A 57,671-nucleotide genomic window follows, 5' to 3' on the forward strand; every position below is an offset into this window, starting at 1 on the left:
CCTGCTCTGTCTCTATCAAGCCCTCGCCGACCTGGTCACCGACGCCGCCCGACACCACCGCGTCGACCCCGACCGGATCAGCTTCCTGCGCGCCCGCAACACCGCCCGCCGCTCCGTGTCCCGGATAACGGCGGATTTTCCCCCCTCACCACCTGCAACAAGCCCGTGAACACGCCTGGCACGAACTCGGCCGCCGCGTCCACGACCGACCCGGCAGATCAAGCCCCCGCGCCACCAAGCGCTACAGCCGCCGCTACCCCTCCCGCGGCGACCGACCCCCAGCCCGCCACGTCGAACACACCATCACCCTCCACCGGGTGAAACCCCTACCAGCCCAAACACCTTAAAGAAGCGCCATTGGGCTCAAACGGCGTCACGCGTTGAAGTTGTGCCGGTTGCATGGCTGCTCGCGGAGGTGCGGGGAGCTGGGCTTGCATGATCCGTTCGAGCGGATACCGCCGCTGATCTGGGACGACGACATCGAGTGGGTGCGGCGCCCAGCTCCGGGCCGCCCCGTCGATCAGACGGTATCCGCTGGTCAGCCGGGCGACGTGCCGCCAGTCATTCCCGTCGGCCGCGCGGACGAGCCGGCCGCGAACGAAGCGGTACCGCGAGCCGAAACGCTGGCGCGCGTGAAGGCAACAGCGCAGCCCGAGACGACAGCGCAGCCCGAGACGACAACCCAGCCCGAGACGACAGCGCGGGCCGAGACGAAGGTGCGGGCCGAGGTGGCAGCCTCGGCGGAGATCACCACGCGGACCGGATCCGCTTTGCGATGTGGATATCCAGTCCCGCCGTCATTCTTGGCCATACGCGGCGGTCGCGCCACCCAGCATCGGAATCGCGAATGTGGAATCTCGCCGCCTTTTGCGATTCCACTATAAAGCTCGACGTAGGCGAATCCGGTAAACGCCTACCTAGTCAAATGCTTTCCGCGCGTGGTGCGTGGGCCGCGCGCTGGGCTTCACGCCCAGAGCGCGACCCACTCGATCTCGTCGCCGTCGCTGCCGACGTCCTCGCGGGTGGCGATGTTGACGCCCAGGCCGGGCACGTCCGTGCCGTCGGTGAACTCGACCGGGTCCTTCAGCTCGAGGCCCCTGGCCGTGAGCGCCGGCTCCAGGGCGCCGAACGTCGTGTCGTACAGCTCGATCCCCTCGAACTGCAGTGACCCGGCGATGAACAGGATCGAGGTGAGCAGCCCGCCGTCGTACCTCAGGAAGAGAGTCGTCTCCTCGTTGCTGAACTGGTCCTCGTAGGGCCGGTTCTCGTCCGGCGCCCCGAAGCGGCCGGCCAGTGCGGCCCGCAGCTCGTCGCGGCCCGTCCTGAGCAGCACCTCGACGTCACCCGACCGGAGCCCCCGGTGGGGCACCAGCTCCCAGCGCTCGGCCATCTGTCCTCCCCGAAAGAAGGCTCATGCTAGTCAGGTCAGGGTGTCGCCTGGAACACCAGGTTGAAGGGGGTCTCGGCGACGCGGCGGAACTGGGAGAAGCCGGCCCCGGTGGCCACCTCGCGCAGGCGGCGCTCGCCCGCCTGCGCCCCCAGGGCGGTCCCGACTTCCTGGGACAGTGAGTTGGGCGTACACAAGAAGGTCGAAGCTCCGTAGTAGACCGCGCCGACCGGGTTGAGGTTGTCGCGCACGGAGTCGCCCGCGAACGGCTCGACGATGAGCAGGGAACCGCCGTGCGCGAGCCGTGAGCGCAGATGGGTGAGGACGCCGGCCGGGTCGCCCATGTCGTGCAGGCAGTCGAACAGGCAGATCAGGTCGTAGCTGCCCTCCAGGTCCTTGGCCGGGCCCGTTTCGAAGCGGGTCCGGTTGGCCACGCCCGCCTCGGCCGCCCGCTGCCGGGCCGTTTCGACGGAGCCCGCGTGATAGTCGGTGCCGACGAACGTCGATCGCGGATAGGCGGCGGCCATGATGATCGTCGAGGCGCCGAGCCCGCAGCCGATGTCGGCCACCCGGCCGCCGGCCTTCAGCGTGGCCTCGACGCCGTCCATGGCCGGGATCCACGAGCCGGCCAGATAGGCGTTGTAGCCGGGGCGGAAGAACCGCTCGCAGCCCTCGAACAGGTCCTCATGATGCTCGTGCCAGCCGACACCCTCGCCGCTGCGGAAAGCGCCGGCGAGCCGGTCGGTGGAGCGGACCGCGGCCAGCATCAGCTCGAAGCCGCCGATCACGCAGGCCGGGCTGTTCTCGTCGGTCAGCGCCACGGCCTGCTCGGCCGGAAGCACGAAGCGGTCGTCGCCGGACAGCTCGACGTAGCCGGCCGCCGCCTGGGCCGACAGCCACTCGCGGATGTAACGCTCGGCGGTTCCCGTACGGGCGGCCAGTTCCGCCGCCGTCACCGGTTTCCCGTCGGCCATGGCCTTGTAGAGGCCCAGCTTGTCGCCGATCACGGCGAGCGACCCGTTCAGCATCGCGCCGAAGTCGCCGACCGCCTTGAAGACGAAGTCCATCAGTCGCTGCTCGTTCAATGTCGTAGTCGTCATGCCGGGCAAGCTATTCGGGCCGATTTCCGTTTCGTGTCCGCTTCCCGTCCGCACGGGTGGCGCCGGGCGCGCACAATCACCGGCATGCCCGGCGAGCTGCGCATCCGGCTGTTCGGCGGCTTCCACGCGGAGGCCGGCGGTGAGCCTGTCGTCCAGTGGCACCGCAGCGCCGCGCTGTCTCTGGTCAAGCTCCTGGCGGTCACGCCCGGCCATCGGCTCCACCGCGAACGGGCGGTCGACGTGCTGTGGCCCTCGGTGCCGTCGCGTCTCAACAAGGCGCTGCATTTCGCCCGCCGGGCGCTGGGCGGCGACCATCTGCTCCTGCGCGGCGACATGCTCAGCCTGCACGGCTCGCCGCTCTGGGTCGACGTCGACGCCTTCGAGGAGGCGGCCCGGCAGGGCGACATTCAAAAAGCGCTTGGGTTGTACGCCGGTGAGCTGCTGCCCGAGAACAGGTTCGACGCCTGGGCGTCCACCCGCCGCGATCAGATGCGCGACGTCGTGGCCCCGCTCCTGCTGTCCTGGGCCGACGGTCTGCGGGCCCGCGGCGACCGGCGCGGCGCGGTGGCGGCGCTGGAGCAGCTCGTCGACATCGATCCGCTGCGCGAGGAGGCGTACGAGCGGCTCCTCGCCCTGGAGGAGCGGCATCGCGCGCTGCGCTGGTACGCGCGGATCGAGTCGCTGCTGCGCGAGGAGCTCGGCGTCGGCCCGGGCGACGCGTTGCGGCGCGCCCACCGCGCGCTGCTCACCGGGCCGGCACCGGCCGTGCTCGCCGAGGCCGAGGAGCGCAAGCTGGTCACCGTGCTCGACGCCGACCTGCGGGGTGAGGCCGACGACGACCCCGAGCGCGCCCGCCGGGACGCGGCGGCGTCGACCGGCCTGCTCGGTGAGATCGCCGAGCGGTGGGGCGGCACGGTCCGGCCCCGGGTCGGCGGCGGGATCCTCGCCGTCTTCGGCTATCCGGCGGCGCGCGAGGACCACGCCTCGCGGGCGCTGTGGGCCGGCTTCGAGATGTTGCAGCGTTCGGCCGCGCCGCTGAGGATCGGCGCCGCCACCGGCGAGGTCGCGGTGGTGGAAGGGGCCCTCGACGACATCGGCGGCGCCGTCCTCGACGGGGCGGCACGGCTGCGGGAGGCCGCTGCCCCGCGCACGCTGCACGCCACCGGGCGCACCCGGCGGGCCGCCCAGCGTGGCTCCTTCCGTTTCGGCGGCAGCCGCCTGCTGGCGGCGTCGTGGGCGGCCGAGCAGCCGCCCACCGGCGAGCCGCCGATGGTCGGCCGGGCCGCCGAGCTGCGCGCGGTTCTCGGGCTGATCGACGAGGCGGTGACCAGCCGGCGCCCGCGCCTGATCACGGTGGCCGGCGCCGCCGGCATCGGCAAGAGCCGCCTGGTCCGCGAGGTCGTGCTGGAGGCTGTGGCGACCCGGCCCGGCATGCGGGTGCTGCGCGGGCGGTGCCTCGCCGCCGGTGACGGCATCACGTACTGGCCGCTCGGCGAGATCCTGCGCGACGCCTGCGGCATACCGCTCAGCACGCCCGGCCCGGTGGCCGCCGAGAGGCTCCGCGCCGCGGTACGGCAATGGGATCCGTCGACCGTTCACGCCCTGGCCGCCGGGGCCGCCATCCGCCTGCCCGGCAACCCGCTCGACGCCGCCGATCCGCGAACTGTCGCCGACGAGCTCGGCCGCGCCTGGCCGCGGTTCGTCAGCGCGCTCGCCACCCGCGGGCCGCTCCTGCTGGTCATCGAGGACCTGCACTGGGCCGGGGCGCCGATGCTGGCCATGCTGACCCGGCTGCTCACACGCTCGGCCGGACCGGTCGTCCTGCTCACCACCGCGAGACCGGAGTCGCTCGAACGTGAGTCCGGCGCCTCCGTCGTGTCGCTCAACGCGCTCACCGACGAGGCCGCCCACGAGCTCGTCACCCGCCTGCCGCACGATCCGGCGCGCCGCGACGAGATCCTCGCCCGCGCCGAGGGGAACCCGTACTTCCTCGGGCAGCTCGCCGCCCACGTGGCCGAGGGCGGCTCCGGCGCGGCCCTGCCCGACACCCTGCACGCCCTGCTGTCGGCGCGGGTCGACGGGCTGCCGCCGGCCGAGAAGCGCCTCCTGCGGGCGGCCTCCGTCATCGGCCGGGTCTTCTGGACCGAGCCGCTGCGCGACCGCCACGACCCTGAGGCGCTGGCCTCCCTCGAGGCACGCGGCCTGGTGCTGGCCCGGACCGGTCCCGGGCGGGAGGAGTACGCCTTCAAGCACGCCCTCCTGCGCGACGTCGCCTACGCCGCCCTGCCCACCGCCCAGCGCGCCTCCGGGCACGCCGACGTGGCGGCCTGGCTCGAGGAGGTCTCCCGCGAACGGGTCGACGAGGTCATCGAGCTCGTCGCCTTCCACTACGCCGCGGCCGCCGACAATGCGAAGAACGACGATTGGGTACGGGCGAAAGCGTTCCGCTCCCTCATCGCCGCCGGCGTCGGGGCGCGGCGCCGGTACGCCGTGGCCAAGGCGCTCGAGTTGCACCGGCGGGCGCTGCGGTACGCGGCGGACCCGGCCGAGGCCCTGGAGGCGATCGGCGACGACCACGAGACCGCCTACGTCGGCGACGACGCCGTCTCGGCCTGGCGGGAGGCGATCGCGCTCACCCACGGCGACCGCCGGGCCGCGCTCTGCCTGAAGACCGCGCAGATGGTGGTGACCCGCTGGGGCGGCTTCCGCGTGCCCGCCGACCCGGCCCTGGGCGACCGCGTCATCGACGAGGGGCTGGCCGCGGTCAGCGATCCGTCGACGAAGGCGCGGCTGCTGTCGCTGCGCGCGCTGTGCGGCTCCCGGTGGTCGTGGACCGGCCGCCCCGATCCGCTGCCCGTCGCGCGCCGCCGCCAGGCCGCCGACGCGGCGTGCGCGCTGGCCGGCCGGCTCGGCTCCCCCGCGCTGCGCGGCGTGTCCCTGCTCGGCCTGGCCGCCGTCCACTTCCAGGAGGGTCTCTACTCCGACGCCGTCCTGGACGTGCTGGAACAGGTCGAGAACGACGGCAGCGATCGGGACCGCGCCCTGGCCCACCTCATCGCCTGTCTGCTCATCACCGACGTCCGCGGCGACCACGTGACCGCCCTGGAGCACGCGCTCCTCGCGTACGACGGCGCCCGCGACCTGTCCCCGCACGACCGCCTGCACGGCACCGCCGTGGTGATGACCTGCCTCGAACATCTGGGCCGCTGGGACGAGATCGACCCCTACCTCGAGCAGCATCTGGCCTTGCGCCAGGGTCCCGAGGCCGAGATGAGCTGCCCGTACATCCGCTCGGGCCCGCTGGTGGCCGCCCTGTCGCTGGCCCGCCGCGGCGAGCCGGAACAAGCCCGGACGGTGGCCGCCACCGTCACCACCGACCTGGCCCAGCCCGGCAACCCCGAGGCGGCCCGGGCCCGCCTGCTGATCGAGCTCGGCGATCCGGAAGCCGCCCGCGACCTGGCGCTCCAGCTCGTCGCCCGGCAGCGCCGCCCCGGCCCCGAGGAGATTCCGCACGAGGCCCTGGCTCTGGTCGAGTCGTACGAGGCGCTGGCCGACCATCAGGCGCTGCGCGAGTTCCTTCCCACCGCCCGGTCGGCCGCCGGCTACTTCGCTTCGATCACCCCGCACTGCGACCGCGCCGAGGCGCGAGCCTTGGCCGCCGCCGGCGACCACGCCACCGCGGCCACCCTGCTGACCCGGGCCGCCGCCGTCTTCGACCGCATGTCCCTGCCGCTCCAGGCCGGCCGCACCCGCGCCGCGGCAAACTCCGTGGCGCGGCCGGACGGGCCGTCCGTAGGCTCGCCACCGTGCGACTGACGACCGAACGCCTGCTGTTGCGGCCCCTGAGCCCCGGCGACGAGGCCGACGTGCTGGCCTACCGGGGCCGGCCCGACGTCTCCCGCTACCTGGAGAGCGAGCCCATGGCGCCGGAGGAGGTGAAGCCGTTCATCGCCGAGCGGATGAACGCCACGCGCATCGAGAAGCAGGGCGACCGCATCCTGCTCGGTGTCGAGGTCGACGGTCACGTCATCGGCGACGTACGGCTGCGCGCGGGCCGCCTCGAGGATCAGCAGGGCGAGCTCGGCTGGGTCTTCCACCCCGGCCATCAGGGCAAGGGTTACGCCACCGAGGCCGCCCGCGCGCTGGTCCGCCTCGGCTTCGGCGAGCTGGGCCTGCACCGCATCTGGGCCCAGCTCGACCCGCGCAACGAGGCCTCGGCCCGCGTCTGCCGCCGCCTCGGCATGCGCCAGGAGGCACACCTGGTCGAGGAGTCCCGCTTCAAGGGCGAGTGGGGCGACCTGGCCATCTACGCCCTGCTCGACCGCGAGTGGCAGGCCGGCGTCGACGACGGACGATGGCGGTGAAGTCGGTGGCGTCCCGCTCCCACCACTGGGCGGCGGCTTCGTCGGGTGGACCAGACGGCCTGTTCCTCGGCGGTCATGGTGGCGGCGAGGTTCTCGCGGGGCGGATGAAGAAAGTGAATCCACCTCGGCCATGGGCGGAACCTATCAGCGTGGAAAACGCGTTGATCGGGGCGCGCCCCGGGCCGAGTGTGGACACATGGATTTCGTGAGGGGCCGGGTGCTGAGGCCCGGCGACGAGGGCTTCGACACCGTTCACCGGCCGTGGAACCTGGTCGGGCAGGACGTGACCGCGGTCGTGGAGGCGGCCGACATCGACGATGTGGCCGCGCTCGTGCGCCATGCGAACGAGAACGGGCTTCAGATCGCCACGCAGGCCGGTGGGCACGGCGCCTCGGGCAACGCCGGCGGGGCGGTCCTGCTGCGGCTCGACCGTCTGAACGAGGTACGGATCGATCCGGTCGCCGCGACGGCGAGGGCGGGCGCGGGGGTTCGCTGGGGAGCGGTGCAGGAGGCGGCGGCCGCGCACGGGCTGACCGGTCTCGCCGGCAGCTCGCCGATCGTGAGCGCCACCGGCTACACGCTCGGCGGCGGGCTGAGCTGGTTCGGCCGGGCGTTCGGCTGGGCCGCCGACAGCGTCACCGCGTTCGAGGTGGTCACCGCGGACGGTGAGCGTTCGCGCGTGACCGACGGTGACCTGTTCTGGGCGTTGCGCGGCGGGGGCGGCGACTACGCGATCGTCACGGCGATCGAGTTCGGGCTGCATCCGGCGCCGGAGCTCTACGGCGGCCGGATGATCTGGCCACTGTCGAAGGCACGGCAGATCTTCTTGACGTACGCCGAAATCACCGCCGCCGCGCCGGAAGCCCTGACGCTCTGGCTCGGGGTGCTGAACTTCCCCGGCATGGACCCGCTCGTCACGGTCGACGTGACGTATCTGGGGCCGGCCGCTTCCGCCGTGGAGTTGCTGCGGCCGTTCGAAAATCCGGTCAGTGACAGTCGCCGCGTCCTGACCCCGGCCGAGCTGGGACAGATCACCGCGGATCCGGTCGATCCGAGTGCCGCGGCCTCGCGCAGCCTGTTGCTGAACGGTTTGGACGACGTGGAGGAAGCGCTGCTCGGCCAGCCGCTCGAGCCGGTCTTCGGCGTGCAGCTGCGCCACCTGGGCGGTGCGCTGGCCGGTCCGTCGGCCACTCCGTTCGGCCCGCTGACCGAGCCGTACTACGTCTACGCGCTCGGCGCGCCCGGGAAGGCCACTTACGCCGGGCTCGACGAGCTCACCGCGCGGCTGGGCAAGTCGGTGAGCCACCGCAAGCCGTACTTCGCGTTGTCGCCGTCGGACACAGTCGCCGACGCCTTCGACCCGGGCACGCTCGACCGGCTGCGCGCGGTGAAGCGGCGTCACGACCCCCGCAACGTCCTGCGCGCCAACTATCCGGTCGTTTAGTTAGCCATGACAACGGGGGCGCCGGTCCGCCGGTCGTTTAGTTGGCCATGATCACCTGGGCGCCGGTCCGGCGGACGGCCTCCAGGCCGGCCGGATCGGCGCTCTTGTCGGTGACCAGGGTGATCGAGTCGTCGACCGGCCAGATCCGGGCCAGGCAGACCCTGCCCACCTTGGAGCCGTCGGCGACGACGATCACGCGGTCGGCCCGGCGGATCATGGCGGCGTCGGTGTTCGCCTCGATCTCGTCGTGTGTGGTGAGGCCGCCGCGGGCGCTGATGCCGTCGACACCCACGACGGCGATCTCGATGTTGAGGCCCTGGAGCGCCTGGTCGGCGATCGGGCCGACCAGCTCGTACGACTGGGTCCGCGAGACGCCACCCGTCATGATCAGCTTGAGGCGGGGCCGCAGGGCCAGCTCGGCGGCGATGTTCACCGCGTTCGTGATCACCGTGAGGTCGACCCGCGAGGCGAGGATGCGGGCGAGCTGATAGGTGGTGGTGCCGCCGGTCAGCCCGAGGGTCAGCGGGCCGCCGGGAAGCATGCGGGAGGCCCTCTCCGCGATCACCCTCTTCTCGTCGCGCTGCTGTCCGGCCCGGTAGCGCACCGGCAACTCGTAGGCCACGTCCACGGCGACGGCGCCGCCGTGGGTGCGCGACAGCAGCCGCTGATCCTCGAGGGTCTGCAGGTCGCGGCGTATCGTGGCGGCGGAGACACCGAACTCGTGGGCGAGGTCGCCGGCGTCGACCGAGCCGATGGCGGCCAGGCGCTCCAGGATCGTCGTGACCCGATCGGCACGGCGTAGCGAAGACAAGGGACGAACCTCCAGACTGAGCGAAACGCGCAGTCAACTTAGTTCGTTTCTAAGCGAATGGCCACCCTGCCTTGTGCGTCTGTGCGCGAAGGCCAACAATCCGCGCATGACGGTGATTGCTTTTCTCGGGGCCGGCAGCGTGGTCTTCACCCGCGAGCTGCTGGCCGACATCCTCTCCTTCGACGAGCTGCGCGGGGTCACGCTGGCCCTGCACGACATCGACCCGGAACGCCTCGAGACCGCCTCGCTCATCGCGCGGCGCACCGCCGATCAGCTCGGCGCCCAGCCGGTGATCACGGCGTCGCTCGACCGCCGGGAGGCCCTGCGCGACGCCGATTTCGTCATCAACGCCATTCAGGTCGGCATGTACGAGGCGACGGTCCGTGACTTCGAGATCCCGGCGAAGTACGGCCTCAGGCAGACCATCGCCGACACGCTGGGCATCGGTGGCATCTTCCGCGCGCTGCGCACCTTCCCCGTGCTCGAGGCGATCGCGGCCGACATGCGCGAGCTGTGCCCGCGGGCGTGGCTGCTGAACTACACGAACCCGATGGCGATGAACGTGTCCTATCTGGCCGCGATCGCGCCCGACCTGAAGGTGGCCGGCCTGTGCCACTCGGTCTTCTGGACGGTCCACGACCTGGCCGAGCTGCTGGAGGTGCCACTCGACGAGATCGACTACACCGGCGCCGGGGTCAACCACCAGGCCTGGCTGCTGCGCTTCGAGCATCGGGGCGAGTCGCTCTATCCACGGCTGGACGCGCGGCTGGAACGGGACGCTTCGCTGCGCCGGCGTGTGCGAATGGACATGTACCGGCGGCTCGGCTACTTCCCGACGGAGACGAGCGAGCATTCTTCCGAGTACGTCCCCTGGTACCTCCACCACGACGACGAGATCACCCGCCTGCGCGTCCCGGTCGGCGACTACCTGCGGATCAGCGCGGACAACGTGGCGGAGTATCACCGCACGCGCGACGACCTGCGGGCCGGCAAGCCGCTCGACCTGACCCGCGAGGCCACCGAATACGCGCCGCAGGTCATCCACAGCATCGTCACCGGCGAGCGCCGCCGCATCCACGCCAACGTCGCCAACCGCGGCCTGATCAGCAATCTGCCCGAGGGTTACGCGGTCGAGGTGCCCTGCGTGGTGGACCGTCTCGGCGTGCGTCCCGAGCGGGTGGGCGCCCTGCCGCCGCAGTGCGCGGCGCTCAACCGCGCCTTCGTCAGCGTCGGCGAGCTGACCGTTCGCGCGATGCTCGACGGCGATCCGCGCATGGTGCGCCAGGCCGCGATGCTCGACCCGAACACGGCCGCCACCCTCACCGTCGACCAGATCTGGTCCCTCTGCGACGAGCTGACCGCAGCCCACGGCGCCCTGATCCCCGCACCATTGCGCTGACCCGGGCATCGCACCGCCTCCTGAGCCGCGCCCACCGTCCGCCCTCCGCCCTCACCCTTCGCCCCTCGCCCTTCGCCCTTCGCCCTTCGCCCTTCGCCCTTCGCCCTTCGCCCTTCGCCCTTCGCCCTTCGCCCTTCGCCCTTCGCCCTTCGCCCTTCGCCGAAACGCTCATCATGCAATGCTCGTTTGGTGCGCGCATCTTGTTAAACGAACGTAAACGAGCATAATCAGCGAGCATGAATGACACGTCCGCCGAGATCTCCAGCCAGCCGGTGGTGTGGGAGAAAGCCGCTTCACTGGACGGGCACGAGCTCGCCGCACCGGGCGAGCGCATGCTCATCCTCGGCTGCGGCACCTCCTGGTTCGTCGCACAGAGCATCGCCGAGCTGCGCGAGAGCGCCGGACTCGGCGAGACCGACGCCGTCTGCGCCTCCGAATACGTTCCTCGCCGCCACTACGACCGCGTGGTGGCGGTGACCCGCTCGGGCACGTCGACCGAAGTGCTCGAAGCGCTCGGGAACGTACCCGCCGGCACGCGCCGGGTCGCGGTCACCGCGGTCCGGGGCGAGCCGGTCGACGACCTGACCGACGCCCAGCTGCTGCTCGATTTCGCCGACGAGCGCAGTGTCGTGCAGACCCGGTTCCCGACCAGTGTGCTCGCGCTCGCGCGCAGTGCGTACGGCATGGATCTGGAACCGGTCGTCACCGACGGCCGTGACGCCCTGGCCGCCGCCCTGCCCGCCGACCCGGCCGCGATCGATCACCTGGTCTTCCTCGGCACCGGGTGGACGGTCGGAATCGCTCACGAAGCCGCATTGAAAGTGCGCGAGGCCGCCCAGGCGTACTCGGAGTCCTATCCGGCCCGGGACTTCCGGCACGGACCGGTCGCCGTGGCCGGGCCGCGCAGCCTCGTCTGGTCGTTCGGCGACGTGCCGGCCGAGCTCGACGATGTCGCCCGTGCCGCGGGCGCCACCGCGTATCGCGACCAACGTGACCCGCTTGCCCAGCTGGTCCTCGCCCAGCGTTTCGCCCTCGCCCTGGCCGCCCACCGCGGCCTCGACCCTGACGCTCCTCGACTGCTCACTCGTTCCGTCGTGCTCACATGACCACGGAGGTGCCCCCGAGATGCGAACCCCCCGACTGCTCGCCGGCGGTGTGACGACCGCTTTGCTTCTTTCCGCCTGCATGGGCGGCACCCAGGACAACGGAAAGGACGCCGCCGCGGGTTATGACCCGCAGGCGACGGTCGAACTGACCTGGTGGACCGGTCAGACCGAGGACGCGGAAAAGGTCGCCGAATCGCTCGCGGCCGAGTACCACAAACTGCACCCGAACGTCACGATAAAGACCTCGCCGGGCGCGCCGACGACCGACGATCTGCTCACGAAACTGTCCGCCGGTTTCACCGGCGGCAGCTACCCCGACATCTCCTACGCGTACGGGAACTGGGCCGGCGACCTCGGCGCGAGCGGCAAGACACAGGACCTCACCTCGTACGTGGCCGACCCGTCCTTCAAATGGGAGGAGATGCCGGCCGCCGCCCGCACCGTGGCCACCGCCGACGGCAAAGTCATCGGCGTTCCGGCGCTCGTCGACAATTTGGCGCTGCTCTACAACAAGGCCATCTTCGACAAGGCCGGCGTCGCCTATCCCACCGACGACTGGACGTGGGACGACTTCCGCGCGGCGGCGGCGAAGCTGACCGATCCGGCGACGAACACTTACGGCACCGCGTATTCGGTGTCGGGCAGCGAGGACACGACCTGGCATCTGTGGCCGCTGCTGTGGCAGAACGGCGGCCAGATCCTCGACGGGACCAAGCCCGCGTTCAATTCCGACGCCGGGGTGAAGGCGCTCGACACGCTGCGCGCGATGGCGGTCGACGACAAGTCGATGTATCTCGATCAGACCGACGAGAAGTACCACCCTCTTTTCAACAGCGGGCGCATCGGCATGATCATTTCCGGGCCGTGGGCCCTTCTGGAGATCAAAGAGGCGAAGCTTTCGTGCGGCGTAGCGAATATGCCCGGTGTGAACGGCGACCACCAGACCGTCTCCGGGCCCGACCTGTGGGTGCTTTTCAACCACGACGACGTCAACCGGGCCGGCGCCTCGCGCGATTTCATCAAATGGCTGACCAGCGCCGAGATCGACGCCAAATGGAACCTTGCGGTCGGCAACCTGCCCCTACGTACCTCGGAGAAGGACTCGCCCGAATTCGCGGCGTACGTGAAGGAGTACCCGGGCGGCCAGAAGTTCTTCGACAATCTGGCGAACGCCAAGCAGGCGCGCCCGACCGTGCCCGGCTACGAGGTGCTGTCGCGCAACGTCGGTGACGCGATCGCCTCGGTGCTGCAGGGCAAGTCGTCGGCCAAGGATGCTCTGGACGCCGCCGCCAAGAAGTCCGCCGACGCCGTGGAGAACTGATGGCGGTCACCTTTGCGGCCTCCTCGCGCGCGTTCGCCCAGCCGGCGCGCCGCCGCCGTTCCGCGCGGCGCAATCTGACCGGATGGGCTTTTGCCGGGCCGGCGACCGCGCTCGTGGCCGGCCTCTCCCTCTTCCCGGCGGTGTGGGCGTTCTTCATCTCCCGCGCCAAATGGAACGGCATCGCCCCGGCCACCCAGGTCGGCTGGGCAAACTATCAGAGACTGGCCACAGATCCGGACATGCTCGCGGCGGCCCGGCACACGCTGCTGCTCACGGCGCTTTTCGTGCCGGCCTCGATTTTCCTCGGCATTCTCCTGGCGGTCGCGCTCAACCAGAAGATCCGGCTGATCGGCTTCTACCGGACGTGCATCTTCGTCCCGTACGTGGCGTCGGCCGCCGCCACCGGAATCCTGGCCGGATTCGTCTTCAACCCGCAGTTCGGCGCGGCCAACGACGTCCTGCGCCACCTGGGAATCCCGGCCCAGCAGTTCCTGGAGAGCCCGTCGCAGGCCCTCTACGTCATCTGCCTGATCGCGCTCTGGGGCGAGGTCGGATTCACCACGGTCATCTATCTGGCGGCGCTGCAGGACATTCCCCGCGACCTCGTCGAGGCGGCCCGGATGGACGGCGCCGGCAAATGGCGGGTGTTCCGCCACATCACGCTGCCGGAACTGCGGCCGGTCACCGTCTTCACGGCGGTCTGGCAGACCATCACCGCGATGCAACTGTTCGACCTCATCTACACGACAACGCGCGGCGGCCCGCTCAACAGCACCCAGACGGTCGTCTATTACATCTACGAACTGGCCTTTCAAACCCAAAGACTGGGGTACGGGGCAGCCGCCGCATACCTGCTTTTCGCGGTGACGTTCCTGCTCACCCTGCTCGTCATCTGGTACGGCCGCCGGCGCGGGTCGGAGGTCTTCTGATGCGGTGGCGTCTTCCGTTCAGCCCGTGGCACCTGCTGCTCATGCCGCTCGCACTGCTTTTCGTCCTGCCGCTCGTGCAGATGGTGCTCACGTCGTTCATGTCCTCGGCGGAAATCAACCAGTTCCCGCCTCAGCTGCTGCCGACCAGCCTGCACCTGTCGGGCTATCGCGCCCTGCTCACCGAGACGCCGGCCCTGCGCTGGCTGTTCAACAGCGTGCTCGTTTCTGTCGTTTCCGTCATCGGGCACCTGATCCTCTGCTCGACAGCGGGCTACGGCTTCGCCCGCCTGAAGTTCGCCGGCCGAGGCGTGGCGTTCCTGGTCATCGTGGCCACGGTGATGATCCCGATCCAACTCCTGATGATCCCGACGTACCTGATGTTCGCCCGGATCGGCATCGTCGACACCTTGGCCGCGGCCTTCGTGCCGTGGCTGGCGTCGGCGTTCGGCATCTTCCTGATGCGCCAGTTCTTCCTGGCCCTGCCTGTAGAACTGGAAGAGGCCGCCCTGATCGACGGCTGCGGCACGTGGCGCACGTTCTGGAGCATCGTGCTGCCTTTGGCCCGCCCCGCCTTGGCCACGCTGGCCATCTTCACGCTGCTGTCGAGTTGGAACGACCTGCTGTGGCCGCTGGTGGCCATCTCCGACGACAACCGTTTCACCCTGCAGGTCGGCCTGGCCAACTTCCAGGGCATGCGCCGCACCGAGTGGTCCCAGCTGATGGCCGGCAACGTCCTGGCCACGGCCCCGCTGATCGTCGCTTTCCTGATAGCCCAGCGCAAATTCATAGCCACCATGACCTTCTCAGGCCTGAAGGGCTGACTCCCCAACGGCCCTGGCCCTCCCCGGCCAGGGCCGATCACCCGCGCCCAGCCGCCCGCCTTCGTGGCCGCCGAACACCAGGTTGCCTTGAGTCCGCCTTTGTGGCCGCCGAACACCCGGTTGCCTTGAGTCCGCGGGACAGCCGGCCGGCCTTTACGGCTGACAGTCAGACCAGGTCCTGGCGCGTCGCCTGGGCCGCGGTGCCGCCGGCGGCGCGCGTGCTCAGCGAGCCCGCCACGGCCGCCCAGCGCACAGCCTCGGCCATGACGCGCCCCTCGAGCCGCGCCGCGAGGAAGCCCGCGTTGAAGCTGTCCCCCGCCCCCGTCGCGTCGACCACCTCGACAGCCTTGCCCGGCACCGCACATTCCCCACCCGGCCACCAGGCCCGGGCACCCCGCGCCCCATCCTTCATCACGACGGTCGTCCCGCGCGCGACAAGCTCAGCCGCCGCCTCCCCCGCGTCAGCCGCAGCTTCGACCCCCGCCGATGTCGCGGCCCTCGCCAACGTCGCGGCCTCCACCGACGTCGCAGCTCCCGCCGATGCTGTGGCTCCCGCCGATGTCGCGGCCTCCACCGACGTCTCGGCCCCCGCCGATGCCGTGACTCCTCCCGATGCTGTGGCTCCCGCCGACGTCGTGGCTCCCGCCGACGTCGTGGCTCCCGCCGATGGTGCGGCTTTTCGCTGCCTTGCGGCGGTGGTCACGGCCAGCAGTTCGGCGGCGTTCGGCAGGAAGTAGTCGGTGTGTTCGAGGATGTCCTCGATCGACGCCCACTCGCCCGCCGGATCCCAGTTGGTGTCGAGTGATGTCGTTCGGCCGAGCGTTCGTGCACGTTCGAACACCCCCGCGAGTCCCTTCGCCAGCGCCGGCTGCAAATACAGCGACGCCACGTGCACGTGTCGGGCACAAGCGAGCAGTTCGCCGGTCACGTCCTCGGGCCGCAGCGCCGAGATCGTGCCGGGCAGCGTCAGCATCGCGCGATCGTCCGGCTCGGACAGGATGACGGTCAATCCGGTCGGCCTGCCGCCGGCTTCGGGCGACACCAGATGTACGCCGGCGAGCTGCTCACGCACCAGCGCACCGAACATGTCGTCGCCCACCGCCGCCAGCAGCGCCGTCCGCAGGCCGAGCTTGGCGCACCCCACCGCCGTGATCGCCGCCGACCCGCCCAGCACCAGCTCGGCCGCCGTGAGCAGCTGCTCCTCCTGCCCGAACCGCGGCCGCACATCCCCGCGCAACAGCAGGTCCGGGTTGGCGTCCCCCACGACCAGCACGTCGAACTCGGTCAACATCCGCGCTCCATCTTGTCCATATGAACATTTCAGAGCACCATACGCGCACGAACGACTATTGACACGTGCGCGTTCGATCAGTTGAATCGTCCTCAACGCCTAGCCGGTATCCAGCCCGGCAGTGAGTTCGCCAGGGCCCGCACGTCCTCTTCGCCCGAGGCGGGGCGCGTCTCGTGAGGGCGCCCATGATCGTCACCGTCACCCTGAATCCGGCTCTGGATCTGACGTACGGCATCGACGCTCTCGTCCCGCACGGCACCCACCGCGTGTCCACCGTCGCCGAACGCCCCGGCGGCAAGGGCCTCAACGTCGCCCGCGTCCTGCACGCGCTCGGCGAGCCCGTCTTGGCCACCGGCCTCCTGGGCGGCCACACCGGCACCCGGGTGGCGTCCCTTTTGGACACCGCGGGCGTGCCTACTTCTTTCCTGCCCGTCTCCGGCGAAACCCGCCGCACCGTAGCCGTCGTCGACGGCACCGACGCGACCGGCTTCTGGGAGCCGGGCCCCGTCATCCCACCCGGCGAGTGGTCCCGCTTCGGAGCCCACTTCCGCGACCTCCTGCCCCGCGCTTCCGTCGTGGCCCTGTGCGGCTCCTTGCCGCCCGGCCTTCCGGACGACGCCTACGCCAGCCTCATCCACCTCGCCACCGCCGCCGGCGTCCGCACCGTCCTGGACACCAGCGGCCCGCCCCTGCGTCACGGCCTCCGCGCCAGCCCCACCATCACGAAGCCGAACACCACCGAACTCGCCGAACTAGTCGCCTCCTCCGATGCATCCCCTTCTCTGATTCGCGGGTTGACGACCGGCGCTGTCGTCGTTTCCCGAGGGCCGGACGGGCTTCTGGCGGTCACGCCGGACGGCGTTCGCTCGTGCGCCCCGCCCGCCGCCTTGGAGGGCAACCCCACCGGCGCCGGCGATGCCTGTGTCGCCGCCCTGGCCCGCGGACTGCGCGACGGCACAAGATGGCCCGAACTGCTCGCCGACGCCGTCGCACTCTCCGCTGCCGCCGTCGCCTCCCCGGCCGCCGGCGAGATCGACCCTGAGGTCTACCACCGCACGCTGATGGCCCTCGGCGCTCATTCAGGTGCAACAACATGAGCGCACCAATCACGTCCGCGCAAAAGCGTCGGCCGCGATGACTGGCGGCCGCGAGGAGCAACAGGCGCGATGGGCGCGGTGGCCGAGGTGGGCGCGATGGGCGCGGTGGCCGAGGTGGCCGAGGTGGGCGCGGTGGGCGCAGTGAGCGGAGGGCGCGGCAGGCGGAGGGCGCGGTGAGCGGCACGAGCAGCAGGCGCGATGACCGGCGGGCGCGGTGAGCGGCGGGGGCCGCGAGCGCGGCGGGCAGAGGGCGCGGTGAGCGGCACGAGCAGCAAGCGCGGTGAGCGGCACGAGCAGCAAGCGCGATGACCGGCGGGCGCGGCGGGGGCCGCGGGCGCGACGGGCGGCGGGCGCGACGAGCAGTGGGTACGAGGACGATTTGTGAGGAGCTTTGACATGCTGACACCGACCGGTGAGCTGGTGGCCGCGGCGCGCGGGAATGGTGGTGCTGCCGGGGCGTTCAATGTGATCACGGTTGAGCATGCTGAGGCGATCGTGACCGGGGCCGAGGACGCGGGGCTCCCCGTGATCCTTCAGATCAGCGAGAACGCCGTTCGCTTTCATCATGGGCGGCTCGCTCCCATCGCCGCCGCCGCGCGGGCGGTGGCTGAGGCCGCCGCGGTGCCGGTGGGTTTGCATCTCGATCATGTCGAGGATTCGGCGCTTGTCGACGCTGCCCTCGTCAACGGGTTCGGGTCGGTGATGGTTGATGCCTCGAAGCTGCCGTACGAGCGGAACGTCGCTTTCACCGCCGCCGCGGTTCGGCGCTGTCACGCGGCCGGGCTCTGGGTGGAGAGCGAGCTCGGCGAGGTCGGCGGCAAGGACGGTGCGCACGCGCCGGGCGTACGGACGGATCCACTTCAAGCCGCCGCCTTCGTGGCCGCGACCGGTGTCGACGGGCTGGCCGTGGCCGTCGGCTCCTCGCATGCCATGACCAGCCGGACGGCCGCGCTCGACCACGAGCTGATCGCCCGGCTGCGGGTGGCCGCCGGCGTGCCGCTCGTGCTGCACGGCTCCTCGGGGGTGCCCGCCGCGGAGCTGGCCGCCGCCGTCCGCGCCGGCATGGCGAAGGTCAACATCGGGACGGCCCTCAACCTGGCCTTCACCGGCGCCGTCCGTACCACCCTCGGTGACCGGCCCGACCTGGTCGATCCCCGCCGCTATCTGGCCCCGGCCCGGACCGCCATGGCCGCCACGGTCGCCGAGTCGCTGCGCCTGCTGGCCGCCCCGGATTTTGAGCTGCTCAAAAACACCGTTAAAGCTCACACCTATTCAAGTCTGACCGATTTGTCAGATGAGCTGCCCGCAGCAGAGGGTTGACGACTGACACGAGGCACCTATGACGACGAGCATGTCCCAGCCGGCCGGCAACGCGGTGACGCGGTGGTTCGCCAATCTGAGGATCAACAGCAAGATCGGGGTGCTGGTCGCAGTGCTGGCCGTGGCCGCGCTCGGCGTGGGCGTCATCGGCATCAACCGGATGGGCACGCTGAACGACGAGCTCACGGCGATGAAGACCAAGCACGTCGAGAGCATGGCGAACCTGCTCGGCGTCCAGGGCGGCATGTCGGACATGTACCGCGAGATGCTCATCTACAGCCTCGGCGCCAGCGCGGCCGACAAAGCCGACGCGGTGACGCAGTCCAAGGCCGCGGACGCCGAGATCGACGCGTCGCTCGGCGCCTACGCCGCCGCGGCGTCGGGCTCGGCCACCCGGCAGACCGCCGTGGCGACACTCAACGAAGGCTTCGCGACCTATCGTGAGCTGCGGAACGTGCTCTTCTTCCGCGAGACGGCGCCGGCCGGGTTCACCATGCCGACCGATGTCGGTGCCGCCTTCGACAAGGCGGAGAACGCGGTCAACGACACCGTCGACCAGCTGCGGGAGCTGGAGAAGAGCGAGGCCAACGCGCGGGCCGAGAAGGCGTCGGCCGCCTACTCCTCGGCCCGGACCTGGGTGATCGTGGCCATCGCGGTCGGGCTGGTGCTGGCGCTGCTGCTGGCGTACATCATCTCGTCGTCGATCAAGCGCCAGGTCACCTCGGTGGGCAACGCGCTGCGCGCGCTCGCCGCCAACGATCTGACCACGTCGGCGACCGTGTACGGGCAGGACGAGATCGGCCGGATGGCGATCGCCGTCAACGAGGCCCGCGACGGGCTGCGGCACACCCTCAACGAGGTCACCGCGACCGCCGCCACCCTGGCCGCGGCCGGCGCCGACCTGTCCGACGCCAACCAGGAGATCTCCGCCCACGCGCGGGAGGCGGCTGCGCAGGCCGACATGGTGTCCTCGGCCGCCGACCAGGTCTCGGTCAACGTGTCGACCGTGGCGGCCGGGTCGGAGGAGATGGGCGCGTCGATCCGGGAGATCAGCCAGAACGCCAACGACGCCGTGCAGGTGGCCGCTCAGGCCGTGGGGGTCGCCGAGGCCACCAACCGGACCGTGTCGAAGCTGGGCGAGAGCTCGGCCGAGATCGGCAACGTGGTCAAGACGATCACCGCGATCGCCGAGCAGACGAACCTGCTGGCCCTCAACGCGACCATCGAGGCCGCCCGGGCCGGCGAGACCGGCAAGGGCTTCGCGGTGGTCGCGGGCGAGGTCAAGGATCTGGCCCAGGAGACGGCCAAGGCGACCGAGGACATCTCGCGGCGGGTCGAGGCGATCCAGGCCGACACGTCCAGCGCGGTCGACGCGATCGCGGAGATCAGCCGGATCATCGCCAAGATCAATGACTACCAGGTGACGATCGCGTCGGCGGTCGAGGAGCAGACGGCCACCACCGGCGAGATGACCCGCAGCGTCGGGGACGCGTCCGGCGGCACGACCGACATCGCCTCCAACATCACCGGCGTGGCCAACGCGGCCCAGTCGACGACCGCGGCCCTGGCCCGGGCCACGATGACTGTCGACAACCTGTCGCGGGTGTCGTCGGAGCTTCAGGTGGTGGTCGGCCGGTTCCGCCTCTGAAAGGCCGGGCCCGGCTGGGCGGTGCGGTGGTCCAGGACGGCTGCGGTGGCCAGGGCCGCCGACCACACGACCAGGGAGATCAGGGCCAGGGTCAGGCCGTGTTCGGCGCCGTGCCGGAGCCAGGCCACGGCGACGCCGGTCTGAACGACGGCGAAGACGGCGAACACGGCTGCCGTACGCAGGAGCCAGCGGCCCGCGCCGGCCATCCGGTTCATGGCGATCGGCGTGACCACCAGGACGCAGAGCAGGGCCACGAAACCGGTCACCGCCACCGACAGGACCGGAAAGGCGAAAAGGACCGAGGACGGGTCCGTACGGCCCCACTCCGCGAACAACAGCACGAACGGCCCGGCCGCCAGCTGCGGCACCAGGAACCAGGCCCAGTGCGGGCTCCCGCCGGCCCGCGCGTTCGCCGCGACCGCCGCCCCCGTGGCGGCCAGGCCCGCGAACAGCAAGCCGATCCCGACCGCGAAGAGCACGTCCGCCGAGCGGTAGGAGTCGGTGATGTCGTTCAGGGCGGGCGCCGGCACCGCCGCCGCCCGCGACGTCGCCGGGAAGCCGATCCGCGTCCAGGTGCCGGCCGCGTCGCGCACGGCGAAGCCGTCCCGCACGTTCGCCACCACCACGACGTGCCCGCCCGACGGCAGGTCCCGCACGACGATCGACCGGCCGCTGAGCTGCCCGTCGCGGTTGTAGACGTCGCCGTACTCGCGGTAGAGCGCCTCCCGCTCCTCCTCGCTCAGCCGCCAGTCGTCGGCCCACGTCCGGCCGTCGGTGGTCATCTGGACCGCCAGCTCCCCTCGTACCAACCGGTAACACGTCTGCGGCTGAGCCTTGGAGCAGTCCGAGAGCCGGGGCTGGGTGACCTTCTCCTGGTAGCCGGGCGGCACCGCCGACGGCATCCAGGTGTGCCCGCCGTCGCGGCTGACCGACCAGTCGACCGCCCGGTACGGCTGCTCGTTCGCCCCCGCGTACAGGGCCCCGCCGATCGACTCCACCGCATCGGCCGACGGGCTCTCCGGCGCACTGGTCGCAACGACCCCGACGAGCGCGACCGGCAGCAGCACTCCCACCCGGGCCGCGCGCCACCACCGCCCGCCTGTCGCGGCGAAGGAGGAAGAGGAGACCGCGGCGGAGGAGGAAGAGGGGGCCGCGGAGGAGGACGCCGCGGGCGAGGAGGCGGCGGAGAAGGAATGGCGAAAAGCCCAGTAGGCCACCCCGAGAAACGGGAGCGTGATCAGATCCGTCAGGTCGGTCCGGAACTCGGTGGCCCGCAGCAGCGACCATGCGCTTGAGGCGGTCGTGGTCGCGTACGGCCAAGCCTTGACCAGAGCGAAACCCACACCCACCGTGACCGTCGCGACCGGCCCGACCCGCTTGTCCTTGAGGAACGGGGTGAGCAGGACGGCCAGCAGCGCCGGCGCCATGACCAGGCCGGCCGCGTCGCTCAGCTTGCCGGTGAGCCAGCTCGGGTGCGCGGCCTTGAGGTAGTGGTCGTTGAGCAGCAGCAGACCCAGCCCGAGCACCGTGACGGGATGGATCAGCCAGCTGAAGGCGACGCGTCTCACCACTACAAGATCGCGTCACCGCGTCACGGCACGGACACGCAGCAGTATCGATGTCGACAGAGAAAAAGCCCGGCCGGTCCGTGAAAGGACCGGCCGGGCTTTCTGGAAGAACAGGTCAGACGAGGTCGTAGCGGTCGAGCTCCATGACCTTGGTCCAGGCCGCGACGAAGTCGTTGACGAACTTCTCGGTGGCGTCGGAGCTGGCGTAGACCTCGGCGAGGGCGCGCAGCTGCGAGTTGGAGCCGAAGATGAGGTCGACCGCGGTGGCGGTCCACTTCACCTGGTCGGTGGCCAGGTCGCGGATCTCGTAGACGTGCTCGCCGCTCTCCGCCGCCTTCCACTTGGTGCCCGGGGAGAGCAGGTTGGCGAAGAAGTCGTTGGTCAGCACGCCCGGCTTGCCGGTGAGCACGCCGTGCTGGGCGCCACCGAAGTTGTTGCCGAGGGCGCGCAGGCCACCGATCAGCACGGTCATCTCGGGCGCGGTCAGGTTGAGCATGTACGCGCGGTCGACCAGCAGGATCTCGGGCTGGGTCTTCTCGCCGGGGCGCAGGTAGTTGCGGAAACCGTCGGCGCGGGGCTCGAGGACCTTGAACGACTCGACGTCGGTCTGCTCCTGCGTGGCGTCGGTGCGGCCCGGGTGGAACGGCACGGTGACCTTGACGCCGGCGTCGGCCGCCGCCTTCTCCACCGCGGCCGAGCCGGCCAGCACGATCAGGTCGGCCACCGAGATCTGGGCACCGCCGGCCGCGTTGAACTCCTGCGCGATGGCCTCGATCTTGGTCAGCGCGGCCGCGACCGGCTGGTTGACCTCCCAGCTGCGCTGGGGCTCGAGGCGGATGCGGGCGCCGTTGGCGCCACCGCGCTTGTCGGTCGAGCGGAAGGTCGCGGCCGACGCCCACGCGAGCTGGACGAGCTCGGAGACGGACAGGCCCGACTCGAGGACCTTGGCCTTGAGAGCCGCGATGTCGGCCTCGCCGACCAGGGCGCCCTCGGCGGCCGGGACCGGGTCCTGCCACAGCTGGGCCTCGGGGACCCACGGGCCGAGGAAGCGGGCGACCGGGCCCATGTCACGGTGCAGCAGCTTGTACCAGGCCTTGGCGAACGCGAGGCGGAACTCCTCGGGGTTCTCCAGGAAACGGCGGGAGATCTTCTCGTACGCCGGGTCGACGCGCAGCGACAGGTCGGTCGTCAGCATCGTCGGGCGGTGCTTCTTCTCCGGGTCGAACGCGTCCGGGATGATCTCGTCGGTGGTCTTGGCCACGTACTGCTTGGCGCCGCCGGGGCTGGTGGTGAGCTCCCACTCGTAGCCGAAGAGGATCTCGAAGAAGCGGTTGCTCCACTGGGTCGGCTTGTCGGTCCAGGTCACCTCGAGGCCGGAGGTGATCTGGTCGGGGCCCTTGCCGCTGCCGTGGGTGCTCAGCCAGCCCAGGCCCTGCGCCTCGATCGGGGCACCCTCGGGCTCGGGGCCGACGTGGCCGTCGGCGACACCGGCGCCGTGGGTCTTGCCGAAGGTGTGGCCGCCGGCGATCAGCGCGACGGTCTCCTCGTCGTTCATCGCCATGCGGGCGAAGGTCTCACGGATGAAGTGCGCCGCCGCGGCCGGGTCGGCCGAGCCCTTCGGGCCCTCGGGGTTGACGTAGATGAGGCCCATCTCGGTGGCGCCGACGCCCTCGGCCATCGTCTTCTCGGAGGCGTAGCGCTCGTCGCCGAGCCAGGTGTCCTCGGGACCCCAGAAGATCTCCTCGGGCTCCCACGTGTCGACGCGGCCGAAGCCGAAGCCGAAGGTCTGGAAGCCCATGTCCTCCAGGGCCACGTTGCCGGCCAGCACCAGCAGGTCGGCCCAGGAGATCTTCTGGCCGTACTTCTGCTTGACCGGCCAGAGCAGGCGGCGGGCCTTGTCGAGGTTGGCGTTGTCGGGCCAGCTGTTGAGCGGGGCGAACCGCTGGCCGCCGTCGCCGGCGCCGCCACGGCCGTCCTGGATGCGGTAGGTGCCCGCGGCGTGCCAGCTCATGCGGATCATGAGGCCGCCGTAGTGGCCGAAGTCGGCCGGCCACCACTCCTGCGACGAGTGCAGGGTCTCGGCGATGTCGCGCTTGAGGGCCTCGACGTCGAGCTTGGCGAACTCCTTGGCGTACTCGAACGCGGGGCCGAGCGGGTTGGCCTTGGACGAGTGGGCGTGCAGGACCGACAGGTCGAGCTGGTTGGGCCACCAGTCGCGGTTGGTGCGCGGGCGCCCGCCGGTCTTCGGGGCCGGCGAGTCGATCGCCGGGTTCTCGCTCTCACTGCCGTGGGCGGTGACGGAGTCGTGCGCGACCGGGCAACCGCCGGACTTCGGGTCGAAGGTGTCGCTCATCAGTTTCCTTCCGAACAGTCGGGGCAGGTGCCCCAGTAGACGACTTCCGCCTCGTCGACCACGAAGCCGTGATCGTCGGACGCGGTGAGACAGGGGGCATGGCCGACGGCGCACGCGACATCCGCGATCGCGCCGCAGGACCGGCAGACGACGTGGTGGTGGTTGTCGCCGACCCGCGTCTCGTAGCGCGCCGTGGCGCCGCGAGGCTGGATGCGGCGCACCAGACCGGCGTCGGTGAGCACACGCAGTACGTCATACACCGCCTGGTGCGACACCGTGGGGAGATCCGCTCGAACGAGCGAGATCACCGCGTCGGTGTCGACGTGTGGGTGGTCACGCAGCGCGGCCAGCACCGCCAGACGGGGACGGGTGACACGCAGCGAGACCGCCCGAAGCCGTGCTTCGAAGCCGTCCGCCATGCGACGAACAGTAGTCCACTTTTCTGGAACAGATCAAGTTTTCGGCGCGGCGTGGTGACGCCTAACTCATTCCATTATGGACGGCGGATTCTGCCCGACACGGGCCACTCCCCTGGCGATCGGCGTGCCCAGCGGGGTGCCGTTGATCATGATGGGGGCGCTGGGCGCCGGCGTGGCCACAGCGACCGCCGGGACCAGGGCGCGGGGCGCGGGCGGCCACAGGGAGGCCTTGCGCCTGGCCGAGACGTCCTCGACCCAGCCGAAGACCAGCACGGCCGCCACGACCAGGGCCGATTCGACGACCAACATCCAGCCGATGTACGACGGGGTGGCCCACTGGACGTTGTAGTGGGCCAGCAGCATCGCGGCCACGGTGATCAGCGGGTAGTGCCACAGGTAGATCGTGATGGCGCGCGCGTTGACGACCCGGATGCCCTCGGCCAGGGCCGGCACCTTGTCGAGGAAGGCCATCGACGGCTTCAGCCGCAGCACGATCAGCACGAACGCCAGCGACCAGAACGTGCGGGCGATCGGCACCGAGTTCAGGTCGAGGCCGTACTCGGCCGAGTTCGAGAACAGGTAGTAGCCGCCGTAGCCGCCGAGGGCGGCGATGGCCGGCAGCAGCACGGAGAGCGGCAGCCGGGCCAGGCGCCCGTCGCGGTGGGCGAAGCCGGCGATCCAGCACGCCGCGTACGTCACGAAGTCCCACATGACGCCGTCGATCTGGTCGGGCAGGCGGAAGCCGGTGTACACGAGCACGCCCAGCCCGGCCAGCGGGGCCAGGACCATCACCCAGGACAGCCGCTTGTAGAGGAACCACAGCAGGGGCGATACCAGGACGAACAGGAGATACGCCCGCAGGTACCAGAGAACCTCCCAGAACGGCTCACCCCAGCTGCTGCCGGGCGGGTCCTCGAGCGGGAAGACCCAGAAGAGCAGTTGCAGCTTGTGCAGGGGGTGGTCCGGGTCGGTGGCCCGCCAGCCGTGCCAGAGCATCACGGGTACGGCGATGGCGCCGAACACCCACAGGGCGGGCAGCAACCGGCGGATCCGCGACCAGACGGCCTTGCGGGCGCCCGCCTTGGCCAGGGAGGCCGCCATGAGCGAGCCCGCGATCGCGAACATCACGCCCATGGCGGGCAGCACGAAGCTCAGCCAGGCCCAGCCGAAGGCGTGGTAGACGATCACCCGCACGATGGCGACCGCGCGCAGCGTGTCGATGTACCGGTTGCGGGACCCCGCGGGAGCCGTCGTCGCTGTCATCTGGGGCCTTCCGCGGTGATCACAAAGTCCTGGCGAGTTACAAGATCACGGCTGTGCCCATGCTGTGAACCCGCCGGACGGCCCGGCCCGATCAGCCGTCCAGCCAGGACAAACAGAGATCAACTAGCTTTCACGCCGAGCTTGGCGCAGGCCGCGTCGAAGCCTTCGCCGGCCTTGTCGACGGCGCCGCTGTCGAGCACCTTCTCCGGGTCGGCGCTCGCGGCCGCCTTGGCGAACTCGGCCGACAGCTGCTCGACGTACTTCGCGACCTCGCTGTCGGCCCCACCACTGGCCGCGATCTTCTTCAGGTCGGCGGCGAAGGTGGCGGTGACCTTTTTCAGGGCGGCCGGGTCGAACTCCCCCGCGGAGCTCGCGGCCGAGGCGAGCGCGGTGCCCATGGTCACCTTGGCCTGGTTGGCCTGCTCACAGAGCTCTTTGTCCCCGGTGACGGCAGGAGCGGCGGACGAGGTGGCCGGAGCCGCCGCCGTGTCCTTTTTGTCGGTGGTATCCGAGTCGGAGCCGCACGCGGTCAGCAGCGCGAGCGGCAGGGCGATCAAGGTCGACTGCACAAGAGTTAGACGCTTCACGATGGAGCACCTTAGTGCCCGGCGCCCTCGAGCTCATACATCCGCACACCATGGGTGCCGGACCGCTTCGCCTCGTACATGGCCAGGTCGGCCCGGTGCAGCAGCTCGCTCGCGTCGCCGCAGGCCGGGTCCGCGACCGCCACGCCGATGCTGGCCCGGGCCCGCAGCTCCACGCCCTCGACGGTCACCGGCCGGTCGAGCGCGGCCAGGATCCGCGCCGCCACCTCCAGCGGGCAGCCCGAGGTGAGCACCACCCCGAACTCGTCCCCGCCGAGCCGTCCGAGCAGGTCCTCGTCGCGGACGCAGGACCGCAGGGCGGCCGCCACCGAGGTGAGCAGCGCGTCGCCGTACCGGTGCCCGTACGTGTCGTTGACCGCCTTGAAGCCGTCCAGGTCGACGAAGAGCACCGCGACCCCCGGGCCCAGCGGTGTCGCGGCCAGACCGCGCAGGAAGGCCGCCCGATTGTGCAGACCGGTCAGCTGGTCGTAGGTGGCCTCGTAGGTGAGCCGCTCCTGCATCTCGACGCGCTCGGTCACGTCGCGGAAGTTGACGACGATCCCGCGCACGGCCGGGTTGCCGCTCAGGTCCCGCAGCGTCGACTCCACCCACCGGAAGTTCCCGTCCGCGTGCCGCATCCGGGTGAGCAACGTCTGCGGTGTCGCCGGGTCGGCCACACACCGCTCGAGGGCGGCCAGCGACGCGGCGACGTCGCCGGGCTCCAGCAGCGGCTCCCACCCTCGGCGGACGTAGGTCTCGACGTCGTAGCCGAGCAGATGCTCGATGGCCGGCGAGACGTAGCCGAGCCGGCCCGACGGGCTGACCACGCAGTAGACGTCGGACGAGTCCTGCACGAGTGCCTGGTAGAGGGCTTCGGTGCGCTCGCGCTCCTCGGCCGTCGTGCCCAGGATCCGGATGAACAGGACGGTCAGCAGCGCACCGAACAATCCGGTCACCTGGGCCTGAACCGGCGGGAGGTAGCAGAAGATCACGCCGGAGGCGATGCCCGCCTGCCCGATGGCGATGCTGGTGAACGCGACGGCGGCGACCGGCTTCCACAGCCGCCCGCCGAAGGTGCGCACGTGCATGCTGAAGACCATCGCGAAGGCCAGCGGCAGCACCGGTCCCCAGCCGATGGCGTAGACCACCCAGCCGGTGATCAGGATGTCCAGGTACGCGGCCAGGCGGCGCTCGCGCAGCCACGGAAGCTGGGTGATGCCGTACAGCAGGATCGGCAGCACCGTCAGCCACAGCGGCGCGACTCCGACGACGCCGAACGGGTGCAGCACGACCACGGCGACCAGCGCGACGATCGCCTCCAGCCGCAGTCCCAGCCGCCTACCTGTGCCCACAGTTCTGTAGTTCGGCCGGGGCCCCGGCGACCTGAGAAGTCTGACCTTTAATAGATGTATTTAGATGTTTGGCCCATGTCGCGGTGGCGGAGCGTGCGATCGGATGGCTTCATCAGCCGTTCCACAAAGGAGGTACCGTGCGCGCTCCATCCCGTGCGTCGGCGGGAACCACCGCCGGGCTGCTGGCGGCCGCGCTCGTCCTGGTCGCCGGATCCGGCAGCCAGGCCGCGCCCGCGAGCCCGGCCCCAGCGAAGGCCCCGAGCGAGGACGGAAGCAAGGACTATCGTCAGGGCCGCCTCGCCCCCACGACCACCCAGCGAGCTCAGACAGCGGGCGACCAGGTCCGCTGGAACGACTTCGGCACCCCGGCCAGCCTGACCGCCGTCGGCGACCCCCTAGACGAGGGCCTCGCGGCCGATCCGGTCGCCGCGGCCCGCGCCTATGTCGCGGCCAACCTCGACGTCCTCGGCCTGACCGCCGCCGGCGCCGACTCCCTCGAACTGCTGACCTCCGCCGCGATCGGGGAGGGCGCGGCGGTCGTCTTCCGGCAGCGCTTCGGCGAGCTGGCCGCCGGCCGCGACGGCCTGCTCTCGGTGGGCGTGCGCGACGGCAAGGTCTGGTACGTCAGCTCGTCGCTGGCCCGCGACGCGGCGGCGCCCGAGCCGGCCACCCTCGGCGCCGACCAGGCCGCGGCCGCCGCCAAGGCCGAGGCCGGCCTGCCCGGCGCCACCGTCATGGCGACCAAGCTGGTCGCCGTGCCCACCGCCGACCGCGGCGCCCGCGCCGCCTATCAGGTCACGTTCGGCGACGACCTGCAGGGCGCCGACCCGGTCGCCTACACGACCTACGTCGACGCCCGCGACGGCAAGGTGCTGGTGCGCGACGACATCGTCGACGCCGACAGCGACCACCCCGAGTGGGAGGTCTTCCCGGCCAACCCGCCGACCAGCTACTCGTCGCGCGACACCCGCCGCACGTGGTGCTTCACCCCCGGGCCCCGCTGCGACGAGGTGGTCGGCACCCCGGCCTCCCCGCTCGGCTGGGACGTCGACCCGGCCACCGGCGAGCCCACCTTCACCACCCGGGGCAACAACGCCATCGCGGTGGAGAACTGGAACTCCAGCGACCCGTTCACGGTCGGCACCGAGACCGCGACCCCGCGGCCGAACCGCAAGTACGACTACGCGTGGACCAACCAGTGGCAGCGCGAGCAGTGCTCGCCCACGACCTTCGCGTCGCCGGCGAAGAACGACATCGACGCGGCCCGGGCCAACCTGTTCGCGATGCACAACCGCATGCACGACTGGACGTACCACCTCGGCTTCACCGAGGCCACCTGGAACATGCAGGACGAGAACCCGCGGCCGGGCGGCCTGCCCGACGACTACGAGCAGGGCAACGCGCAGGCCGGCGGCATCAGCGGCGGCCCGCCGACGTTCGCCGCGCGCAACAACGCCAACCAGATCACCCCGCCCGACGGCGAGGCGCCGATCACCAACATGTACCTGTGGCAGCCGATCGCGGGCACCTTCTACGGTCCCTGCGTCGACGGCGACTACGACATGTCGGTCATCGCCCACGAGTACGGCCACGCCGTCACCAACCGCATGATCGCCGGGCCGGACGGCGGCCTCTCGTCGCCGCAGGGCATGAGCGAGAGCTGGTCCGACCAGCTGGCCATCGAATACCTCTACGAGCACGGCTACCAGAAGACGTACACGGTCGGCGAGTACGTGACCAGCGACGGCAACGCCGGCATCCGCAACTACAACATGAGCCGCAACCCGCAGCTGACCTACGCCAGCGTCGACTACGACCTCGTCGGCCTCCAGGTGCACGCGTCCGGCGAGCTGTGGAGCGCCACCAACTTCGACATCCGCAAGGCCTTCATGCAGCGGTACGGGTCGGGGTCGCCCACGTTGCAGAAGTCCTGCGCCAACGGGCGTACGCCGGTGACGTCCTGCCCGGGCAACCGGCGCTGGATCCAGCTGGTGTTCGACTCGTTCCTGCTGATGGCCAACAGCGCCAACAGCATGGTCGACGCCCGCGACGCGCTGATCGGCGCCGACCTGGTGCGCTTCGGCGGCCGCAACCAGGACCTGCTCTGGAACTCCTTCGCCCGGCGCGGCCTGGGCCAGAACGCGCTGAGCAACGGGGCCACCGACGCCGACCCGCGGCCGGACTTCACCTCCCCGTACGCCAAGGAGGCGACCGTCACGTTCCGCCCGGTCGACGAGCGCGGCCGGCCGGTGGCCAACGCCAAGCTGTTCGCCGGTGACTACCAGGCGCGGGCGGTGCCGATCGCGGACACCGACCCGGCCACCGCCCTGCCGGACACGGTCGGCATCGTGCCCGGATCGTACAGGTTCGTCGCGCAGGCGCCCGGCCACGGCCTGGCCCGGGTGGGCGAGTCCGGGTACGGCTGGGGACAGCGGCGCACGCTGACCGTGCGCATGCCGGTGAACCTGGCCTCGGGCGCCGCCGGCGCCACGGCGACCGGCGACGGCATCAACCTGGCCCGGCTCACCGACGACGACGAGGCCACCAACTGGGCCTCGCTGGGCGCGCCGGTCGCCGGCCGTCAGGTCACCGTCGACCTCGCGGGTGACAAGGCCCAGACGGTCCGCCGGGTGCAGGTGAGCGCCCTGCTGCGGCCGCAGATCACCACCGACCCGGACAACGGTGTGCAGAACCGGTACACCGCGCTGCGGCAGTTCCGGGTGCAGGCCTGCACCGCCTCGGCCACTGTCACCTGTGCCGGAGCGGCCGATTTCCGGACCGTGTTCACCAGCCGGCCGGACGCGTTCCCGTCGGGCAAACCCCGCCCGCGCGCGCCCGAGCTGATCATCAAGTCGTTCGGCATCCGGCCGACGGCGGCCACGCACCTGCGCCTCGAGGTGCTGACCAGCCAGTGCACGGGCGCGCCGGACTACGCCGGTGAGCAGGACGCCGATCCGCGTGCGAACACCGACTGCACCACGGCCAGCCCGCAGGCGCTGAACGTGCGCGTGGCCGAGTTCCAGGCGTTCACCAAATAAGTGAGAGTCGTATCCCCGGACTACCGCTAGCAGGAATGCGCGGGATGTCCGGGGATGCGACCCTGGTGGGGTGACTCTGCGCTGCCTGCTCGTCGACGACAACGAGCACTTCCTGGCCGCCGCGCGCGACCTGCTGGAGCGCGAGGGGCTGGTCGTCGCGGGCACCGCCTCGCACATCGCCGACGCGGTGGGCCGCGCGGGCGAGCTCGGGCCCGACGTGGCCCTGGTCGACATCAACCTGGGCGGGGAAAGCGGCTTCGATCTCGCGCGGCGCCTCGCACCGACCCCGGTGATCATGATTTCCACGCACGCCGGCGACGACTACGTCGACCTGATCGACGAGAGCCCGGCCATCGGCTTCCTGTCGAAGCTCGAACTCTCCGCCAGCGCCGTCGAGAAGCTCCTAGCGCGCCTCTAGGAAGGCCAGCACGGCCAGCACCCGGCGGTGATGGTCGTCGGTCTCCGGCAGCTGGAGCTTGGCCAGAACGCTGCGGACGTGCTTCTCGACCGTGCCCTCGGTGATGAACAGCCGCCGGGCGATGCCCGCGTTCGACTGGCCCTCGGCCATCTGGCCCAGCACCTCGCGCTCGCGGGCGCTCAGCACGGCCAGGGGGTCGTCGCGGCGCCGCGAGCTGACCAGCTCCTCGACCAGGCCGGGGTCGATGACCGAGCCGCCGCCGGCGATCCGCTCCAGGGCGGCCAGGAACTCGGCCACGTCGGTGATCCGGCTCTTCAGCAGATAACCGATGCGGCGGCCGCTGGCCAGCAGCTCCATCGCCTGCTCGACGTCGGCGTAGGCGGACAGCACCAGGATGCCCGTCTCGGGCAGCTCCTCGCGGATCTGCTTGGCCGCCCGCAGCCCCTCGGTGGTGTTCGTCGGCGGCATCCGCACGTCGACCACGACCAGGTCGGGCTTGTGCTGCCGGACCAGCGTCATCAGCTCCACCGCGTCGCCCGCCTGGCCCAGCACCTCGAGGCCGGACCGGTCAAGCAGGCTCGCCAGACCCTCGCGCAGCAGGACGTCGTCCTCCGCCAGTACCACCCTCATCCCGCTCATGGGCGCATTATCGCCGGTCACCTACCGGCTAGCCGGTACCGGGGAGCCGGTAAACGGGAGTCGGGCTAACGGCGATGTGCGAACCGGGCCGGATGACGAGGCTGTAGTCATGTGCGAACACCAGCCGCAATGCCCCGCGATCGACCAGCCCGGCGCCGAGACCGCGCAGGTCATCATGCATCACGCCGACCTCGGCTGGGCCATGCTGTGCAACGGCGCCATCCGGCTCGACAGCGCCGTGCAGGCCGCCCCCGTGATTGCCATCACGAGCCGCAAGCGCCGCGCCGCCACCCCCGTCACGAGCCGCCGGATCGCCGCGTAGCCCTTCAATGCCTTGTCAACGGCACCCGGCACGTCACAGTCGTGCCGCCGCCCGCGGGGCTGCGCACGTCGAAGGTGCCGCCCAGGGCCTCGATGCGGTCCTTGAGCCCGAGCAGGCCGGTGCCGCGCGTGGGATCCGCTCCCCCGGCGCCGTCGTCCCGGACCACCAGCCGCAGCACCTCGTCGTCGACGTCGACGGTCACCTCGACCACCGACGCACCGGAGTGCTTGGCCGCGTTGGTGACCATCTCGGAGACGACGTAATAGGCCCCGACCTCGACCGCTGACGGCAGGCGGTCGTCGAGGCGTACCTCAACTTCCACCGGAAGCGGCGAACGGCGCGCGAGAGCCCGCAGCGCCGGCCGGAGGCCGGAGTCGGACAGCACGGCCGGGTGGATGCCCCGGGACAGCTCCCGCAGCTCGTCGATCACCGTCATCAGGTCACCCGCGACGTCGGTGACCTCGCGCCGCGTCTCGCCCTCGACGCCCATCCCGAGCCCGCGCAGCCGCAACGCCAGCGCCACCAGCCGCTGCTGGGCCCCGTCGTGCAGGTCACGTTCGATGCGCCGCCGGGCCTCGTCGGCCGCGGCCACGATCCGGGCCCGCGAACTCTGCAGATCGGCCCGGCTCTGCGCGTCGGCCACCGCGGTCGCCACCAGATCGGTGTACTCGGTCATCCGGGACTCGGTGTCGGCCGGCAGCTCCTGATCGCCGCGCCCGACCACGAACATGCCCCACAGCCGCCCGTTCACATGGATCGGCACCCCGACCAGGGTGTCGTCGACGCGGGCGGCCCGGCCGGTCTCGCGGACGGTGGCGGCCAGCGCGTCGCCGTCCCAGGGATCGCCGGCCAGCAGCGTGACCGTGCCGTCGAGCTCGTAGCGCACGAGCCGGGCGTGCCCGCCGCCGAAGTGCCGCAGCACCTCGGCGGTGACCGCCGTGAAGACCCGCTCCGGCGCCTCGCCCTGGGCGATCAGCAGGGCCAGCCGGCGCAGCGAGGCCTGCGTCTCGGCCAGCTCGCGCAGCTGCTGCTCGGCCTGCGTGTTGGCGATGGCGGTGGCCGCGAGCTCCATGAAGTCGCAGATGCGGGCCTCGGTGCCGGGCGCGAAATCGGGCTGGGTGGTGGCGGCGACGATCACGCCCCACTGGCGGCCGCCGACGGTGACCGGGGTGGCGATGGCGGCGCCCAGGCCGAGCCGCCCGATGATGTCGTGGAACGGGCCGGTGCGGAACGGCTCCCCCGACCGCTTGATCGGCTCGCCGGACTCGATAGCGGTGCGCATCAGGTACGACGTGTCCGCGCTCAGCGCGAGCCGCCGGTCGACCGGCATCTCGTCGGTGAGCAGGCCGTACGACGCGGCGACGGTGACCGTGTCGTCGTCGTGCCGCGCCACGAAGGTGCCCTCGGCGCCGATCAGGCCGGCCAGCTCGTCGGCGATCGCGGTGAACACCTCGGACGGCTTGGCCTGCGCGGCCACCAGCGTGGCGACCCGGCGCAGCGCGGCCTGCTCGCCGGCCAGGTCACCGCGGGCCCGTTCGCTCTCCACCGCACGGCGGGTGGCCACGGTGGCGACCGTGGAGACGATCGTGGCGGTGCTGATGAACAGGCCCAGCACGATCAGCGAGGTGTCGTTGAGGACGCGCAGCGGCGGCAGGAAGTACCAGTCGAACGCCTGCACGGCGGCCACACCGACCGGCAGCGCGTACATGATGCCGACGGTGCGGGCCAGAACCAGCACGATCGCGAGCAGGACGACCCCGAGCAGGGGCGCGTGCACGGTCGGCACGTGGTCGCGCAGATAGGTGCTGATGACCGCCACGACCACGAACGAGCCGACCCCGGAGAGCAGGGAGAGCGTGACTTCAAGAGAGAGTGGCAGTCGGCGTCGCACCCGTTGAGGCTGCCAAAGCTTTCACCCCCGCACAATGGCGCGGATCATGACGTGGCCGTACGGGTGCTCGCGTCAAGGCCGGGGCGCCCGTGCCTTGATCGCGTAGATCAGTTTGTCGAGCACTCCCGGGAACGGCGACGACGTCACCTGGGGCAGGTGCTCGCGGACGGCGGCCAGATGGGGGTACTCGGTGGCGCTGAAGGAGGCGTACGTCTGGGCCAAAGCTCTTTTGTCGGTCTGCTCCTGGCTCGGCGCCAGCTCGGCGGCGTCCATCGCGGCCAGGGAGAGGACCGCGTCGATGAAGTCGGAGTAGTGGCGCACGGCGTCGGCGCCCGGGAAACCGGCCTGGAGCAGCAGGCCTATGCCGATGTCGTCGGCGCGCAGTTCGTTCGGGCCGGCGGTGAAGCGGACCGCTCGCAGCTGGGCCAGGCGGGGGTGGCGCAGCATCGAGTCGTGGACGCGCTCGCCCAGCTCGCGCAGCGACGCGGCCCAGTCGGGGCCGGGCTCGAAACCGGTCAGGGTCTCGCCGATCAGGCGGTCGGCGATGGCGATGAGCAGGGCGTCGAGGTCGCGGAAGTAGCGGTAGACGGCGCTCGGGTCGGCGCCCAGCTCGACGCCGAGGCGGCGGACGGTGAGCGCGTTGCCGCCGGGGGCCTCGATGAGCCGCAGCGCCGCGTCGATGATCAGGTCGGGTTCGAGGACCACGCCGCTGCGGGTGGGCCGTCGCCTCATCCGGGCCGTGCCGGTGCGGGTGGTCGCCATGCCGTACAGCTTATGTCAACGCATTGACTTAAGGATGGCGCGGCGGTTCCCTGGGGTCATGACCAGGCCGGCTTACGACCTCGACATCCGCACCGACCCTCAGCGCCTCCGCTCGGCTCTCGCCGGCGCGGCCCGCACCCCGTTCTGGCTCGAGGATCCGGGCCGGCCGGCCCCGCGGCCCGCCCTCATGGGCGCTGCCGAGACCGACCTGCTGATCATCGGCGGCGGCTACTGCGGGCTCTGGACCGCCCTGCAGGCCAAGGAGCGCGACCCCGCCCGCGAGGTGGTGCTGGTCGAGGCCGAGGAGATCGGCTGGGCCGCGAGCGGCCGCAACGGTGGTTTCGTCGAGGCCAGCCTCACCCACGGTCCCGCCAACGGCCGCCGCTACTTCGCCGGCGACCTGGAGGTGCTGGAGTCGTTGGCGGCCGAGAACTTCGCCAGCTTCCGCGACGCGCTGACCCGGCACGGCATCGACGCCGAGTTCGAGGAGGAGGGTGCCCTCTCGGTCGCCACCGAGCCGCACCAGGTCGACGAGCTGCGCGCCCAGCCCGGTTTCCTCGGCCCCGGCGAGCTGCCCGTGCGGTCGCCGCTCTACCGCGCCGGCGTCTTCCACAAGTCGGGCAACGCGCTGGTGCACCCGGCCAAGCTGGCCTGGGGCCTCAAGGCCGCTTGCGAGGCTTTGGGTGTACGCATCCACGAGCACACCCCGGTCACCCGCCTGACCGACGGGCGCGGCACCGTCACGGCCACGACAGGCATGGGCACGATCCGCAGCCGGCAGGCCGTCCTGGCCACGAACGGCTTCCCGTCCCTGCTGCGCCGCAACCGCCTGCTGACGCTGCCCGTCTACGACTACGTCCTGATGACCGAGCCGCTCACCGACGCCCAGCTCGACGAGATCGGCTGGCACGGGCGCTTCGGCATCTCCGACGCGTCGAGGCAGTTCCACTACTACCGCAAGACCGCCGGCAACCAGATCCTGTGGGGCGGATACGACGCCGTCTACCACCGGGGCCGCGGCATCCGCCCCGAGTTCGACCAGCGCCCGGAGACCTTCAACCGCTTGGCAGACCATTTCCTGCGTACGTTCCCCCAGCTCCACGACATCAAGTTCACGCACACCTGGGGCGGCATGATCGACATGTCCACCCAGTTGGCCGCCTTCGAGGGCCTGGCGATGAACGGGAAGGTCGCCTACGCGAGCGGGTTCACGGGTCTGGGCGTGGCCGCCACCCGCTTCGCCGGCACGGTCATGCTCGACCTGCTGTCGGGTGCGGACACCCCTCGTACACACCTGAAAATGGCCACCAAGCGCCCGTTGCCCATCCCACCCGAACCCCTCACCTACCCGGCCGTTCAGGCCATCCGCCGAGCCATAGCGGCCTCGGACCGCAACGCGGGCCGCGACGGCCTGATCCTCAAGACCGCGAACCTGATGGGTTTCTCGTTCGATTCATAGTTCCGATGCGGTCCGAAGCCTCGATGCCGATCAGCTCCACGCCTCACTTACGGACCGGCTGTCGTGGGGTGCTCCGAGGATCGCGACGATCGGTATTTCGTCGAGAGGCTGACGTTCGCCGACGCGGACGCGATCCTGGCCATGCTGCACGTTCCGGTGTGGGTGCGCCACCTGGCGTACCTCCTGGTCCCTGGCCGGCTTGCGGATCGGTGCCTGTCGGGTGGTTCGCAGCGACCCATCCGCCGGCTGGGCAGCGTCGGACCACGCCGTCAGGCCGGGGTGGCCACGATGAGGCCGGAGGGTGGTGGCAGCTCGCGCAGGCCGGCGAACTGCCAACCCGTGGCGCTGAGCCAGTCGGCGACCTCGTCCACCTGGTACAGGTCGCCGCCGCCGATCATCAGGAACTCGCCGGCGCCGAACCGCGCCGACGGGTGCGGTGCCACGTCGGTGCGCCACCAGTCGACCAGCAGCAGGCGTCCGCCGGGGGCGACAGCCGCGCGTGCCCGGCGGAACAGCTCGGCGATCTGCTCGGGCGGGAACAGGTGCACCACGTTGGCGACCAGCACGGCGTCGTGGCCGCCGGGCAGAGGCTCGGCGAAGATGTCCTGCCCGACGGCGGTGAGGCGGCCGGCGAGCGGCCCGTCCGCCGCCTCGGCGGCGACCGCCGACGCCACCTCCGGCAGGTCGACCAGGGTCGCGCTGAGATCGGGGTAGGCAGTGAGGATCGGCTTGACGAACGTGCCGTAGCCGCCGCCCACGTCGAGCAGCCGCCGGTGCGGGCCGAAGTCGTAGCCGCGGGCCAGGTCGGCGGCGGTCTCGGCGGTGACCAGCGCGACGGCCGCCTCGTACGCCTCGGTCTGCGTTTTGTCGAGCTGAGGCCGCAGGCCGCGCCGGGTGCGGTAGGCCTCGGTGGCGTGCTGCCAGGTTGGGTAGCTGACCAGATCCCAGTAGCGGGCCAGTGGCCGCAGGTCGAACGGGCTCCGCCCGGCGAGGAACGCCTCGGCGTCGGGCGCGTTGCGGAAACGGCCGCCGTCGCGCACCAGCAGGCCCGCGTCGGCCAGCAGGTCGGCCATCGCGCGGGCGCTGCGCTCGGGGATGGAGCAGCTTTCGGCCAGCTCGGCCGGGGTCCGGCCGTCGGGCGTGACGGCCGCGAACAGTCCCACCTCAATGGCCGCGAACAGGGTCTTCGAGACCATGAAGCCGGCCGCCAGCTCGATGATGCGGGCGGGCGCCGGCGGCCCGGCCGCGGCGCCATCGGTCTGCTCGGTCGGCGTGAACATGCGCTGCGGCTCGTCGGACATGGCACGATCCCCCTGTCACAAGTCGTGTCCATCCTAAGCCGGTCCTTTGTGGTCGCGTCACCCCGCAAACCGGCCGGGACGCGCCCGCGCCTCCCTTCCTGGGGCTCGGCGATCTAGCGTTCGATGTGGCCGAAGAAGAGGCTGGCCGGGGAGTCGAGCTCAGGTGATGTGAAGAAGTCCCCAATGGCGCCGATGAATTCGGCGCGGCTGATCCGCCCGTCGTCATCGGTGTCCAACTCCAGGAAGACGTTCAACGCTTCGAGGTCCGACACACCCCACGCCTCCAGGAACACCTTGTACTCCGGCTTGCTGATGGCGTCGTCCGCGTCGGTGTCCATCACGTCGAAGATCGCCTGCGGGACCACCTCGGCCATGGTGAACTGGCTCCGGTCGGCGCCCGCCGCGCGGTTCGCGGCCACGAACTGCTCTTTTGACAGCCGGTCGGCGCCGTTCACGTGCCGCAGCAGCTCTGACCAATACATCTGGTAGGCGGCTCGCAGCGCATCCGCCCGGCGGTCCTCCGCCGGGATGCCATATCCGTTCAGGTAGCGACCGATCAGGCGCTCATAGTCGCTCCAGTCGACGAGTCCGTCCCGGTCGGTGTCGCTTGCCTCGAACAGATGTCCCAGCTTCACGGCGAGCGAATCAGCGCCATCGGTCATGTGCCCTGGCCTCCACATGCATGGTTTGTCAGCAATCTATCCCAGAATGACAGTCGGAGTGTTCGCCCACTTCGTCCGTTCCTGATGTGAGCCGGCGTTGCTCCATGATGTTGGAGTGACTGATGTAGCTGTGTGGCCCCTCACCATCCGGGCCCGGCGGCCGGAGGACCTCGACCAGTGCGTGGACGTTCTGCGTCAGGTGCGACTGGTCGACGGCTATCCGGCGAAGTGGCCCTCGGATCCGAAGGCCTGGCTGGACCGGCGAGACTTCGACCAGTCGTGGGTGGCCGAGAGCACGCCCGGTCTCATCGTCGGGCACGTGGCCGTTCAGAACGGCCGGGAGGTCACGCGCTTGTTCGTAGCGCCCGCGGCCCGGCGCCTGGGTGTTGCCAGCGCCATGCTCGACCACGTGAGCATCTGGGCCGGGGGCAGGCTCATCCTCAACGTCGTGGACAAGCCGGACTCGGCTGCGGTCGCGTTCTACGAGGGCACGGGATGGCGGTACACGCGTACGACAACTGCTGATTGGACCGGTCCACGCGGGGAGGCGGTGCGGTTGCGGCACTACGTCCGATAGACGACGCGCGCCTCGTCGATGCGCGGTCGCGGCGCCGGTTCCCGATCGCTACGGGCTGATGCCCTGTACCGGGCGGCCGTCCTCCAGATAACGCACCCGCTTGCCCTTCCAGGCGGCACGTACCCGGCGTCGCACGGGTCCGCTCAGCAGAGGCAGCGCCTCGTCGATCGGCAGGATCCGGCTTTCGGCAATCTCGATCGGCTGGATGACCACCGTGTCCAGGACGGCGTCGTCGAAGACGCCGCAGTCGAAGAGGAAGCGCATACCACCCGGACGGTGAGGCCGTGGCCGGAGGAAGTCAACGCACTTGAGCCGCCCCGCGGTGACGTCGAGGCCGCACTCCTCCCGAGTTTCGCGGCGACACGCTTCCCACGGTGACTCGCCGATCTCGACAACCCCGCCCGGGATCGTCCAGCCGCCCTTGTACGTGGGTTTCAGGATGAGCAACCGGTCCTTGCGCCCACGTATCAGAGCACCGGCCGAGGCCGGGATGGCCGGGAGTGCGAACGTCAGCTCGGGCAGCCCACCGGCGTTGACGTCGTCCATGCAGAGCATGCTAGATCCGCCGGGGGCATGATGAGTACATCAAACCGCTTCGGATGGTGACAGGTGCGGATGCATGACTCCACCTCCTCGTACGTATCTATCGCGCCCCTGGTCCAAACTCTCTGAACCGTTGGGGCCGCCTCGGACGACGTGGCTGTCATGGTTGTCCTGGCCGTCGTCCTCCCACCCGCACTCGCCGCAGATTTCGTACGCACCTCTCTCCGCCAAGGTCGCATGGCCGCAGCAAGGGCAGGTATAGGGAGCGTCTCGTTGCGGCGCGAACACGTTCCTCTGTGAGGTGTATGCCGCGAACCACTCTGTCCGCCGGCTGATCAGCTCGTCGTCGGATAGCGACGGATCGTCGTTCGGGCCACGAGTTACCGGGCGTTCTGACATGCCGCTCATCTTCCCGTCGAGCGGACGCCCCGTCGATCACGAGGCCTGCTCCGCGTGGTAGGCGGCCAGGACCGCCGGCACGCCGTCGTTGAGCATCTTCCGGCGTACGCTTCCGAGCAACCTGGACATGGCGAAGCCGCCCGCGCCGGTGAAGCCGGTGTGCGCCCAGCTGAACCGGGTGCCCGCGGCGGTCGGTTCCAGCCGGTAGGTCACTTCGGTGACGTCGTCGGTGTCTTCGTCGCCTCTCCAGCTGTAGCGCAGGGATCGGGGCGCATCGACCTCTATCACCTCGCAGTAGACGACTATCACCTCGCAGTAGACGACGCCGGACCAGCCCCACACGGGCTTGCCGGCGAATCGGAAATTGGTGCCCGGCACCGTGGGTGGAGTCCTTCTCCACCGACAAGCTCCACGGGATCCGGTTCATGGCGGCCAACCCCCTCATCGCGCGCACGATGAGGGGGGCGGAGGGGGATCGGATCGGCTCCAACCTGACCGCGCTCGCCGACGAACTGGTCACCCTGCTGCCGTCCCCGACACCCGCCGACACGTTGCTGGTGCGCATGTCGATCCTCAGCATCAACGCCGCCGTCGAGGCCGCCGCCGACACCGAGACCGCCGAAGACGAGATCATCAGGGCAGCGGCGACGGCCGCACGAGCTCTCATCAGGCTGGTCACTTCAGGCAAGAGCCTGTCGGCCTCTTAAAGACCAATGCCGGGCCGCCCGACCTGCGACGCCCGCATCCTGTTGACCATCCCCGACGGCCGCCGGCCGGTACTCGCCCTCGGGCCGCGGCCTGCGCCTCGCCGCCGCGTGCTGCGCCGGGCCATGAGCCGGCGCGACGGTGGCTGCGACTTCCGTCGGCGGCAACGGCTCCATGCTGTTCGGCCACGGCGCGTGGCAGGCTTTGCCTCGTGTCCGACCGAATGTTTCCCGAATTCGACTTCGACGCTCCGGACGAGCATCGACTGTACTGTCGCGACATCGCCACCGCCATGGTGGAGCGGCACGGGCTGCCCTACGACGAAGCGGTCGCCATCATTCGCCGGCACTGGAGTTGGCAGGACCACTACGGAGAACACAACTGGCTGATCTTTCACGAAGAGCCGGAGAATTGGGCGGACCATCTCTTCCGCTTGCAGCAAGATCCGGATTTCTGGATAGATCGGGATCCGCTCCCGCGACGCGATTAGGCCAGGTGGCGGTTCACTGATCTGCCAGCCCAGCAGTTGGTGCTGGCCCGGAAGGACCTCGAGCCCGCTGCCGTTGCCGCCGACGATCGTGGGGTGATGCTCGGGCGTGCTCGTCGACAGTCATTGGGTCCGGTGAGAGTGGCATGGGCGCCGAGGTCACCGCGGTCTACAACACCGTCAAGACGAAGGCGAAGGGCGGGCCGTCACGGCGTACCCGCTCCCCTACCGGGCGCGCCCGTTCCAGTGATGTTCATTCCCGGCGACGGGATCGTGCAGTATATGGAGAGCCTGATCGGCGGCGAGGGAAAGCTCAACAGGTTTCTGTTCGACCGGATCCGCCGCTGGCCGGCTACTCGCAGGGTGCCATGGTGCGAAGCCGGGCCAGGCGATCACGGTGACCGACGGCGGCGGCTGCGGCGACCAGTCCTACCAGCCTTATCCGGCGGTGACGGTGGCCGTCGGCTGAACAGCCCGGCCCGGTGCGAGCTCCCTCCCGGCCTCGTGGTCGACTGACTGCGAGGTGTACGAGGAGGGAGCGGGACCGTGATGTCGGGTGCTGAGCGTGACGTGCAGGTGGAGACCGGAGTACGGGAGCATCTGCAGGCCGGCGAGACCTTCCGCGCCGCCGTCTGGGCGAGCAGGGCGGACGGCCGCACGGTGGTCGGCATGACCCGCGCCGAGATGTCGCCGTGGCGTTTCCGGAGGCCCGCCGCGGAGAAGCGGGGCGTCAACGGCGCGCCGCGCAGCCTCGCCGTCGGTCTGGACGAGCACCTCCGTACGGTCAACGACCCCCGCGTCCTGGCCTTGACCGATCAACGCCTGCTCGTCCTGTCCCAGCGCACCGGCCTGTTCCGCCGGCCTTCCAGCTCCGATCAGGCCCTGCGCCTGCGCTGGGAATGCCCCCGCACGAAACTGGCCTCGGCGACGGAGAAGGCCGGCCGCCTGCGCCTCGACTTCACCGACGGCTCGTCCGTCACTCTGCTCACCCCAACGGCCGAGGTCCAGCCCTTCCTCACCGCCGCCGCGAACGCCTGATCAGCTGACGCGGTTCCCGTCGTCGTCGGAGCGGACCGTCACCCGCGCCCCGATCGGCTCGGCCTCGGTGAGCAGGTCGAGGATCTCGTCGCCGTGGGCCAGGAAGCGGCGCCCGTCGGATTCCAGGCGGCCGATGACGATGCCGGTCCGGTCGCCGCCCCGGTCGTGTTTGACCGTGTACGTCTCCACGACCGCCGGGCCGGACGGTGACGCCGCCTCGCCCGGCGCGGGGCGGGCGTCCAGCTCCGCCTGCAGCTTCTGGCTGTCGGACGGCTTCCACGCCACCGGGGCCGTCGTGTAGACCCCGGTCGAATACTTGCTCATCATGCCGCCGTTGGCCCCCACCAAGCCGTAGCTGCCAGGCTCGGCGCGCGCACGATCGACGATCGAGGCGATCGCGTGCATCGAGTAGTTGTTTCCCGCGCCGCCGAAGAACGGCAGGCCCCCGGTGACCGTCAGCCCGCGCGGGTCGTCCGGTGACAGCCCGAACGCGTCGGTGACCGCGAAGACCGGCGCCGGGAAGCAGCTGTACAGGTCCATGCTCGCCAGGCCGTCCATGTCGATACCGGCGAGGTCGAGGGCGTGCCTTGTCGCCGCCACCGCGGCCGGGCTCGTCGACAGGTCGGCCCGCGCCAGCAGGTCACGTTCCCTCAGGTCGGCATGACCGGCCACGAAAACCCACTTCTGCTTGGGTACGCCGAGTCGCCGCGCCGCCGCGAGCGACATCAGCAGCACCGCCGCGCCCTGATTGACCTTCTCGCGGGCGACGAGATACCGGGTGTACGGGTCGGCGATGGGCCGGTTCGCCTCGGTGACAGTGACCAGTTCGGCCGCGCTGCGCGCCACCGGCGCCGCCGAGTGCGGGTTGGCCGCCGCGATCCGGGTGAACGGCTCGAACAGCGCCCCCATCTCGGCCGCATACGCAGCCCGCGAGAGACCCCGGCGGGCGCGGCGCGCGTTCTCGAAGAGCGCGTAGTACGTGGGCGCCTCCGTCAACCCGTACGGGAAATGGTCGAAGGAAACGATCCCTTCCAGCCCGAACCCGCGGTCCTCGAGGGAACCCGGCGCATGCTCGGTGAAGTCGGGCCGGTCGCCGGAGCGGGACAGGCGCTCGATGGTGGAGATCGCCTCGGCGCCGGCCAGGAGCACGACCCGGGCGTCGCCGGCCGCGATGGCCGCGGCGAACTCGTTGACCAGGTGCTGCGGGCTCTGGCCGCCGCCGACTTCCAGCACCGCCCGGTAGGGCGCCGCGCCGACCCGGGCCGCCACCGAGCGCGGGAAGTTGTCCGAGCGGCCCAGCGGGGCCTGCGAGAACGGGAGGGAGTTCTCGAACTGCCGTACCCCCGCAATGGTGTCGATCTCCGAGGCGGCGATGGCAGCGTCGTCGAGGGCTTCGCGGGCCGCGTCCGCCGCCAGGTCGACCGGTGAGCGGCCCCGGTAGCCGGGTTCGCCGTGGCGTTCCGAGACCTGGCCGACGCCGACGATGACCGGGGTGCTGTCAGGCAGGGGCAATGAGACCTCCGAGCTCGGCGATGCGGCGCTGGCAGTCCTCGGCCATCCGGCGGGTGATCTCCCCGGCGGGGCGGACATCGGAGAACGAGCCGACGACCTGGCCCACGAAGAACGACTCCAGCTTCAGGGCGCCCTCGTGGCCCGCCTGGGCGGCCGCGTCGATGTGCTGCCAGGCCTCCTCGACCAGCATCAGTTGCAGGGGCAGCGGCAGCGGTTGCGGGCTGCCGGGGGCCTCCCACTCGTCGTGCCAGGCGGTGCGCAACTGACGGGCCGGTTTTCCCGTACGGGTCGGTGAGCGCACCGTGTCGGCGCTGGTCGCGGCCAGGAACTTGTCCTTGATGGCCTGCACCGCGATGTCCTCTTCGCTGGAGAGCCACACCGAGCCGCACCACACGCCGGCCGCGCCGAGGGCGAGCGCCGCCGCCATCTGCCGTCCGTCGGCGATGCCGCCGGCGGCCAGGACCGGACGGTCGCCGGCGATGTCGACGATCTCGGGGGTGAGGACCATGGTGGCGATCGTGCCGGTGTGCCCGCCGGCCTCGGTGCCCTGCGCGACGAGCACGTCGACGCCGGCCGCGATCTGCCGTTCCGCGTGCTGGGCCTTGCCGACCAGCGAGGCGACGACGACCCCGGCCTCCTTGGCCCGCGAGACCAGCGACGGCGGCGGGGTGCCGAGCGCGTTGGCGATCAGCGCGATCGGGTGTTTGAACGCCACGTCCAGCAGGGCCGGAGCCCCGTTTGGGGTGATCGCCGCGGCGACTTCACTGTGGTCGACCACCGACGGCGAAACGGGAATGTCGTATTTATCGAGCAAAGATTGAACAAAAGCCAGATGCGACGACGGGATCTGCGCCCGCAGACTGGCGACGAGAGAGTCCGGATCTCCGGCAACGAACTTCGAGGGCACAAGCAGATCCACGCCGTACGGCTTCCCGTCGACCTGCTCCGAAATCCAGCTCAGCTGGGCGTCCAGCTCGGCCGGGGAGTACGCCGAGGCCGCCAGCACCCCGAAACCGCCCGCGTTGGTCACCGCCGCCACCACCGCCGGCGACCGGTTGAAGCCGACGATCGGATGCTCGACGCCGAGCAACTCGGTCAGAGCCGTACGCATACGGTGGTCCCCCTTCAGCTGAAACGGCGCAGGATTTCCGTGAGGGTGTCGCGGCTGTCCCCGATCGTGTCGCCCGACCAGCGTTCCTTGAGGACCAGCGTGGCCCCGCCGTGCAAGGTCAGCTCCGCGTTGAGCGGCACCGCCTTGACGATCCTGGCGGCGGTGACCTCCTCGAAGGGCACGTAGCGGTACGTCTTGGCCAGCTCGGCCGGGTTGTGCGAGGACAGCATCCGGGCGATGCGCTGATCGCCCTCGTCGGTGCTCTTCGGCGCCGGCACCAGGATGAGCCCCTGGTTGAGCACGATCAGGTCGGTCTCCTGGTCGCCGACGCGGACGTTGGCCATCGCGCCGATCACGTCGGCGCCGGCCCCGGTGGCCCGGGTCTCGACGACGCGGGCCGCCTCGACGTGGACGCCGAGCTGCGCCATCCGGGCCCGGGCCTCGGCGAGCGTCTCGGGGGCGACGGCCAGCTTGGCGATCTCGGAGTAGTCGACCGGCACGCCCGTGCTGTGCACGACCCGGGCCGGCGACGACCACGAGTGCTCCCAGCGGGCCTGGCCGCTGCGGACGGCGGCCAGCGCGATCAGGTTCTCCATGATGTCGGCGAATTCGGTGACCGGGTCGGGGGACTCGGGCAGGAACTCGGCCGCCAGCTCGCGCAGGCGGCCCTGGGCGACCAGCTCGAACAGCTCGGGCAGGCCGGCCTCGGGGATGCCGGACAGGCGCGACAGCGAGCGGAACACCCGGTCGGCGCGGTGCTGCATGACCAGGGTCATCGACGCCGCGGTGAAGTCGGGCCACGGCAGCACGGTCCGCGAGCCGAAGTCGACGACCTCGCGCTGCAAGGCCAGACCGGCCTGGGTGAGCTGCGGGACGAGGCCGCCGGCCGGGCGGTCGTCGGCCGGGTGCTGCACGGGCGGGAGCGCGCGCATGGCGGCGATCCGCTCCCCCGCCGACGGGTGGGTGTCCCAGCGCGACGTGTGGGTCTCGGGTTCCTCGTCGCGCAGCTTGGCCAGTTCCTGGGTGCGGGCCGCGTACAGGTGGCGGAAGCCGCCGAACACGTCGTCGGGGGCGTAACCGAGCTCCCATCCGTACGCGATGTAGTTGTTGAAGTAGAAGTTCCAGGCGGCGCCGACCACGGGCAGTTCCCGCATCGTGGAGGTCGCGGCGGCGACACCGGCCACGCGCACCGAGACTTGGTCGGCCTCCAGCTCCTGCCGCCGGGTCACCGCGTTGCTGACCAGGAGATACAGGCGGCCGTAGGCCTTGAAGACCCACCCGAAGACGTTGAAGGTGCCGAGGCGGCGCAGCGTCTCGTGCAGGGCGGTCCGGCCGCGATAGGTGATGGCGGCCAGCCGCGTGTGCGAGCCCGAGTAGTGGCCGAGCTCGTGCGCGATCACCGAGCGGAGCTGGTCGACGGTGAAGGTCTGCAGCAGCGGGATGCCCAGGTAGAGCCGCCGCACCCCGGCGAGGAGGCCGAGCAGCCTGGCGTCCTCGGTGACGGCCGCGTTGACCTCGGGGATGAGCCGGATCTCGTCGGGCGCGCGAGTGCCGGCCGCGGCCGCCATGTCGTGCACGAGACGCCACAGGTCGGGCGCCTGCTGCGGGGTGACGAGCAGGCCCTCGGGCTCGCCCGGCTTGGCGAACAGGGCTTTGCCGAGGCCGATCACGACCGCGCCGACACCGATGATCACAAGCCAGCTCAGCTTGGCCGCGCCGTAGCCGTGCAGGTGGCCCCAGATCTCGTACAGCAGGAATCCGGCCGCCGCGAGCTGGACCAACCCCAGCACATAAAAGCCGACCAGCATGGCGACCGACAGAGCGGCCCGCGACGCAGTGGACACGATCGATCTTCCTCCCCGTGAAAGTGGAAGGAAGATACACCGCTCAGCGGACCACCGTCACCGGGCATTTGGCGTACGAGGCGACGTGCTGGCTGACCGAGCCGAGCACCAGCCCGGCGAAGCCCCCGTGCCCGCGGTGCCCGACGACGAGCAGATCGGCCCCGGCCGACTCGTCGATCAGGACCTTGGCCGGGCGCCCCTGCTTGACGTGCGGGCGGACCAGGATGGGCGGCTCGTCGCCGAGCTCCTCCCGGATGACCTGGACGAGATCGTCCGAGGTGCGCTGGGTGGGCTCGGGCACGTACCGCTCGGAGACGCTGACACTGCCGGCCGGTGGCAGCAGGGTGTGCTCCCAGACGTTGACCACGACCAGGTCGGCCCCGTGATCGGCGGCCTCGGCGGCGGCCCAGGTCAGCGCCTTGCGGCTGCCGGGTGATCCGTCGACACCGACGACGACGGTCTTCCATGCGCTCATCACCGTCACCTCCGACGCCATTACAAGTCCGGGCGCGGCAGGGGGTCAACGGCGTACGTCGATTCAAGCCCCTGCCGAACGCATCGACACTCCGAGTTGCGGGTCGTGCACACCCGGTTTAGCTTCGGGCCAAAGGTGTGATCTGGATCACTGCGGAGAGAACGGTCAAAGAGGTGAGCTCATGACCACTACGACGTCGGACACCGTCGAGCAGGCCCCCTCCTCGGAGCGACGGCCACTGATGACGGGCCCCGCCCTGCTGATGATGAACCTCGGATTCTTCGGGGTGCAGTTCAGCTTCGGGCTCACCCAGTCCGCGGTGAACCCGCTCTTCCTGCTGATCGGGGCCAACCCCGAACAGCTGCCCATCCTCAACCTGGCCGGCCCGGTCACCGGCCTGGTCATCCAGCCGCTGATCGGCGCGATCAGCGACCGGACCTGGCATCCGAGATGGGGGCGGCGACGGCCGTTCATCGTGTCCGGTGCGATCCTGTGCGCGATCATCCTGTTCCTGTTCCCGTTCGTCGGCGTGCTCTGGCTCGGCGTGATCTGCTTCTGGCTGCTCGACGCCGGCAACAACACCTCGATGGAGCCGTACCGGGCGTTCATCTCCGACCGGCTGCCGAAATCACAGCTCGCGCGGGGCTTCCTGACGCAGAGCATGTTCACCGGCGCCGGCGCCGTGCTGGCCAACCTGTCGCTGTTCGCGCTGCAGAAGGTGGAGCCGTTGCAGGGCACGGCCGGCAACGGGGTGCCGTACTGGATGTTCGCGTGCTTCATGATCGGCACGTTCTGCATCCTGCTCACCGTGCTGACGGCCATGGCCCGTACGCGGGAGCTGAAGCCCTCGGACGAGGAGCTGGCCGAGATGCGCGCGGCCCCGAAGGGCCTCGGGCCCGCGGTCCGGGAGATCGCCGACGCCGTACGGTCGATGCCCGTGGCCATGCACAAGATCGGCGTGGTCTTCGCGTTCCAGTGGTACGCCATGTTCATCTACTGGCAGTTCCTGGCCGTGAGCCTCGGCGAGACCGTCTTCAACTCCAACCCGGAGACCGGCGGGCAGGCCTGGGACGACGCGATCGCCTGGAGCGGCCTGGCCAACGGCGCCTACAACTTCGTCACCATGATCTCGGCGCTGTTCCTGGTCGGCTTCGCCCAGCGGATCGGGGCCAAGCGGGTCCACGCGATCGCGCTCGGGCTGGCCGCGCTGGCCCTGGTCTGGCTGGCCCGCATCGACAACCAGTGGCTCACGCTGGTCCCGATGATCGGCGTCGGCATCTTCTGGGCGAGCGCGGTCGGCGTGCCGTACCTGATGGTCGCCAGCATGGTCCCGGCCAAGCGCACCGGCGTCTACATGGGCATCCTCAACATGATGATCGTGGTGCCGATGCTGGTCCAGACGATCACCTTCGGCTGGATCTTCGAGCACTGGCTGGGCGGCAAGGGCTCGAACGCGATCACCCTGGCCGGCGTCCTGCTCGGCATCGGCGCGATAGCGATGCTGTGGGTCAACCCGCCGAACGAGGTGGACGAGTCGCCGATCGTGCCGCTGGGCGGCAAACGGAGCATCACGGTGTACGACCGGGTGGTGGTCGGCTCGGACGGCACGGCGACCAGCCTGTACGCGGTGGACCGCGCGGCCGAGGTGGCCCAGGCCGCCCAGGCGCGGCTGATCGTGGTGACCGCCTACAAGTCCGGCACCTCCCCCGATCAGCCCTCGGCCGAGGGAACACATCGCGACATCTACGGCGCTTCCCACGCGCGCGAGGCACTGGACAAGTCGGTCACCGGGCTGACCCGGGAACGCGCCCGCTACATCGAGCAGCGCCTGGTCGAGGGTGATCCGGCCCAGGCCCTGCTGGACACGGTCGGCAACAACCCGGCCAACCTGATCGTCGTCGGCAACCGCGGCCTCGGCGCCTCGCAGGGCGCGCTGCTGGGTTCGGTGCCGGCCGGCGTGGTCCGCAACGCGGTCTGCGACGTGCTGGTCGTTCAGACGTCCGCGCTCGACGAGGAGAAGCTCTTCACGAGCAGCTCGGTGACCCCCGACGAGGACAGCGGCCGGGAGAACAGCCAGCCCTGACCGGTGTCGCAGCCGAGCTGGCGCAGCGCGGCCTCCTGCGGCGCGGTCTCGACGGCCTCGGCCGTGACGCTGATGCCGATGGCGTGGGCGAGCTTGATGATCGTCTCGACGATCCGCTCGTCCACGCTGTCGCTCTCCCCCTCGCTGTCGCGCAGCCCTTCGACGAACGGCCCGGCCAGCTTGAGCACGTGCACAGGCAGACGGCGAAGATAGGCCAGATTCGAATAGCCGGTGCCGAAGTCGTCGATCGCGATGCGGATGCCCCGCTCGGCCAGGCCGTTCAGCGACGCCGTTCCGTCCGGGTCCATCACCGCACTCTCGGTCAATTCCAGAACCAGAAGAGCGGGGTCCCATCCCGTACGCATGAGAATGCCGTCGACATCGGCCAGCAACCCGGGATCGTGCGCCTGCGAGACGGTCATGTTGACGCTCATGGCCACCCGCCGGTCGGGGAACTCCTTCGCCCATTCCGACGCCTGCGCGCACGCCTGTTCCAGGACCCATCGGCCCAGCGGCAGAATGACGCCGGTCTCCTCGGCCAGCGGGATGAAAGCGTCCGGGCTGAGCCGCCCCAGTCGCGGATGATCCCAGCGCACCAGCGCCTCGACGCCGCGCAACTCCCGGTCCTCCAGCGACACCAGCGGCTGGTAGACCAGTGTGAACTCGCGGCGGTCGAGCGCGTCCGGCAACTCCGCGGCCAGCGCGTACCGGGCCGCCTGACGGGCGTCGCGCTCCGAGTCGTACATGACGAAGCGGCCGCGCCCGTCCGACTTGGCGGCGTACAGGGTCAGGTCCGCGGCCTTCATCAGCTCCTGCGGATTGGTGGCGGCGACCTCGCTCTCGACCACGCCGATGCTGGCCGATATCCGCAGGCGGTGCTTCCTGATGACGTACGGCCGGGAAAGCTCTGTCAAAAGGCTCTCCGCCAGCTCGCGCATGTTGCGGGGGTCCTCGACGAGCACGACGAATTCGTCGCCGCCCATGCGCCCGGCCACGTGATTCGTGCTCCGCTCGAGCCGTTTCGCGACCGCCGCCAGCAGTTCGTCGCCCACCTGATGGCCGAGCGTGTCGTTGATTCTCTTAAAACCGTCGAGGTCCAGATAACAGACACCGACACTCGCGTTGTCGCGGAAGATCCGGACCAGGTCGGAGGCTATTTTCGTACGGTTGGGAAGGCCCGTCAAAGGGTCGTGTGTGGCCTGATGCTCGAGTCTTTTCTTGAGCCGCCGCCGGTCGGTGATGTCCTGCACCATCGCGATCGTGAACTCGGGCGCCCCGTCGTCGTCGCGGATCAGCGAGACGGTCAGGTCGGTCCAGATCTCCCCGCCGTCCTTGCGGTAGTAGGCCTTCTCCATCCGGACGTGGTCGACGTCGCCGTTGATGACACCCTCGTACATGCGCCACATGTCGCGCGGGTCCTCGGGATGGGTCAGCTCCGGCACCAGCAGGTGGCACATCTGTTCCCGCGTGTAGCCGAGCAGGTCGGCGAAGGCCTGGTTGACCTGCACGATCCGGCCGTCCATGGCGCTCACGCCGATGCCGATGGCCGCGTTGTCGAAGACCGCCCGCAGGCGCGCCTCACTCGCCCGCAGGGCACGCACCACCGCCTGGTTGAGCTCCTCCTGGTCGGCCATGGTGGCGGCCCGGATCGCCTGCGCATACCCGGCCGCCACCCGGGCCGCGACCTTCTGGTCGCCGATCACCTCGACGGTGGCGGCCAGCATCGCCGGGTCGGTCAGGTGGGCCTCGACCAGGGCCGCGCCCACCGACTCACCGTCGCCCGCCCGCAGCCGCGCGGCGAGGGAGGACAGCAGCTCGTCCAGCTGCCCGGCGTCCAGCGGCACGAACCCGGCCGCGACGAGCTGCCGGCGCCACAGCTCGACGAAGCTCATTTCTTCTTTCCGACTCCCGCGTACGCGCCGATGCGCTCCGGGTGCTCGTCCGCCGCATCCTGCGGGTCGGGCCGCCACAGCGGAATGAAGACCAGGCCCGGCTCGGCCAGCTCGAACCCCTCGAAGTAGGCCTCGATCTCGGCCGCCGGCCGCAACGTGATCTCGGTGGCCGTCCGCCCCGACAGCCGCTGCGCCTCGATCACCTCGGCCGGCTGCCCGTCCGCGGTCGCGTGCGAGACGAGCAGGTAGCTGCCCGCCGGCACCGCGTCCCGCAGCGCCTTGATCGTGGCCGCGGGATCGTCGCTGTCCGGAATGAAGTGCACGACCCCGGCCAGCAGCACGGCCACCGGCTGGTCGAAGTCGAGGAGCTTGCCGGCCTCGGCGAGGATCCGCTCGACATCACGGGCGTCGGCCAGGATCACAGCGGTGTTGGCGGTGCCGGCCAGGATGGCCCGGCTGTGCTCCACCGCGACGGGGTCCACATCCACGTACACGATCTTGGAATCCGGGGCCGCCTCGAGCGCGATCTCGTGCACGTTGCCGGCGGTGGGAATCCCCGACCCGATGTCGAGGAACTGCCGCACCCCCTGCTCCACCAGAAAGCGCACGGCCCGCCGCAGGAACACCCGGTTGGACCGCATCGTCTCCGCGATGTTCGGCGTCATCGCCTCGATCTGCTCGGCGAGCTGCCGATCCACGGCGAAGTTGTGCGCCCCGCCCAGAAAGTAGTCATAAACCCGCGCCGCCGACGGCCTGCTCACGTCGACACCCGCCGGAACCCAGTCTTCCGCCACCTCGACCCCCAGTCTCAAGAACCACAACTGTCTATCGAATGGGGATCACAGGTGCAACCATCTTCAGGTGCCACCATCTGTTCGCCTGGTTGCACGCCCCGGCCGACATCGACCGGCTGACCCGCACGATCAGCCAATACGCCCTACTCGCGAACGGCTGGGCCTTCGACGTGGCCACCCTCATCGCGATGGCCTTTTGGCCGAAGCGCTCGCCAAAGGTTTCACCTGTTTCACAGCGGACAGGGCGTCGGGGAGCTGGGTGCGGTAGGTGAGCCCAAGCTTGTGCAGGACGCGGTGCATGTGCGAGCCGACGGTGAGCGGGGACAGGTAGAGGCGAGTCCCGATCTCCTTGTTGGTCAGTCCCGTCGCGGCCAGGTCGGCGACCTGCCGCTCTTGAACCGTCAGCAGGTCGAGAACGCCGCGACCCATCGACCGCGGATCCTTGCCGCCGCCCGCAGTGCCGGTCCCCGGATCGCCGTGGCCGGCGCGTTGCGGCCGGCCGGACAGGTTCGTGTTGTGGTGGCCGGTCGCTCGTAGCTCGTCGGCGGCCTGGCCGGCCCAAGCTCGAGCGCCGGCGGCCTCGAAGGCCGTCAGTGCCGCGGCGAGCTCGTGCCGGGCCCGGGCAACCTGGCGGGTGCGGCGCAACCAACGGCCGTAGGCCAGGCGGGTGCGGGCCAGCTCCAGCGGCGACGCCGCCCGCTGGGCGCTCGCCAGGGAGTCTTCGAAGTGACGGGCGGCCTCCTCCGGGGTGGCGGCCAGCAGCGCGCGGGCACGGGCCGCAACCGCACCCAGGTGGTCGGATTCGCACGGCGGCAGCTCCGCGAGCAAGGCCCGGGCCGCGTCCACCCGCCCGGAGACGGCCGCGCCCGCGTCTGTCTTGCCGGAGGCGGGCCCGCCCGCGTCTGTATCGCCGGAGAGGGCGGCGGCCGCGTCTACCCTGCCCGAGAGGGCCGCGCCCGCGCCTGTCCTACTCGAGAGGGCCGCGCCCGCGCCTGTCCTACTCGAGAGGGCCGCGCCCGCGCCTGCCCTGCCGGGGAGGGACGCCCCCGCATCCGTCCTGCCGGAGACTGCCGCGCCCGCATCTGCCCTGCCGGAGAGGGCCGCGGCCTCGGCGAGGTCGGCGATCGCCCAGGCCGCTGTGATGGGGTCGGCGGCGGTGCCGCGCAGGGCGGTCCACGCCTCGCGGTAGCGCCGGCCGCCGAGCGCGGACAGGCCGGCCGCCCAGCTCAGCCGGGCCACGGTCGAGCGCCAGGGCGTGACCGTGCGCTCGCGGCCGAGGTCGATGGCGGCGGACACCGCCTCGGTGTCGCCGGACCAGGCGTGGCCGAGGGCCAGGGCGGCCTGCGCTTCGGCTTCGGCCATGGGCAGTTTGAGGGCGGAGCTCATCCGGAACGCGGCCGCGGCGTCCGCGCGGGCCTGTCGCAGGTCGCCGGTGACGATCCGGACGGTGGCCAGGAACGCCAGCTCCCGGGCCGCGTCACCGGCCCGTCCGCGGCGGCGCAGGTGGGCGAGCGCCGCCTCGTGACCGGCGACGGCCAGGGGCAGATCGTGCAGGGCGGAGGCGGCCCATCCGTACGTCAGCAGCATTTTGGCATCCTCGGCGACCAAGGGCAGCATGGCGGCGAGGCGGGGGCGGACCTCGGCCGCCTGGCCCCGCGGATCGAGCAGGGCGAGCGAGACGGCGCGCACCGGGTCGGCGGGGTCGAGCGGCAGGTTGCGCAGCTCGGCCACGGCGGCCTCCCGGACGAGGGCGGGCTGCGGGAAGTGGAACGACAGCCCGGCGACGGCCCAGAGCAGGCGCAGCGGTTCCTCGGGGCGGCCGGGGTCGGCCCGGGCGGCCTCGCGGGCCAGCACGAGCAGGCCCACGGCGCTGCGCGAGCCGATGCCGCAGACGCTGCTGTTGCCGGCCTCGGTCTGCGCCAGCCGGATGAGCGCGGCGGTCTCCGGGCCGGCGCTGCGCGCCTGCTCGACCAGCCGGGCGGTGAGCGCGCCCAGTCCCGCCTGACGGGCCACCTCGGCCGCCTCAGCGAGATAACCGGCCCGCCGCCCGCGATCGGTGGCGAGTTCGGCGGCCCGGCGCATCGCGGTCACCGCCTCGCGCGGGGCACCCCGCCCAGCCGCCCGGCGCCCGACATCAGCGAGATCAGCGGCGGCCGCGTCATCGGCCCCGGCCGTCCCAGCAGCCCGATGCCACGCTGCCCTGTCGGCGTCACCGGTCCGGTCGACATCCGCAGCCCGGTCGACGTCGGTGGTCCGGTCGACGTCCGCAGCCCGGTCGACCTCCACAGCCCGGTCGACGTCGGTGGTCCGGTCAACGTCCACAGCCCGGTCGACCTCCACAGCCCGGTCGACCTCCACAGCCCGGTCGACGTCCGCAGCCCGGTCGACCTCCACAGCCCGCTCGACGTCCGCAGCCCGGTCGACGTCGGCGGTCCGGTCGGCGTCGGCACCGCGGGTCGCAGCCCGCGCAGGGCCGGCGCCGGGGGCGGAGGCCGGGGGCGGGCTGGCGATGACCTGGGCCAGGGTCCGGTGGGTGGCTAGGCGGTCGGCGAGGGGTGCGCCGTCGTACACGGCCGAGCGCACCAGTGGATGCCGGAAGACCAACCGGTCGCGGGTGACGGTGAGCAGGCCGGTCTGCTCGACCGCGGCCAGGTCGGCGTCGTCGAAACCCAGCTCGGCGCCGGCAGCCGTCAGCTCGGCGGGTGTGAGGCCGGCGTCGGCCCCCGCGCACAGCAACAACGTACGGCTGCCGGGTTGTTGTGTGTGCAACTCGCGCAGAAACGAACACTCCAGACGCTCGGTCATGCGCGCCCCGCCGGCGAGCTCGATCAGTGCCAGCGGGTTTCCGGCGGCGCGCGCGAGCACTCGATCGCGGATCGCCGCGTGCGGCCCGGCGGGAAGGCTGTCCAGTACGGCGTTGGCGGCGACCTCGGTCAGCGGTCCCAGCGCCAGCTGGTGACAGCCCACCGGCACAGCGTCGCGGGTGCTGGCGCCGGGCCGGGCGGTCGCGGCGAGGAAGACCGGGCCGCCGGAGAGTTCCGTCGCCACGAACGTCAGCACGTCCAGGGTGGACGGGTCGAGCCACTGCCAGTCGTCGGCGAGGACGGCGACGGGTGCGATCCGCCGCAGCAGGGTCAGAACGGCCGGCCTCAGGCGGGCGACATCCACCGGTTCGTCGGTCTCCCCGAAGGCGGCCAGCACCGCGTTCCGGTGATGGGCGGGGAGTTCGGCGACCCGATCGAGCACCGGGAGCAGCAACTCGTGCAGGTCGGCGAAGCCCACCGGCAGGTCGTCGAGGACGCCGGTGCAGCGCAGCACCATGTAGCCCCGGTCCCGCGCCATCTCGGCGCAGGCCGCCTGGACCGCCGTCTTCCCCGTTCCGGCCTCGCCGAGCAGGAACACGGTCCCGCCCTCGCCGAGCAGGACGGCCAGTTCGGCCAGCTCTTCGTCACGCCCGATCATCGCCCCATCCTGGGCGGGGCGGCCGTGCACCGCTGTGCGCCCGGTCACGAGCGGCGGAGATGACGTCGGATGACTTACGCGGGCGCCGGGGCGTACGTCATCACCATGGAGGAAGGGGGTGGTGAGCATGGACCAGGTCGTGGTGATCGAGGCCGAGACTACCGAGAACCGGGCCTCGGCGGCCGCCGACGTGGCCGGCGTGGCCGAGGCCGCCGGCTACCGCCGGCTCGCCTGCCGGGGCGTGCCGGGCGGCCAGATGCCGGCCTACGCCGGCCTTGGACAGCTGCTCGAATCCTTGCTTCCCGGCGATCCGCCACCCGCGAAGGAGGCGGCCCCGAGCGCCGACCGATCAGGGAAGGCTGCGCTGAGCGCCGAACAACCAGGGAAGGCAGCGTGGAGCGCCGACCGACCAGGGAAGGCGGCACCGAGCGCTGAACCGCCGCGGCAGGCAACGCCTAACGCCCAACCGCCGCGGGAGGCGGTCGAGGAGGGGAGACTTCCGGTCGGGCGGCTGCGGGCGTTGGAGGCGGCGCTGGGTGGGGACGCCGGGGCGGACCGGCTGCTGGTGGGGCTCGCGGTCCGGAGTCTGCTGACGGAGCGGGGCGAGCGGCTGCTGCTCGTCGCCGAGGACTGTCAGTGGCTCGACCGGCCGACCGTCGATGTGCTCTGCTTCGTCGGCCGGCGGCTGACCGATCTGCCGATCGCCCTGGTGGCGACGGTCCATCCGGAAGAGCAGTCGCCCGCGATGCGCGGCTTGCCCGCCGAACGGCTGCGCCCGGCCACCCGGCCGCCGCAGACCGGACACCAGTGGGGTCTGCTGGCCGACGCCGGGCGGGACATGCCGCTGTCCGAGGTGATGACCGCCGCGGGCCACCTCGGCATCGCCGCCGAGGACTGGGCGGCCCACGACCGGGCCGACCACGATCAGGCCGACCACGACCGGGCCGACAACGACCGTCACCGCCCGGTGGGCGCCGCGCACGGTGATGCCGCCGAGCTTCGCCGCATCCACCTCGCGCTGTCCCGGGTGGCCTCCGATCCGGGCGTCGCCGCGCGGCACCGTTCGGCCGCCTCCTGCGGTCGCACCGAGGCCGAGGCGGCCGATCTCGAGCGGGCCGGCCGCCGCGCGCTCACCGGCGGCGCTCAGGCCGCCGCCGCTGTCGCCTTCCGCCGGGCCGCCGGCGCCTCGCCGCGGGCCGAGGACCGGATCCGGCGGCTCGCCCTGGCCGCCGGCGCCGCCCGGGCCGCCGGACTTCCCGAGCGCTCCCGGGCCCTGCTCGGCGAGGCCCTGCCGCTGGCCTCGGATTCGCGCACGATCGCCGAGCTGGCCACCAACCAGCTTCTGCTCGACCTGACCGCCGGGTTGCCAGGGCGCAGCATCGGCGAGTTCGAGGCGCTCGCCGCGCGACTCGAGGGCGACGACCGCGTTCGGGTGCTCTGGGGCGCCGCCGTGCACTGCCGCGCCCGCCATCTGCCCCCACACCAGTGCCGGCGCATCGAGGGCCGCCTGCGCAGCATCAGATCGTCGAGTCCACTGCGGACGATCGCCCTGGCCATGCTCGCGCCCGGGCACGGGGCCGCGGAGCACCGGGCCCGCCTCCCGCTGCTGGTCGCTCAGATCGCCGACGACCCGCTGGCCCTGCTCTCGCTGGGTATCGCGGCCGAGTCCGTCCAGGACCTGCCCACCGCACAGACCGCCTGGGCGCTGAGCCGTGACCTCTTCCGCCGGGTGGGCTCGGCCTCCGACGAATGCCAGTCCCTGCGCGGGCTGGCCGCCCTGCGAATCGCCTGCGGGGAGCTCGCGGCCGGACTGGCCGACGCCGAGCAGGCTCTGCGGATCGCCGAGAGCGTCGGCGCGACCCAGGTGATGGGCATCGCCGCCGCCACGGTGGCGCGGGCCCAGGTCTGGCTCGGCCGCGGGGCGGACGCGCGGAACATCCTCGAGCGGCACGCCGGGCTCTGGGAGGACCAGCCGATCGCCATCTCGGCGGCCGAGATGCGCTGGGCCAGTGGACTTCTCGCGCTCACCGAGCGCCGGTACCGCGACGCCTGGGCCGAGCTGAACCGGGTCCGCCGGCACCGCGCCCGCGCCGCCTGGTCGGTCGCCGACCTCACCGAGGCCGCCATCCACTGTGGTGAGGAGGTGGCGGCCGCCCGGATCGTCGAGGCGACCGCGGCGGCGACGACCACGTCGGGGCATCTGGCCATGCTGGTCGAGCGGAGCCGGGCGCTGCTGAGCAAGGACGACGACGGCGCGCAGGCGCATTTCGAGCTTTCGCTGGCCGAGGGTGAGGACGCCGGCACGCCGCTCGAGCTGGCCCGGACCCGGCTGCTGTACGGGCGGTGGCTGCGCCGCCGCAAGCGGGCCGAGGACGCCAAGGACCAGCTCACCGAGGCGTTGCAGGCCTTCGCAGACGCGCGGGCCCGGCCCTGGGCGGCCGAGGCCACCGCCGAGTTGCGGGCGGCCGGTGAGACCGTACGGCCGAATCGAGAAGCCCGGGCAAGCCTGAGCCCGCAGGAGGTCAGGATCGCCACGCTGGCCGCGCGAGGCCTGACCAACAAGGAGATCGGCGAGATGCTCGTCGTCTCGCCGAGGACCATCGGCGCGTCCCTCTACCGCATCTTCCCGCAGCTGGGCATCGCCAAGCGGGCCCAGCTGCGCGAGGCGCTCAGCGCAGGT

At 71.1% G+C, this 57,671-nt stretch carries 48 protein-coding genes (2 of these 48 only partly in view); 22 read left to right on the forward strand and 26 right to left on the reverse strand.

What is annotated here, in order from left to right; all coding sequences use genetic code 11:
• Positions 1–431 precede the first annotated feature (431 nt).
• Positions 432–884: a hypothetical protein gene (locus CRP55_RS52500; RefSeq protein ID WP_143235289.1), complete on the forward strand. Its 453-nt coding sequence runs from the start codon at positions 432–434 to the stop codon at positions 882–884.
• Positions 885–964: 80 nt separating this feature from the next.
• Here the strand turns inward: CRP55_RS52500 and CRP55_RS40945 are convergent, their stop codons facing one another.
• Both CRP55_RS40945 and CRP55_RS40950 read right to left on the reverse strand, forming a co-directional pair.
• A complete protein-coding gene (locus CRP55_RS40945) occupies positions 965–1,390 on the reverse strand; it encodes a hypothetical protein (RefSeq protein ID WP_097327394.1) in 426 nt (141 codons plus the stop codon).
• 35 nt (positions 1,391–1,425) lie between these two features.
• Entirely contained in the window at positions 1,426–2,487 is a 1,062-nt protein-coding gene (locus CRP55_RS40950) for a class I SAM-dependent methyltransferase (RefSeq protein ID WP_097327395.1), read from the reverse strand.
• An 84-nt stretch (positions 2,488–2,571) separates the two neighbouring features.
• Here CRP55_RS40950 and CRP55_RS40955 point away from each other — a divergent pair, with 84 nt between their 5' ends.
• The 3 genes from CRP55_RS40955 (at position 2,572) to CRP55_RS40965 (ending at position 8,295) form a co-directional block, all read left to right on the forward strand.
• Positions 2,572–6,303: an ATP-binding protein gene (locus CRP55_RS40955; RefSeq protein ID WP_097327396.1), complete on the forward strand. Its 3,732-nt coding sequence runs from the start codon at positions 2,572–2,574 to the stop codon at positions 6,301–6,303.
• On the forward strand, positions 6,294–6,851 hold the full coding sequence (locus CRP55_RS40960; protein WP_097327397.1) for a GNAT family N-acetyltransferase: 558 nt from the start codon (positions 6,294–6,296) through the stop codon (positions 6,849–6,851). Before CRP55_RS40955 ends, CRP55_RS40960 begins: the two co-directional genes overlap by 10 nt.
• Positions 6,852–7,047: 196 nt before the next feature.
• The gene (locus tag CRP55_RS40965; RefSeq protein WP_097327398.1) at positions 7,048–8,295 is read left to right on the forward strand and encodes an FAD-binding oxidoreductase; all 1,248 of its coding nucleotides are present in this window, start codon (positions 7,048–7,050) and stop codon (positions 8,293–8,295) included.
• 37 nt (positions 8,296–8,332) lie between these two features.
• Here CRP55_RS40965 and CRP55_RS40970 read toward each other — a convergent pair whose 3' ends face one another.
• On the reverse strand, positions 8,333–9,106 hold the full coding sequence (locus tag CRP55_RS40970) for a DeoR/GlpR family DNA-binding transcription regulator (protein WP_097327399.1): 774 nt from the start codon (positions 9,104–9,106) through the stop codon (positions 8,333–8,335).
• 106 nt (positions 9,107–9,212) lie between these two features.
• Between CRP55_RS40970 and CRP55_RS40975 the strand changes: the two genes are divergently transcribed.
• The 5 genes from CRP55_RS40975 (at position 9,213) to CRP55_RS41000 (ending at position 14,682) form a co-directional block, all read left to right on the forward strand.
• Complete coding sequence (locus CRP55_RS40975) at positions 9,213–10,505, forward strand: alpha-glucosidase/alpha-galactosidase (protein WP_097327400.1); 1,293 nt, start codon at positions 9,213–9,215, stop codon at positions 10,503–10,505.
• Positions 10,506–10,741: 236 nt separating this feature from the next.
• A complete protein-coding gene (locus CRP55_RS40985; protein ID WP_097327402.1) occupies positions 10,742–11,611 on the forward strand; it encodes an SIS domain-containing protein in 870 nt (289 codons plus the stop codon).
• A 19-nt stretch (positions 11,612–11,630) separates the two neighbouring features.
• On the forward strand, positions 11,631–12,932 hold the full coding sequence (locus CRP55_RS40990) for an ABC transporter substrate-binding protein (protein WP_097327403.1): 1,302 nt from the start codon (positions 11,631–11,633) through the stop codon (positions 12,930–12,932).
• Positions 12,932–13,861: a carbohydrate ABC transporter permease gene (locus tag CRP55_RS40995; RefSeq protein WP_097327404.1), complete on the forward strand. Its 930-nt coding sequence runs from the start codon at positions 12,932–12,934 to the stop codon at positions 13,859–13,861. The genes CRP55_RS40990 and CRP55_RS40995 overlap by 1 nt, the downstream gene beginning before the upstream one ends.
• Complete coding sequence (locus CRP55_RS41000; protein WP_097327405.1) at positions 13,861–14,682, forward strand: carbohydrate ABC transporter permease; 822 nt, start codon at positions 13,861–13,863, stop codon at positions 14,680–14,682. The genes CRP55_RS40995 and CRP55_RS41000 overlap by 1 nt, the downstream gene beginning before the upstream one ends.
• Before the next feature lie 166 nt (positions 14,683–14,848).
• On the opposite strand, the gene CRP55_RS41005 is transcribed toward CRP55_RS41000, so the two are convergent.
• Positions 14,849–15,973 carry a carbohydrate kinase family protein gene (locus CRP55_RS41005; RefSeq protein WP_097327406.1) on the reverse strand — a complete coding sequence of 375 codons (1,125 nt, stop codon included), beginning with the start codon at positions 15,971–15,973 and terminating at the stop codon, positions 14,849–14,851.
• 185 nt (positions 15,974–16,158) lie between these two features.
• Here CRP55_RS41005 and CRP55_RS41010 point away from each other — a divergent pair, with 185 nt between their 5' ends.
• The 3 genes from CRP55_RS41010 (at position 16,159) to CRP55_RS41020 (ending at position 20,038) form a co-directional block, all read left to right on the forward strand.
• Entirely contained in the window at positions 16,159–17,070 is a 912-nt protein-coding gene (locus CRP55_RS41010; protein ID WP_097327407.1) for a 1-phosphofructokinase family hexose kinase, read from the forward strand.
• A gap of 396 nt (positions 17,071–17,466) precedes the next feature.
• Complete coding sequence (locus CRP55_RS41015) at positions 17,467–18,390, forward strand: class II fructose-bisphosphate aldolase (protein ID WP_097327408.1); 924 nt, start codon at positions 17,467–17,469, stop codon at positions 18,388–18,390.
• 19 nt (positions 18,391–18,409) lie between these two features.
• Positions 18,410–20,038 carry a methyl-accepting chemotaxis protein gene (locus tag CRP55_RS41020; RefSeq protein WP_097327409.1) on the forward strand — a complete coding sequence of 543 codons (1,629 nt, stop codon included), beginning with the start codon at positions 18,410–18,412 and terminating at the stop codon, positions 20,036–20,038.
• Here the strand turns inward: CRP55_RS41020 and CRP55_RS53585 are convergent.
• The 6 genes from CRP55_RS53585 to CRP55_RS41050 form a co-directional block, all read right to left on the reverse strand.
• Complete coding sequence (locus tag CRP55_RS53585) at positions 20,008–21,606, reverse strand: hypothetical protein (protein WP_179855552.1); 1,599 nt, start codon at positions 21,604–21,606, stop codon at positions 20,008–20,010. The two genes, CRP55_RS41020 and CRP55_RS53585, sit on opposite strands and share 31 nt — an antisense overlap.
• A 115-nt stretch (positions 21,607–21,721) precedes the next feature.
• On the reverse strand, positions 21,722–23,959 hold the full coding sequence (gene katG / locus CRP55_RS41030; protein ID WP_097327411.1) for a catalase/peroxidase HPI: 2,238 nt from the start codon (positions 23,957–23,959) through the stop codon (positions 21,722–21,724).
• Complete coding sequence (locus CRP55_RS41035) at positions 23,959–24,378, reverse strand: Fur family transcriptional regulator (protein ID WP_097327412.1); 420 nt, start codon at positions 24,376–24,378, stop codon at positions 23,959–23,961. The genes katG and CRP55_RS41035 overlap by 1 nt, the downstream gene beginning before the upstream one ends.
• A gap of 66 nt (positions 24,379–24,444) precedes the next feature.
• Entirely contained in the window at positions 24,445–25,641 is a 1,197-nt protein-coding gene (locus CRP55_RS41040) for an acyltransferase family protein (RefSeq protein WP_097327413.1), read from the reverse strand.
• Positions 25,642–25,760: 119 nt separating this feature from the next.
• Positions 25,761–26,228, reverse strand: a complete 468-nt coding sequence (locus CRP55_RS41045) for a hypothetical protein (protein ID WP_143235291.1) — start codon at positions 26,226–26,228, stop codon at positions 25,761–25,763.
• Positions 26,229–26,239: 11 nt separating this feature from the next.
• Positions 26,240–27,577 carry a sensor domain-containing diguanylate cyclase gene (locus CRP55_RS41050; protein WP_097327415.1) on the reverse strand — a complete coding sequence of 446 codons (1,338 nt, stop codon included), beginning with the start codon at positions 27,575–27,577 and terminating at the stop codon, positions 26,240–26,242.
• Positions 27,578–27,714: 137 nt separating this feature from the next.
• Between CRP55_RS41050 and CRP55_RS41055 the strand changes: the two genes are divergently transcribed.
• The gene (locus tag CRP55_RS41055; protein WP_097327416.1) at positions 27,715–30,615 is read left to right on the forward strand and encodes a M36 family metallopeptidase; all 2,901 of its coding nucleotides are present in this window, start codon (positions 27,715–27,717) and stop codon (positions 30,613–30,615) included.
• Positions 30,616–30,685: 70 nt separating this feature from the next.
• Positions 30,686–31,033: a response regulator gene (locus tag CRP55_RS41060; RefSeq protein ID WP_097327417.1), complete on the forward strand. Its 348-nt coding sequence runs from the start codon at positions 30,686–30,688 to the stop codon at positions 31,031–31,033.
• Here the strand turns inward: CRP55_RS41060 and CRP55_RS41065 are convergent.
• Positions 31,019–31,663 (reverse strand): response regulator, encoded by a 645-nt coding sequence (locus CRP55_RS41065; protein ID WP_218854859.1) that lies wholly within the window; start codon positions 31,661–31,663, stop codon positions 31,019–31,021. The two genes, CRP55_RS41060 and CRP55_RS41065, sit on opposite strands and share 15 nt — an antisense overlap.
• A 118-nt stretch (positions 31,664–31,781) precedes the next feature.
• Here CRP55_RS41065 and CRP55_RS41070 point away from each other — a divergent pair, with 118 nt between their 5' ends.
• Positions 31,782–31,994, forward strand: a complete 213-nt coding sequence (locus CRP55_RS41070; RefSeq protein ID WP_097327419.1) for a DUF5999 family protein — start codon at positions 31,782–31,784, stop codon at positions 31,992–31,994.
• A gap of 4 nt (positions 31,995–31,998) precedes the next feature.
• On the opposite strand, the gene CRP55_RS41075 is transcribed toward CRP55_RS41070, so the two are convergent.
• Together CRP55_RS41075 and CRP55_RS41080 are read right to left on the reverse strand one after the other, a co-directional pair.
• Complete coding sequence (locus CRP55_RS41075) at positions 31,999–33,885, reverse strand: GAF domain-containing sensor histidine kinase (protein ID WP_097327420.1); 1,887 nt, start codon at positions 33,883–33,885, stop codon at positions 31,999–32,001.
• A 72-nt stretch (positions 33,886–33,957) separates the two neighbouring features.
• Positions 33,958–34,647, reverse strand: a complete 690-nt coding sequence (locus tag CRP55_RS41080; RefSeq protein ID WP_097327421.1) for a TetR/AcrR family transcriptional regulator — start codon at positions 34,645–34,647, stop codon at positions 33,958–33,960.
• 58 nt (positions 34,648–34,705) lie between these two features.
• Here CRP55_RS41080 and CRP55_RS41085 point away from each other — a divergent pair, with 58 nt between their 5' ends.
• Complete coding sequence (locus tag CRP55_RS41085) at positions 34,706–36,106, forward strand: NAD(P)/FAD-dependent oxidoreductase (RefSeq protein WP_097327422.1); 1,401 nt, start codon at positions 34,706–34,708, stop codon at positions 36,104–36,106.
• A gap of 269 nt (positions 36,107–36,375) precedes the next feature.
• Here the strand turns inward: CRP55_RS41085 and CRP55_RS41090 are convergent, their stop codons facing one another.
• Together CRP55_RS41090 and CRP55_RS41095 are read right to left on the reverse strand one after the other, a co-directional pair.
• Positions 36,376–37,407, reverse strand: coding sequence for a methyltransferase (locus CRP55_RS41090; protein WP_097327423.1), 1,032 nt, complete (start codon positions 37,405–37,407; stop codon positions 36,376–36,378).
• A gap of 113 nt (positions 37,408–37,520) precedes the next feature.
• Entirely contained in the window at positions 37,521–38,069 is a 549-nt protein-coding gene (locus CRP55_RS41095; protein ID WP_179855553.1) for an EF-hand domain-containing protein, read from the reverse strand.
• 115 nt (positions 38,070–38,184) lie between these two features.
• Between CRP55_RS41095 and CRP55_RS41100 the strand changes: the two genes are divergently transcribed.
• Positions 38,185–38,646 carry a GNAT family N-acetyltransferase gene (locus CRP55_RS41100; RefSeq protein WP_245923688.1) on the forward strand — a complete coding sequence of 154 codons (462 nt, stop codon included), beginning with the start codon at positions 38,185–38,187 and terminating at the stop codon, positions 38,644–38,646.
• A 48-nt stretch (positions 38,647–38,694) separates the two neighbouring features.
• Here the strand turns inward: CRP55_RS41100 and CRP55_RS41105 are convergent, their stop codons facing one another.
• From CRP55_RS41105 to CRP55_RS41115, 3 genes are read right to left on the reverse strand one after another with little or no spacing between them, the layout of a single operon-like run.
• Entirely contained in the window at positions 38,695–39,192 is a 498-nt protein-coding gene (locus CRP55_RS41105; protein ID WP_097327426.1) for an NUDIX domain-containing protein, read from the reverse strand.
• 39 nt (positions 39,193–39,231) lie between these two features.
• Positions 39,232–39,597 carry a CPCC family cysteine-rich protein gene (locus CRP55_RS56385; RefSeq protein WP_369076913.1) on the reverse strand — a complete coding sequence of 122 codons (366 nt, stop codon included), beginning with the start codon at positions 39,595–39,597 and terminating at the stop codon, positions 39,232–39,234.
• Between the two features lie 27 nt (positions 39,598–39,624).
• Positions 39,625–39,966, reverse strand: coding sequence for an SRPBCC family protein (locus tag CRP55_RS41115; RefSeq protein ID WP_097327427.1), 342 nt, complete (start codon positions 39,964–39,966; stop codon positions 39,625–39,627).
• Positions 39,967–40,013: 47 nt separating this feature from the next.
• Here CRP55_RS41115 and CRP55_RS41120 point away from each other — a divergent pair, with 47 nt between their 5' ends.
• The 3 genes from CRP55_RS41120 to CRP55_RS41130 all read left to right on the forward strand — a co-directional run bounded on the left by CRP55_RS41120 (position 40,014) and on the right by CRP55_RS41130 (position 41,818).
• The gene (locus CRP55_RS41120; protein WP_143235293.1) at positions 40,014–40,295 is read left to right on the forward strand and encodes a hypothetical protein; all 282 of its coding nucleotides are present in this window, start codon (positions 40,014–40,016) and stop codon (positions 40,293–40,295) included.
• A 209-nt stretch (positions 40,296–40,504) separates the two neighbouring features.
• On the forward strand, positions 40,505–40,783 hold the full coding sequence (locus CRP55_RS41125) for a hypothetical protein (protein WP_143235295.1): 279 nt from the start codon (positions 40,505–40,507) through the stop codon (positions 40,781–40,783).
• Between the two features lie 543 nt (positions 40,784–41,326).
• The gene (locus CRP55_RS41130) at positions 41,327–41,818 is read left to right on the forward strand and encodes a hypothetical protein (protein WP_143235297.1); all 492 of its coding nucleotides are present in this window, start codon (positions 41,327–41,329) and stop codon (positions 41,816–41,818) included.
• On the opposite strand, the gene CRP55_RS41135 is transcribed toward CRP55_RS41130, so the two are convergent.
• From CRP55_RS41135 to CRP55_RS41150, 4 genes are read right to left on the reverse strand one after another with little or no spacing between them, the layout of a single operon-like run.
• Positions 41,819–43,330, reverse strand: a complete 1,512-nt coding sequence (locus CRP55_RS41135) for an acetyl-CoA acetyltransferase (RefSeq protein WP_245923689.1) — start codon at positions 43,328–43,330, stop codon at positions 41,819–41,821. It lies immediately after the preceding gene.
• The gene (locus tag CRP55_RS41140; RefSeq protein ID WP_097327432.1) at positions 43,317–44,441 is read right to left on the reverse strand and encodes an NAD(P)H-dependent flavin oxidoreductase; all 1,125 of its coding nucleotides are present in this window, start codon (positions 44,439–44,441) and stop codon (positions 43,317–43,319) included. The genes CRP55_RS41135 and CRP55_RS41140 overlap by 14 nt, the downstream gene beginning before the upstream one ends.
• Positions 44,442–44,455: 14 nt before the next feature.
• A complete protein-coding gene (locus tag CRP55_RS41145) occupies positions 44,456–46,285 on the reverse strand; it encodes a M48 family metallopeptidase (RefSeq protein WP_097327433.1) in 1,830 nt (609 codons plus the stop codon).
• A 43-nt stretch (positions 46,286–46,328) separates the two neighbouring features.
• A complete protein-coding gene (locus CRP55_RS41150; protein WP_179855554.1) occupies positions 46,329–46,760 on the reverse strand; it encodes a universal stress protein in 432 nt (143 codons plus the stop codon).
• Positions 46,761–46,941: 181 nt separating this feature from the next.
• On the opposite strand from CRP55_RS41150, the gene CRP55_RS41155 reads away from it, so the two are divergent.
• The gene (locus CRP55_RS41155; protein WP_097327435.1) at positions 46,942–48,843 is read left to right on the forward strand and encodes an MFS transporter; all 1,902 of its coding nucleotides are present in this window, start codon (positions 46,942–46,944) and stop codon (positions 48,841–48,843) included.
• Here CRP55_RS41155 and CRP55_RS41160 read toward each other — a convergent pair.
• The 3 genes from CRP55_RS41160 to CRP55_RS55885 form a co-directional block, all read right to left on the reverse strand.
• Positions 48,753–50,735 (reverse strand): putative bifunctional diguanylate cyclase/phosphodiesterase, encoded by a 1,983-nt coding sequence (locus CRP55_RS41160; protein ID WP_097327436.1) that lies wholly within the window; start codon positions 50,733–50,735, stop codon positions 48,753–48,755. The genes CRP55_RS41155 and CRP55_RS41160 overlap by 91 nt on opposite strands.
• Entirely contained in the window at positions 50,732–51,529 is a 798-nt protein-coding gene (locus CRP55_RS41165) for an SAM-dependent methyltransferase (protein ID WP_097327505.1), read from the reverse strand. Before CRP55_RS41165 ends, CRP55_RS41160 begins: the two co-directional genes overlap by 4 nt.
• A 180-nt stretch (positions 51,530–51,709) precedes the next feature.
• Positions 51,710–54,991 carry a helix-turn-helix transcriptional regulator gene (locus CRP55_RS55885; RefSeq protein ID WP_179855555.1) on the reverse strand — a complete coding sequence of 1,094 codons (3,282 nt, stop codon included), beginning with the start codon at positions 54,989–54,991 and terminating at the stop codon, positions 51,710–51,712.
• 127 nt (positions 54,992–55,118) lie between these two features.
• Between CRP55_RS55885 and CRP55_RS41175 the strand changes: the two genes are divergently transcribed.
• Positions 55,119–57,671: the 5' portion of a helix-turn-helix transcriptional regulator gene (locus CRP55_RS41175; RefSeq protein ID WP_097327438.1), read on the forward strand. It continues 33 nt past the right edge of the window; only the first 2,553 of its 2,586 coding nucleotides appear in the window; it begins with the start codon at positions 55,119–55,121; its stop codon lies beyond the right edge, outside the window.
• A protein-coding gene (locus CRP55_RS56390; RefSeq protein ID WP_179855556.1) for a helix-turn-helix domain-containing protein crosses the window boundary here: on the reverse strand, positions 57,661–57,671 show its end. 196 nt of this gene lie beyond the right edge of the window; only the last 11 of its 207 coding nucleotides appear in the window; its start codon lies beyond the right edge, outside the window; its stop codon occupies positions 57,661–57,663. The two genes, CRP55_RS41175 and CRP55_RS56390, sit on opposite strands and share 44 nt — an antisense overlap.

It is taken from the genome of Paractinoplanes atraurantiacus, from assembly GCF_900215205.1.
GTDB lineage: Bacteria > Actinomycetota > Actinomycetes > Mycobacteriales > Micromonosporaceae > Actinoplanes > Actinoplanes atraurantiacus.

Excerpts from the sequence above, each read along its gene's own strand:
- CRP55_RS41010 (WP_097327407.1), top strand. The coding sequence starts at position 16,159 with ATGATCGTCACCGTCACCCTGAATCCGGCTCTGGATCTGACGTACGGC.
- CRP55_RS41095 (WP_179855553.1), bottom strand. The coding sequence starts at position 38,069 with ATGACCGATGGCGCTGATTCGCTCGCCGTGAAGCTGGGACATCTGTTC.
- CRP55_RS41120 (WP_143235293.1), top strand. The coding sequence starts at position 40,014 with ATGGCGGCCAACCCCCTCATCGCGCGCACGATGAGGGGGGCGGAGGGG.
- CRP55_RS40950 (WP_097327395.1), bottom strand. The coding sequence starts at position 2,487 with ATGACGACTACGACATTGAACGAGCAGCGACTGATGGACTTCGTCTTC.
- CRP55_RS40965 (WP_097327398.1), top strand. The coding sequence starts at position 7,048 with ATGGATTTCGTGAGGGGCCGGGTGCTGAGGCCCGGCGACGAGGGCTTC.
- CRP55_RS40985 (WP_097327402.1), top strand. The coding sequence starts at position 10,742 with ATGAATGACACGTCCGCCGAGATCTCCAGCCAGCCGGTGGTGTGGGAG.
- CRP55_RS41035 (WP_097327412.1), bottom strand. The coding sequence starts at position 24,378 with ATGGCGGACGGCTTCGAAGCACGGCTTCGGGCGGTCTCGCTGCGTGTC.
- CRP55_RS41150 (WP_179855554.1), bottom strand. The coding sequence starts at position 46,760 with ATGAGCGCATGGAAGACCGTCGTCGTCGGTGTCGACGGATCACCCGGC.
- CRP55_RS41080 (WP_097327421.1), bottom strand. The coding sequence starts at position 34,647 with ATGGCGACCACCCGCACCGGCACGGCCCGGATGAGGCGACGGCCCACC.
- CRP55_RS41155 (WP_097327435.1), top strand. The coding sequence starts at position 46,942 with ATGACCACTACGACGTCGGACACCGTCGAGCAGGCCCCCTCCTCGGAG.
- CRP55_RS41070 (WP_097327419.1), top strand. The coding sequence starts at position 31,782 with ATGTGCGAACACCAGCCGCAATGCCCCGCGATCGACCAGCCCGGCGCC.
- katG (WP_097327411.1), bottom strand. The coding sequence starts at position 23,959 with ATGAGCGACACCTTCGACCCGAAGTCCGGCGGTTGCCCGGTCGCGCAC.
- CRP55_RS40995 (WP_097327404.1), top strand. The coding sequence starts at position 12,932 with ATGGCGGTCACCTTTGCGGCCTCCTCGCGCGCGTTCGCCCAGCCGGCG.
- CRP55_RS41085 (WP_097327422.1), top strand. The coding sequence starts at position 34,706 with ATGACCAGGCCGGCTTACGACCTCGACATCCGCACCGACCCTCAGCGC.
- CRP55_RS40990 (WP_097327403.1), top strand. The coding sequence starts at position 11,631 with ATGCGAACCCCCCGACTGCTCGCCGGCGGTGTGACGACCGCTTTGCTT.
- CRP55_RS41105 (WP_097327426.1), bottom strand. The coding sequence starts at position 39,192 with ATGGACGACGTCAACGCCGGTGGGCTGCCCGAGCTGACGTTCGCACTC.
- CRP55_RS55885 (WP_179855555.1), bottom strand. The coding sequence starts at position 54,991 with ATGATCGGGCGTGACGAAGAGCTGGCCGAACTGGCCGTCCTGCTCGGC.
- CRP55_RS40945 (WP_097327394.1), bottom strand. The coding sequence starts at position 1,390 with ATGGCCGAGCGCTGGGAGCTGGTGCCCCACCGGGGGCTCCGGTCGGGT.
- CRP55_RS41160 (WP_097327436.1), bottom strand. The coding sequence starts at position 50,735 with ATGAGCTTCGTCGAGCTGTGGCGCCGGCAGCTCGTCGCGGCCGGGTTC.
- CRP55_RS41140 (WP_097327432.1), bottom strand. The coding sequence starts at position 44,441 with ATGCGTACGGCTCTGACCGAGTTGCTCGGCGTCGAGCATCCGATCGTC.
- CRP55_RS40975 (WP_097327400.1), top strand. The coding sequence starts at position 9,213 with ATGACGGTGATTGCTTTTCTCGGGGCCGGCAGCGTGGTCTTCACCCGC.
- CRP55_RS40955 (WP_097327396.1), top strand. The coding sequence starts at position 2,572 with ATGCCCGGCGAGCTGCGCATCCGGCTGTTCGGCGGCTTCCACGCGGAG.
- CRP55_RS41065 (WP_218854859.1), bottom strand. The coding sequence starts at position 31,663 with ATGAGGGTGGTACTGGCGGAGGACGACGTCCTGCTGCGCGAGGGTCTG.
- CRP55_RS41040 (WP_097327413.1), bottom strand. The coding sequence starts at position 25,641 with ATGACAGCGACGACGGCTCCCGCGGGGTCCCGCAACCGGTACATCGAC.
- CRP55_RS41090 (WP_097327423.1), bottom strand. The coding sequence starts at position 37,407 with ATGTCCGACGAGCCGCAGCGCATGTTCACGCCGACCGAGCAGACCGAT.
- CRP55_RS41000 (WP_097327405.1), top strand. The coding sequence starts at position 13,861 with ATGCGGTGGCGTCTTCCGTTCAGCCCGTGGCACCTGCTGCTCATGCCG.
- CRP55_RS41015 (WP_097327408.1), top strand. The coding sequence starts at position 17,467 with ATGCTGACACCGACCGGTGAGCTGGTGGCCGCGGCGCGCGGGAATGGT.
- CRP55_RS41020 (WP_097327409.1), top strand. The coding sequence starts at position 18,410 with ATGACGACGAGCATGTCCCAGCCGGCCGGCAACGCGGTGACGCGGTGG.
- CRP55_RS56385 (WP_369076913.1), bottom strand. The coding sequence starts at position 39,597 with ATGAGCGGCATGTCAGAACGCCCGGTAACTCGTGGCCCGAACGACGAT.
- CRP55_RS41005 (WP_097327406.1), bottom strand. The coding sequence starts at position 15,973 with ATGTTGACCGAGTTCGACGTGCTGGTCGTGGGGGACGCCAACCCGGAC.